The organism is Pseudarthrobacter sp. MDT1-40-2 (genome assembly GCF_059383595.1).
Map to the genome: position 1 here is coordinate 1 of NZ_JBWZCL010000006.1, position 57671 is coordinate 57671.

The following is a 57671-nucleotide window of genomic DNA, read 5'->3' on the forward strand; positions in this document are numbered from 1 at the left end:
CATATAAATAAATCGGTATCAATAAACTTGGCACACTATTGAGTTCTCAAACAACAGACACACCCGGCACCACCACAACATCTCAGCCGTGGATCGCTCCGGAGCAACTTTACTATCTTAGGCACTGCCCGCATCCCTGTCAAACCGGCGATTTCCGATCCGCCAAGCGAATCTTTCACCGGCTGACTCCGGGGAGCAGCGCGGAAATAAACTATACCACCACTCTTCCGGGAGTGCCAACCAGCTCCCGGAAGGTGGCGTCCGCCAAGCGTCGCGGGCCTCTGAAGAGAGCACCCGTTGTGGGCGACGTGAAGGGAAGGTCTGTCCTAGATCGCGGGGGGAACGGAGTCCTCCGAAGCGACCGGCTTGAAGTACGCCGCTCCAAGGGGCGGGAGGCTGACCGTCAGCAACGCGGGCTGCCCGTCCACACCAGGCGTGGAGGCAAGCTGTGGTCCGACATTCAATACGCCCGAACCACCGTAGACGGTGTTGTCGGAGTTGAGGACTTCCACCCACTCCCCGGCCGACGGAACACCCAAAGCGAAGTCGTGGTGCGGAGCTCCCGCGTAGTTCACCGCGCACACCAGAGGATTGCCTTCGCGGTCCCACCGGATAAAGGTGAAGACATTGCGGCCCGCATCGCCGCCGTTGATCCACTGGAACCCGGCCGGTTCGTTATCCAGGGCGTACAGTGCCGGCGTCGAGCTATAGAGCTCATTCAAATCCTTGGTCAGGAGCTGAATGCCACGGTGGGCTGGAATGTCGGCAAGGAACCAGTCAAGGCCATACTGCTCGGACCATTCGGCTTCCTGGCCAAACTCGGTGCCCATGAAAATGAGCTGCTTACCTGGGTGCGCCCACTGGTAGGCAAGGAACGCCCGAAGGTTGGCGAGCTGCTGCCACCGATCACCGGGCATCTTGCGCAGCATCGATCCCTTGCCGTGGACAACCTCGTCGTGGCTGATGGGCAGCAGGAAGTTTTCCGTAAACGCGTAGACGAGGGAGAACGTCATGGTCCCGTGGTGCCAGCTGCGGTTGATCGGATCCTCGGAAGCGTACTTGAGCGAATCGTGCATCCAGCCCATGTTCCACTTGATGCCGAATCCCAGACCGCCCTGGCTGGTGGGAGCGGTAACTCCGGGGAAGGCCGTGGATTCTTCTGCGATCATCACAACGCCCGGATGCGTCTTGTACACGGTGGCGTTGGTCTCCTGCAGGAAGGAGATCGCCTCGAGGTTCTCCCGGCCGCCGTACTTGTTGGGCCGCCACTGGCCGGCTTCGCGCGAGTAGTCCAGGTACAGCATGGACGCCACGGCATCCACCCGAAGGCCATCAATGTGAAACTCCTCAAGCCAGTACAGCGCATTGGCCACGAGGAAGTTCCGTACTTCGGACCGGCCGAAGTCAAAGATCAGCGTTCCCCAGTCCGGGTGTTCTCCCAGCCGCGGATCAGAGTGCTCGTACAGCGGCTGGCCGTCAAACTGTGCCAATGCCCAGGAATCCTTGGGGAAGTGTGCCGGTACCCAGTCCAGCAGGACGCCGATCCCGGCCTGGTGCAGGCAGTCCACGAGGTAGCGGAACTCGTCAGGGTGGCCGAACCGGGAAGTCGGTGCGAAGTATGAGGTGACCTGGTAGCCCCACGAGCCGCCGAACGGGTGCTCCGCAACGGGCATGAACTCCACGTGGGTAAAGCCGAGCCACTGGACGTACTCCACCAGTTCCTTGGCCAATTCGCGGTAGCCGAGCCCCAGGCGCCATGAACCGAGGTGGACCTCGTAGACGCTCATGGGTGAGTTATGCGGATCACGGGCGGCCCGGGCTTCCATCCAGTCCTGGTCCTGGAAGACGTACTGTGCTTCCACCACCTTGGAGCCAGTCAGTGGCGGCACCTCAGTGCCGAAGGCCAAGGGGTCTGCCTTTTCGATCCAGTTACCGTGCCGGGTCTTGATTTCAAACTTGTAGCACGCCCCTGCTAAAACACCGGGAATGAAGACCTCCCAGATGCCGGACGACCCCAGCGACCGCATGGAGTGTTCACGCCCGTCCCAGCCGTTGAAATCACCTTTAACGCGTACGGCCTCCGCGTTGGGTGCCCACACCGCGAAGGACACGCCGTCGACATCCCCGAGAACGGACTTGTAGTGCCGCACGTGGGAACCCAGAGCCTCCCAGAGCTTTTCGTGCCGTCCCTCACCGATCAGGTGCATGTCCAGCTCGCCGACAGTGGGCAGGTAGCGGTAGGGATCGTCAAAGGTCTGCGCCGCCATACCCTGGTATGTCACCTCGAGCCGGTAGTCCGGAACGTGTCCCGGATCGGGCGCGTCCATAACCGCCACCCAGATGCCGTGGGCCTCGTGAACCATGGGAACGACGGCGTCGGCGGTCACCACGGACACGGCTGTGGCGAGGTGCTTGACCGTGCGGATGGTGACGTAGCCATAATCATCCAGATGGGCTCCGAGGACCGAGTGCGGGGCATGGTGTTCGCCGTTGGCAACCTGTCCCAACGTGCCCGGGTCAACACTGATGGGCTTGCGCACGTTTTCCGCTGGAACTGAGTTGGTCATATATTCACCTTCCGCTGCTGCATCCGGCTGGTCGCCGGAGCCGTTACCGCCAAGGATCCGCCTGGACGCATTCACTGGAATGGCCAGCCAACCTGGCCTGTTACGTAATTCGTAGACCACCTCGTAGAGGGCCTTGTCCAGCCACAATGCCATAAAGAGGGGCGATGTCCGGTCAATGGTGCCGGGCGTGACCGAGGTATACCCGGCGATGAAGGCTTCGGCGCAGTCATCAACCCACTCCTGCCGGACCTCAACGCCTTTGCTCTCCCGCTCCGCAGCACCGGCTGCGTAGTCAAAGGATCGCAGCATGCCCACGACGTCGCGCAGGGGAACGTCCGGAGTGCTCCGTTCGGCGACCGGACGCAGGGGTTCACCCTCGAAGTCAAGAATGGCCCAGCGATCCTGATTCCCATCCGCGCCCGCCACTTTGAGAATCTGGCCCAGATGGAGGTCGCCGTGGATCCGCTGCAGCGGCCCGGCGGGACTGCCTTCGACATTTTTCAGCAGCTTTTCAAGTGCATCGTCGTATGAACCGACGGCGGTACCCGCCTCGACCCAGTACTGCCGCACCCGCTGGGCTACTGCTGCTGCAATGTCCCTGCCCGGGACAGACTCGCTCGACTGGCCTAGTGCTTCAGCCAGCCGCACGTGAACGGTAGCCGTAGCCGCCCCCAGCTCGCGTGCCTCAGCGCTGAAGTCGCGACCCTCGCGGGCTGCTTCCACCGCGAGGCGCCAGGCGTCCTGGCCGCCGGCGAGGAATTCGTGCGCCACTGCCAGCTCACCCTCGGCAACATGTGGCTGCCCCTGGCCATCCATGGCCTGCCACTGGCCGCGCACCCAGCCAAGCGTGGCCGGAACTTCGGTACATCCTGCTGCGGTAAGTGCCGCGCCGACGCCAACCTCTGGATTCTCTCCTTCGGAGAGCACCCGGAAGAACTTGATGATGGTGGCTGCAGCGCCGTCGTCGACTATGACCGAACTGTTTGATTGCTCCCCGGTCAGTACACGGCTGGTGGTAGCTGTTGCCGGGAGCGCAGGCCCGGCGGAACTACGGTGTCCTGAAACTCCCGACGGCGGGCCGCTGGCAGCAGGAGTGCCGGAGGCTGCGGGCGTGCCGGGCCGCATAAGGTCAAGCCATGCAGAAATGAAAGCCGGATCGTGGACGGCGTCGTACACCCAGAGCGGGCCGGCGTCGGGAGCCGGCATCTCGCCCACCAGGGCCTTGGACAAGGTATCCGATATGGACAGGTGCCGGCTCAGTGGCACCTGCACAATGTCCCGGCGGATTCCGGTATCGGCACCGGCTGATTCCACGGCCAGCAGCAGGACTTCCAGTTCAACACTCCCGGAACCGGGAAGGCTGAATCCCCCCACCCGCTCCAGGCCAAACTGGGGGGTCTTAACGGGGAACCAGCGTTGCCGCGGCAGCCAGGCGCGCAGGAGTGCTTCGAGAGCGGGATCCAGTTCCGGCGACATCAACATCAGCCTTCGAGGGACAGGACGGGCATGGCCTGTGTATAGGGCGATGCGGGGTTGGAGGCTGCGGAACGCACCCGCAGCCAGAAGAAGTCATGGCTGCCGAGGGTCAGCGTCAACGAACCGTCCTCCCGGATGCCGGGGAAGGGCTGGCCGCCGAACACATCCCGCAGCCCACGGCCGGCGAACTCCGGGATTTTCAGGCTGGCTGCCACGGGATGCTGGGACAGGTTGAAGACGCAGAGGATAGTCTGTGCGGGCTCACCGGCACTGTTGCCTTCGGGGAGATGGCGCAGGTACGCCAGTACGGCGTCGTGGTCTGCCTCAACGTGCCTGTACTCGCCCAGCCCGAAGGCGGGGTGGTTCTTGCGGACACTCAGGATCTGGCGGGTCCAGCGCAGGAGGGAACCTGAGTGCGCAGACTCCGCCTCGACGTTGGCCATGTTGTAGTTGTAGACCAGCGACTGGATGACCGGCAGGTACAGCTTGCCGGGATCAGCGTCTGAAAAGCCCGCGTTGCGGTCGGGATTCCACTGCATGGGCGTGCGGACGGCGTCGCGGTCCTCAAGCCAGATGTTGTCACCCATGCCGATTTCGTCGCCGTAGTACAGGAACGGGCTGCCAGGCAGGGACAGCAGCAGTGCGTTGATCAGTTCGATTTCGGCACGGGAATTATCCAGCAGCGGTGCCAGGCGGCGTCGGATCCCGATGTTGGCCCGCATGCGCGGGTCCGGTGCGTACCAGCCCAGCATTGCGGCGCGTTCGTCCGGCGTGACCATTTCAAGCGTCAGCTCGTCGTGGTTCCGCAGGAACGTGCCCCATTGGGCGCCTTCGGGAATGGCCGGCGTTTCCGCCATTGTCTCGATGATGGGAGCCGCCTTCTGGTCCCGCAACGCGTAATAGAGCCGCGGCATGATGGGGAAGTGGAATGCCATGTGGCATTCCGGTTCCTCTTCGGTGCCGAAATATTCCACTACTTCGTTGGGCGGCTGGTTGGCTTCTGCGATGATGACGCGGCCCGGGTAGTTCTCATCCACCATCTTCCGCAGGTCCTGCAGGAAGTGATGGGTTGCCGGGAGGTTCTCGCAGTTGGTGCCCTCCTCTTCGAAGAGATAGGGAATAGCGTCTGCGCGGAATCCGTCGATTCCCTGGTCCAGCCAGAACCTGACGACGTCGAACAAAGCGTCGATGACCCTGGGGTTCTCAAAGTTAAGGTCCGGTTGGTGGCTGAAGAAGCGGTGCCAGAAGAACTGCCGGCGGATGGGATCGAAGGTCCAGTTGGATTCCTCGGTGTCCACGAAAATGATGCGGGCGTCCTGGTATTTCTCGTCGGTGTCGCTCCACACATAGAAATCACCGAACGGACCATCCGGGTCCCGGCGGGATTCCTGGAACCAGGGGTGCTGGTCCGACGTGTGGTTCAGCGGAAGGTCGATGATCACGCGGACGCCGCGTGCGTGGGCTTCGGCCACGAGGCGCTTGAAGTCGCTGATGGTGCCAAACTCGTCCAGTACCGAGTTGTAGTCCGAGATGTCGTAGCCGCCGTCGCGCAGCGGTGACTGGAAGAACGGCGGCAGCCAGAGGCAGTCCACGCCCAGCCACTGCAGGTAGTCAAGCTGGTTGATCAACCCGATGAAGTCTCCCGAGCCGTCCCCGTTACCATCCGCGAAAGCCCTGACCAGCACTTCATAAAACACGGCCTTCCGGTACCACAGAGGATCATGTTGCAGGCCCGGAGCATTCAGCTCGAAGGTGTTTTTGGGAGTGTAGTGCTGGCTTGAGCCTTGCGGGTTGAAACTCACGGACGCGTTCTCCTCACGCTCAGGATGTGGGCGGGTTCGGCATGGGGGTCCAGACGGACGTAGTTGTCGCTGCCCCACTCCCAGCTTTGGCCGGAGATGAGGTCATCGACCCGGAAGCGGCCCTCAGGAGTCAGGTCTTCCCTATCCAGTTCGAGTGCGGCCAGATCCAGGGAGACGTTGCATTCCCGGGTGACGTGCGGATCGACGTTGACGACAACGATGATGGTGTCCTTGGTACCGTCAGGAAGCATCTTGTGCTTGGAGTACACCACGGTGAAGTCGTCAGTGCTGCGGTGGACTGTGAGGTTCTGCAGGTCCAGCAGCGCCGGGTGGGCCCGCCTGATCTCGTTGAGCCGGGTCAGGTACGGGGCCAAAGTGCGGCCGGACCTTGCGGCGCCTTCCCAGTCCCGCGCCTTGTACTCAAATTTCTCGTTATCGATGTACTCTTCGGCGCCGGGCCGGGCCACGTGCTCGTAGAGTTCATAACCGGCGTAGACGCCCCACAACGGACTCGCCGTAGCAGCAAGGGCGGCCCGGATCCGGAAGGCAGCCGGTCCGCCGAACTGCAGGTAGGGAGTCAGGATGTCCGGGGTGTTGACGAAGAAGTTGGGCCGGAAGTAGGCCGCACTGTCGTGGCTGACCTCGTTGAAGTAGCTTTCCAGCTCCTCCCTGGTGTTCCGCCAGGTGAAGTACGTGTAGGACTGCTGGAACCCAGCCCTGCCCAGCGCGTGCATCATGGCCGGCCTGGTAAAGGCCTCGGCCAGGAACACCACGCCGGGGGTCTTGGCGTTGACTGACTTGATCAGCCACTCCCAGAACCACACCGGTTTGGTATGTGGATTATCCACGCGGAAGATCCGCACGCCGTGACTGACCCACAGCTCCACGATCCGCAGGATTTCGCGGGACAGGCCGTCGGGATCGTTGTCGAAGTTCAGCGGGTAGATGTCCTGGTACTTTTTGGGCGGGTTCTCGGCGTAAGCGATGCTGCCATCGATCCTGGTGGTGAACCATTCAGGATGCGACTCCACCCAGGGATGGTCCGGAGCCGCCTGCAGGGCAAGGTCCAGCGCAACTTCCAGGCCCAGCTCATTGGCGCGGGCCACAAAGGCGTCGAAATCCTCGAACGTTCCCAGATCCGGGTGGATGGCGTCGTGCCCGCCCTCTTTCGCCCCGATAGCCCATGGTGAACCGGGATCTTTGGGGCCGGCGACGAGCGTGTTGTTGGGTCCCTTGCGGAACTGGACGCCAATGGGGTGGATGGGCGGCATGTACAGGACGTCAAAACCCATCTCGGCCACCGCGTCCAGCCGCTTGGCGGCGGTGCGGAAGTTTCCGGACGTCCAGGTGCCGTCCTGCGGATCAAATACGGCGCCCTCGGAGCGGGGGAAGAACTCATACCAGGCTCCGCGTCCTGCCCGGTCCCGCTCCACCAGCAACGGATAGCGCTGGGACGTGGTCACCATTTCGCGGATGGGGAGACGTTCGACGGCGGCAGTTACTTCGGGCGCGAAACCGGCGGCAAGCCGTTCCCCGATGGTGCGGCCCGCATCTGCCAGGGCTTCTGCCGCCCGGCGGAAGGTGAGCTGGTCCGCAGCGTCGCGGCCGGCGTCACCAGCGGCTTCGGACAGGAGTGCTGCGCCTTCGGCGAGCATCAGCTCTACGTCCACTCCGGCAGCGATCTTGACTTCGGCATTGTGGTGCCAGGTTCCGTAACGGTCATGCCAGGCCTCGATGGCAAAGGACCAATCCCCCGGTTCGCCGGGGACCAGCTGTCCCTCCCAGCGGTCAGTTCCCATTCCGCGCTCGCCGCGGGGCGGGCTGAGCCGGACCCACTGGCGTTCCACTCCCTGCGGATCAAAGAGGATGGCGCTGACACCGAGTTGGTCGTGGCCTTCGCGGAATGCAGTGGCGCCGACCGTGATGGCCTCACCAGGGAGGGCCTTCGCGGGGAACTTGCCATCCTCGACCACCGGCTGCACGGCGGTGATCGGAAACCGGCCAAATTGCAAACCGGACGTCACACCCCCGGCCCCGGGCTTCGCAGACTTTCGCTCCCCCGGCAGTGGATTCTCCGGGCGTAGATGTACTCCGTTAGTCGTCACACCTCGACGTTAGCGACAAAAACGGGAGATTGCTAAGTCGTCTGTCTTTTTTTCCTTTACGTCGCATGGGCATACCGCAGTGGTGTAAAAGGGGGTAAAAACGAAGAGTACCCGGCTATTACCGGATGGAAACCATTAGTTAAAAGAAACCCAATCCTGTTCCTGCCGACCACCTTGTCCGTTAGTGTGGCGCAGGTGAAGGCTATCCGCAGGTTTACCGTCCGCACCGTCCTACCCGAGTCCATCCGGCCGCTCGCCAGGTTGGCCACCAACCTGCGCTGGTCGTGGCACCGGCCCACGCGCGAACTCTTTGCAGGGCTCAACCCCAGGGTTTGGGCCGAATCGGAGCATGACCCGGTGACTTTCCTGGGCCTTGTAAGCCGCGAGGACCTCCATAGGCTGGCCGGCGATCCGGAGGTCGTGGCCAAGGTCCAGGCCGCCGCCCAGGACCTGGACCGCTACCTCGAGGAGCCACGCTGGTACCAGGGGCTGGGAGCGGACGCGCCGGCGTCGATCGCTTACTTTTCTCCGGAATTCGGCATCACCGAGGTGCTGCCGCAGTACTCTGGCGGCCTCGGGATTCTGGCCGGCGATCACCTCAAAGCGGCCTCGGACCTGGGCGTCCCGCTGATCGGCGTGGGGCTGCTGTACCAGGCCGGCTACTTCAAGCAATCGCTGTCGCGTGATGCCTGGCAGCAGGAAACCTACCCTGTCCTGGACCCGGACGGCCTGCCTCTGACCCTGCTTCGCGAACCGTCAGATGACGGCAACGGTCCTGCCATCCAGATCTCGCTGCCGCTGCCCAATGGACGCCGGCTGCTGGCACGCATCTGGTGTGCCGACGTCGGACGTGTTCCTCTGCTTTTGCTGGATTCCAACGTGCCGGGTAATGATGACGCCGCCCGTAGCGTCACCGACCGTCTGTACGGCGGCGGCGGCGACCACCGGCTGCAACAGGAGCTCCTGCTGGGAATGGGCGGAGTCAAGGCACTGCGTGTCTACCAACGCCTGACCGGTTGCCCCGCTCCGGAGGTCTTCCACACCAATGAAGGCCACGCCGGATTCCTGGGCATTGAACGCATCCAGGAATTGATGGCCGGGGACCGGGCCCTTGGCTTCGATGAAGCGTTGACAGCCGGACGTGCATCCACGGTCTTTACCACGCATACTCCCGTGCCGGCCGGGATTGACCGCTTCGAGATCGCACAGATCCAGCACTTCTTCCAGGCAGGGCTGGCTCCTGCCGTACCCGTTGACCGGATCCTGGGCCTGGGCCGCGAAAACTTCGACGGCGGCAACCCGTCAGTCTTCAACATGGCGGTGATGGGCCTGCGCCTCGCCCAGCGGGCCAACGGCGTGGCCAAGCTCCACGGCGTGGTCTCCCGTGGCATGTTCTCGGCTCTCTGGCCGGGCTTCGACCAGTCCGAGGTTCCCATCACTTCTGTAACCAACGGGGTCCATGTCCCCACCTGGGTGGATAGCCGCATCTCCGAGCTCGCACGCCAGCAGTTTGGCGGCGAGGCCGAGGCTAACGGCCGTTGGGACCTCGCCTACAACGTCAGCGACCTGGACGTTTGGCAGGTCCGGAAGGAGATGCGTTCCGTCCTGGTGGAGGACGTCCGGCGCCGGCTCCGGGCTGCCTGGAAGAAGCGCGGCGCTGCCGATGCTGAACTCGCGTGGACGGACAACGTGCTTGACCCCAACGTGCTCACTATCGGCTTTGCCCGGCGTGTTCCCACCTACAAGCGCCTCACCCTGATGCTCCGCGAGCCGGACCGGCTGCGCGCGCTGCTCCTGCACCCCACACATCCCATCCAACTGGTCATCGCCGGCAAGTCCCACCCCGCCGACGACGCCGGTAAAAAGATGATCCAGGAACTGGTCCGCTTCACGGACGATCCCGAGGTGCGCCACCGGATCGCGTTCCTGCCCAACTACGACATCGCCATGGCCAGGACCTTGTTCCCCGGGTGTGACGTCTGGCTGAACAATCCGCTGCGCCCCCTTGAGGCATGTGGTACATCGGGCATGAAGGCTGCCCTGAACGGCTCCCTTAACCTCTCGGTCCTGGATGGCTGGTGGGACGAAATGTACGACGGCGAGAACGGGTGGGCGATTCCTACGGCCAACAATGACGCATCCCCGGAGGAACGGGACGACATCGAGGCGGCAGCGCTGTATGAACTCCTGGAGACCCAGGTGGCTCCGCGTTTCTACGGCACCACTGTCTCCGGAGCCGCCGGCGCAGCAGGTCCGTCAGAAGCTGGAACCGAGAAGGTGCCCACGCACTGGGTCTCGATGATCAAGCACACGTTGGCCCACCTCGGCCCCGCCGTGTCCGCGGACCGCATGCTCCAGGACTACGTGAACACCCTGTACCGCCCCGCCGCCACTGCCGGCAGACAAGCCGTCGCCAACGACTTCGAACAGGCACGCCATCTCGCCTCCTGGACCACCACGGTCCGTGAAGCCTGGCCGCACGTCCACGTGGAGCACGTGGATTCCCTGGGCGTTTCCGAAGATCCGCAGATCGGCGACACCCTGCACGTCAATGCCTACGTTGCGCTGCACTCGCTTTCCACCGAGGACGTCTCGGTGGAGGTGGCATTCGGCCGCGCCGGGGACGGCGATGAATTGAGCGACATCACGCTCCTGGAGTTGAAGCCGCTTGAGGACCTGGGCAATGGCCGGCACCTGTTCACCGGCTCGGTGCTGATCGACCGCTCTGGTTCGTTCGGCTACACGGTGCGGGTCTTACCCCGTCATTCGGCACTGGCTTCGAAGGCGGAACTGGGGCTGATCGTTAACGCCTGACGTGATCCCGAATTTTTCACCTCGGTGCGTAGTGCTCTACAAGTTCGGACCCAAGGCGGGCGAGGTGGACCTTGACAGAGTCGGGTTCCAGCACCTCGACGGTTGAACCCCAGCCCGCTATTAGCTCAGCGATGGACAGGGCCATCGGTGCGGCGATGCGAACGCGGACGCGCCCGTCGTCGCCGGTTTCCAAAGTCTCGCAGTGACGGCCGAACTGGGATCGTAGGACTGTCAGCCGGTCTGCGGGAATGAGCACGGTCGCCCAGAGGAGCGCGCGACGCTGCTCCACTTCGTCAACGATCCGACTCCATTCCGGTGATAACTCGAAGTCTGCGGGCCGTTCAGCGGGAGTCTCGGTAATGGCAGCCCCGGTTATCCGATTGATGCGGAAGGTGCGCTGTCCTTTTTCGGTGCCAGCGACGAGATACCAAACGTCATCTTTGTCAACCAGCCCCAACGGGTCAACAAGGCGTCGACTCAGTTGACGTCCGCGGTCTTCGTACTCCAGCGAGACCTTTCGCCGGCGAATAACTGCGTCCTGAAGAATGTCGACCAGATCGGGGCGTTCACGCTCACGTTCTCCCCAGGGTGTGGGGTCCACCACGACGGCATCGGCGGCCGCCCGGGCATCTTCCCGGAAGGTGTTCGGCAGAGCTTGCACGAGCTTGCGCAGCGCTGAGCGGACCGAAGGCGCCAGGGACGCGGCTGGACCAGCGAGCAGGAACAGAGCCTTCACCTCGGTTGCAGTGAGACCGGAGAGGTCCGTACGGGCACCTCCTACGAGCGACCATCCGCCGCCCCGTCCGGGCTGAGGGTAAACCGGGACCCCAGCCGTAGAAAGCGCATCGAGGTCGCGACGGGCGGTAGCTACCGACACCTCGAGCTCCACTGCCAACTCAGCAGCGGTCACACGACCGCGGGCCTGCATGAGTAAGAGGGTAGCCACCAGTCGATCCGCTCGCATACTTGCCACATCCCCCGGGAAAAGTGCTCACTTGTTGAACACTTTAGGTAGGCATGATGGGAATCACAAGCATAGGAACACCGCCGCAGACAGGAGCACAGCAATGTTTCGAGGATTTGCCACCGTCAGCTTTTACGCCGACGACCTGGTCGCCGCCAGAGACTGGTACACCGAACTGCTAGGCATAGAGCCGTACTATGCCTTCCCGCCACCGCCAGCGATACCGGCCTACCTTGAGTTCAGAGTTGGGGACGACGAGGATGAATTGGGCCTCATAGACCGCCGCTATGCCCCTGAAGGAGCGGCCAACACTCCCGGCGGTGCAGTGATGTTCTGGCACGTCGATGATCTCGACGCCACCATCAGCAAATTGCGCGCGATGGGCGCCTCCGAGTACGAACCGGTAACCGCTCGTGAGGCTGGTTTCACGACCGCGTCGGTGGTCGACCCCTTCGGCAACATCCTGGGCATCATGCACAATCCGCACTACCTGCAGATGCTCACCGCCCGGGCGCAACCAACGTCCTGACCGGCACGTCCTAGGTGCGGTAGATGTTGATGGAGTAGGCCTCCACCAGATCTGTGCTCCCTGCCTGGACTGTGGCGCCCTGGCGCCGCTCGTGGCTGTCCGCCGTGGTGAGCCGCAGCTCAAAGGTACGTTCGGCGTCGCCGGCGTCATTCAATACCTCAGGCAAGGTGATCTTGGCGTCCTCAGGCCCGCCGTTGATCACCACCAAGCCCGCTACCATGCCGTTTTCCGCGCCCAGCAGCAACTGGACCAGGCGATGGTGCGAATCGTTCCACTGCTCGGATGACATCGGCTTGCCGTCGGGGCCATACCAGTACATGTAGGACTGTTCGTCGCGCAGGGGGTAGTCATACGGCTGGCCGGCCAGGAATTCCTTGCGGAGCCGGATAAAGCGTTTGGTGTTGCGGAGCATCGCCTGGGACTCGCTGGTCGGAGTCCAGTCCAGCCAGGTGATGGCGTTGTCCTGGCAGTAGGCGTTGTTGTTGCCCTGCTGGGTGCGGGCCAGTTCATCGCCAGCTGTGATCATAGGCACGCCCAGCGAGATCATCAGCGACGCCATCAGGTTGCGCCGGGTTCTGGCGCGCTTGGCAAGGACGAGCTCGTCCTCGCTGCGGCCTTCAATACCGTGGTTATAGCTTTTGTTGTCCCCGTGGCCGTCCCGGTTCTGCTCGCCGTTGGCCTCATTGTGCTTGCGGTCATAGGCAGTGAGGTCCGCGAGGGTGAAACCGTCGTGGGCGGTGATCAGGTTGACAGAGGCCAGCCTGGAACGCCCCGATGCTTCGAACAAGCCGGCCGAGCCGGACAGCGCGTCCGCCAGCCGGGCCACAGAGGTGCCGCGGCCGCCGGCATCAATGGCGCCGCGGTCCGCGACCCAGAAAGTCCGCAGGGCGTCGCGGAAGTGGTCGTTCCAGTCCACCCAGCCTGGCGGGAACTGGCCGGTCTGCCAGCCGCCATAGCCCACGTCCCAGGGCTCTGCGATGAGCTTGACATCCGAAAGCACGGGGTCCGCCGCGATGGCCACCAGGAACGGATGCCTGGGATCGAACTCATTGGCCCCATTCCGGCACAGCGTGACGGCAAGATCGAACCGGAAACCATCGATGTGGAATTCATCCACCCAGTAGCGCAGCGAGTCCAGGACCAACTGCACCACGCGCGGTTCGCCAAAGTTCATGCTATTGCCGCAACCAGTGGTGTCCAGGTACTTACCCTTGCCGTCGGTGCGGTAATACTTGTCCTCGCCGAGCCCCCGGAAACTCAACGCGCCGCCGTCGGGTCCGCCTTCTGCCGTGTGGTTGTAGACCACGTCCAGGATGACTTCGAGGCCGGCGGAATGGAGCAGCTTGACCATGCCCTTGAACTCGTCCTGAACCGCCTGCGGACCTGCATCGCGGGCAGCCTTGGTGGCGTAAGCACCGTGCGGGGCGAAGAAAGCTGCTGTGTTGTAGCCCCAGTAGTTGGTGAGCCCCAGATTCTGCAGGTGCGGCTCGTCCAGATGAAAGTGGACCGGCAGCAGCTGCACGGAGGTAATGCCCAGAGACTTGAGATGTTCAATAATGGCCGGGTGCGCCATTCCCGCATACGTGCCGCGGAGTTCCTCGGGCACATCCGGGTGCAGCATGCTCTGGCCACGGACGTGGGCCTCATAGATGATGGTGTTCCGCCAGTGCAGCCGTGGCCGTTCATCGCCGCCCCAGTAAAAGTCGCTGGCCATTCTGACGCTGGTCAGGAAGCCTTCCTGCTCATCCACCGCCCGGCCATATGGATCCAGCAGCAATGGCTGCCCGCCGCCGTCGTCAAGATTCGCGGTAGGGAAGGACAGCGGCAGCGTCGCTTCCCGGGAAGTGGAGCGGAAGCCGTAACGGGTGCCTACCGGGAAACCCTCAACGACGCCGTGGTGCACGCCGTTGGTGACGTTCGGGAGCTTCTTGGTCTGCCATTCCCCGCCGGGCGCCTTGTACAAAACCTCCAGCCGGTCCACCCCTGGAGCGTACACAGCCACGTTGACGCAGGCATGCCGGGGATCGTCCAACGCGGGGATCCCCGAGCGCGGGACGCTGAGACCCAGCGGCAGGGCTTTGGAGGCGTCCATGGTGGAAGCTGTCTCTAAGAGGGGCATGACCATTAGTCAAATATTAGCCGCCCCGCCTGAATCTCCGGTTTCTCCGTGAATTCCTTGGATATGTGACGTCCGGCCCCCGACTGCGGGGTCCCATGCATACTTGAGGAAATCACACGACGTGGAGGTACAAAATGCGGGTCGCCCTTGCCCAGATCATTTCCGGCCGGGATACCTCGGAGAATCTAGCCCTGCTGCGCGACTTTGCGGGCCGCGCAAAAGCGGGGGGCGCCGAACTGGTGGTGTTTCCTGAGGCCAGCATGCGGGCTTTCGGCAATTCGCTGACGGACATCGCCGAGCCGCTGACCGGACCCTGGGCTTCCAATGTCCGGGAGATTGCCACTTCGCTGGACGTGGTGATCGTGGCGGGCATGTTCACACCGGGCGGTGCTGCCGATTCCGCGGGGCCCGCCGGCGGTTCTCCCGCCAAGGTCCGGAACACGCTCCTCGCCACCGGCCCCGGCGTCGAGGCGCACTACGACAAAATCCACCTTTTTGACGCGTTCGGATTCCTCGAATCGGACACAGTGGTTGCGGGAACGGAACCGGTGACTTTCGACGTCGGCGGCCTCACCTTCGGACTGGCTACCTGCTACGACATCCGCTTCCCGGACCTGTTCACCACTAACGCGCTACGCGGCGCCGAGGTCAGCATCGTATGTGCCTCCTGGGGTGCCGGCCCCGGCAAGGTGGATCAGTGGCGACTGCTGTCCCGCGCCCGGGCACTGGATTCCACCACCTACGTCCTTGCCTGCGGGCAGGGCGACCCGGCAAGCCAGGGCATCACAACCAAAAACGGGGCCCCCACCGGGGTGGGCCATTCCGCCGTCGTCTCCCCGCTTGGGGAGGTTCTTGAAGAGCTCGACGGCGCCCCGGGCCTGGTGTTGGCGGACCTGGACCCCGGAGTCGTGAAGTCAGCCCGCCAAACCCTCCCGGTCCTGGCCAACCGTCATGAGTTCTGAAAACAGCGTCGGAGGTCCGGCTTTTGCGTAGGCTGCGTTGTTGCGTGAGGAACGAGCGCAGCAGCCGGCAAAAGCCGACCCGCCGGAACTATTTAGCGGCGCGCTGCCGTGAAACTTCGTAGAGGGAGATGCCCACGGCCATGGAGGCGTTGAGCGATTCCATGGCGGAGTCGATCGGGATGGAGACGATCTGGTCGCAGTTTTCGCGGACCAGGCGGCTGAGGCCTTTGCCCTCGGAGCCAACCACGATGCAGACGGGTTCGCTTGCCAGCGCAAGGTCGGGCAGCGAAACATCGCCGTCGCCGTCCAGGCCCAGGACGTAGATGCCCATGTGCTTGAACTGCTTGAGGGCGTTGTTCAAGTTGGAGGCCCGGGCCACGGGGACGCGGACTGCTGCACCGGCGCTGGTCTTCCAGGCTGAGGCCGTGACGCCGACGGAGCGGCGTTCGGGGACGATCACGCCGTGCCCGCTGAATGCGGAGACGGAACGGATGATTGCACCGAGGTTCCGCGGATCCGTGATGCCGTCAAGTGCCACGAAGATCGGAGCGTTGGCGATGTAGCCCTTTTTCCACTTCTCCACGGTCTGTTCGGCGAGGTCGTACGCGTCCTGGTACTCATACGGCGGGATCTGCAGGACCAGGCCCTGGTGGATGGCGTCGTCGGTCATTCGGTCGAGCTCAGGCTTGCCCGTCTCCATCAGGGGAATGCCACGCTCGGCGGCAATCTTGAGGGATTCCTTGACGCGGTCGTCCATCTCGATGCGGATGGCAATGTGCAGGGCCTTGGCCGGGATACCGGCCCGCAGGGCTTCCACCACGGAGTTGCGCCCGGTAACGACTTCCTCGGTGGCACGGCCCTTGGGACCTGTCCGTGCGGCGCCGGCGCTGCGTGCACCCGGGGAACGCTTGGCAGCGGAACGTTCGGCCAGCTGCTTGTTCTTGTGGGCCTTGTGGTACGGCCGGTCCTCGGCCTTGGGCGTGGGGCCCTTGCCTTCAAGTGCCTTGCGGCCGTGGCCACCGGTTCCGACCGTGGGGCCCTTCTTTGCTTTAATCGATCGGCGACCATTGTTGGCCATGAGAATTCCACCCTTGATTGTTTGACTGAGTCTGCATACCAGTCTACTGACTCAAGTTAAATCGAGGATCCGGCCTTTCCCGGCAGCTCGACCGCCGGGCCGGTCAATCCCGCTGCAGGCTCCACGTGGCGCCGTCCGGGCCGTCCTCGACGACGACTCCCGCAGCCTTCAAGGTGTCCCTGATGGCGTCCGAAGCAGCCCAGTCTTTGGCGGCGCGCGCCGTGGCGCGGGCCTCGAGCTGTGCTTCCACCAGGACGTCGAGTGCCGACATCGCCTGGCTGGTCCCCGCAGCTGCCGTCGCAACGGCGTTCAGACCCAGGATGTCAGTCATGATGGCAACTGCGGCCCTCGCGCTGCCTGCCGCCTTGTCATCCCCGGAGGCCAAAGCGCTGTTTCCGGTCCGAACCGTCTCGTGAAGGGCGGCCAGTGCGCGCGGGACGTTCAGATCATCGTCCATGGCGTCCCCGAAAGCCTGCAGGGCTTCCGTCATCACGCTGTCCTGCCCTGCAACAAATCCGAAGTCCGTGCCCAATCGCGCCGACGCTTTCGCCAGGAATCCGTCAATGCGTTCGACGGCGGCAGCTGCCTCCTGCAACGACGTCGGCTGGTAGTCCAGCACAGAGCGGTAGTGCGCCTGGCCCAGGTAGTAGCGGACCACCCGGGGCGAGGCCAGTTTGAGCATCTCGGCAGGGCTGATGGTGTTGCCAATCGACTTGGACATTTTTTCACCCTGGTAGGTGACCATGCCGTTGTGCATCCAGAAGTTGGCAAAGCCGTGGCCGGCCGCCTGTGACTGGGCCATCTCGTTCTCGTGGTGCGGGAAGCGCAGGTCCAGGCCGCCGCCGTGGATATCGAATTCGGTGCCCAGGTACTTGGTGACCATGGCGGAGCATTCAAGGTGCCAGCCCGGACGGCCCGCACCCCACGGCGATTCCCAGCGCGCCGTCGTCGGCTCTCCCTCTTTGTAGCCCTTCCAGAGCGCAAAGTCGCGCGGATCCTTTTTCCTGTTGCTGAACTGGGGTTCGACGTCCGGTGCGGCCTGCATGTCATCGATGTTCTGGCGTGTCAGGGAACCGTACTTGTGCCAGGACTGTACGTCGAAGTAGACATCGCCGGAGTCGTCCAGTGCCGGGTAGGCATGGCCACGGTCGATCAGCAGCTGGATCAGGGCGTGCATTTCCGGGATGTGGCCGGTGGCACGGGGCTCGTAGGTGGGCCGGGAAACACCCAGGGTGTCGTAGGCGTTCAGGAATTCCTGCTCATAGCGGTAGGCCAGTGCCCACCATTCTTCCGCCGGGACTTCGCCCGGAACGTTGAAGTCCGGCTCAAAGGACTGGGCCGATTTTGCCAGGATCTTGTCATCAATATCCGTGACATTGCGGACCACTGTGACCCGGTGGCCCCGGTAGGTCAGCCAGCGGGTCAGTTGGTCGAAGGCGACCGCCGAGCGGATGTGGCCCACATGCGGCATGCCCTGCACCGTGGCGCCGCAGTAATACAGGCTCGCTTTACCCGGGATGAGGGGAACGAAGTCGCGGACTTCGGCGGATGCTGTGTCATAGAAGCGCAGGGTCACCGCTCCAGATTAGCCGATGCGGCGCGGACGGACAGCCAGGGCTGGTGTGGCCGTCAGGAGGCTCCCGCGGGATAAACCAGCGCTGTGGCGATGGCCCCAATTCCTTCTCCGCGGCCGGCAAAGCCCAGCCCGTCGCTGGTGGTGGCGGTGACGCTGACCGGCGCTCCCGCCGCTTCACTGAGCACCCTTTGAGATTCTTCGCGGCGCGGCCCGAACTTGGGCCGGTTGCCCACGAACTGCACGGCGATATTGCCGATCTCGAACCCGGCGGCGCGGACGATACGGGCGGCCTCGGCCAGGAGGGTAACTCCCGATGCTCCGGCGAACTCAGGCCTGTCCGTGCCGAAGTGGACGCCGAGATCGCCGATCCCGCAGGCTGAGAACAGCGCGTCGGCGGCAGCATGGGCCACGGGGTCGGCGTCGGAATGGCCGGCCAGGCCGCGTTCGCCCTCCCAGAACAGTCCGCCCAGCCACAGCGGACGCGGCTGGTCCTGGGGCCCGAAGGCGTGGACATCAACGCCGATGCCGGTTCGGGGCAGGATCAAGGGACTGGCACTCATTTCTAGCCTTCCACCCAACGCACACCCAGTGGACCCTCAAGCAGACCCTCGGCAATGATGAGGTCCAGTGGCGTGGTGATCTTCAGGGACTGGGTGGAACCGCGCACCACGTAGACCGGCTCACCAATGGATTCCACCAGCATGGCGTCGTCGGTGATGGCGGCGGCCTGGGCGTTATCGAGGAGTGCTGCGGATTCATGGGCGCGCTGGAGCGTCTTCAAGGCAAAGCCCTGCGGTGTCTGGACGGCCCGGAGCTCCTCCCGGACAGCGGTACCGGTGACAATCTCGGGTGCGACGGCGGCATCTCCGGCACCGGAGGCAGCGGTGACTGTTTTGATGGTGTCCACGACGGGTACCGCGGGAATCACTGCAGTGGCACCGGCGGCAAGGGCATCCGCAACACGCTTGAAGACGTTTTCGGGAGTCAACGCCCGGGCTGCGTCGTGGACCAGGACCGCCTCGGTGCCCTCGAGGACGGCGGCTAATGCCGAACGCACGGACTCCGGGCGGCTCGCGCCGCCGTCGACGACTGTCACCAACGGGTTGGACAGAGTTCCGTCCGGCTGGTCAGATTCGCTGCGTAGTTCATCGGCGAAATTTTCGCAGATCGTGACCAACGCCCCGTCTCCGGCAGGCACGGCCACGCAGATCTGCCGGACAATCCCGGCCGCAGCAACCCCGCGGAGGGCATGCATGAGGATGCTGGCTTCACCCAACGGCACACGTGCCTTGGGGATGCCATAGCCCAGGCGCTCACCGGATCCTGCGGCCACCACAATGGCGGCCATGACCGGGCGCGGATTCTCGGCGGTCCGCGGCGTGTCAGTGCTCCGCGGGGTGTCAATACTCATGCGCCCAAGCCTACGACGCCTGACCCCCGCTGCCGCATCCAAACTGGTGAGAAAGCACCCGGTAAAAAGAAACCCGGCTGCACTCGGTGCAGCCGGGGCTCAATTCTTAGGAGGCCAAAACCTCGTCGAGGACGTTTGCCGCCGCTTCCTCGTCAGTCTTTTCAGCCAAAGCCAGTTCTGAAATCAGAATCTGCCGGGCCTTGGCCAACATCCGCTTCTCACCTGCGGAGAGGCCACGATCGTGATCACGTCGCCACAAGTCGCGGACTACTTCCGCTACCTTGATGACATCACCGGAGGCAAGCTTTTCAAGGTTGGCCTTGTACCGGCGTGACCAGTTGGTGGGCTCTTCAGTGAACTCGGCACGGAGAACGTCAAAAACGTGCTCCAGGCCTTCCTTGCCCACTACGTCACGTACCCCAACAAGGTCAACGTTTTCTGCTGGAACTTCAATGGTCAGATCACCCTGGGCCACTTTGAGCTTGAGATACATTTTCTCTTCGCCCTTGATGGTGCGCATCTTGATTTCTTCAATTTTCGCAGCACCGTGGTGAGGGTAAACTACTGTCTCGCCGACCTCAAATACCATGTGGACATATCCCCTTTCCCGCAGACCAGTTTATCACGATTCAGGCATACGACTGGCCTGGGATAGGCCCAAGATCCGCGAAAATACGCGGAAATAGTGGAGGATCGACCCCCTCAAACCCCTTGACGAACCCGGATAATAGTGCATACCGAACTCCGTGCCAAGGGTCGTATGACCGCACCGAATCCTCGATTGTGCCCGTTTGCGGATAGGCTATGGCTGAATAATGTTCCAAGACTCTCAAGGAGTACGTGACGTGCGTTTCACTGCGATGACCCGGGCCCGGCGCAGCAAGGTTGCCATGGCGACAGCCGCTCTTGGCATCAGCCTCCTGTCCGTGACCGGCTGCGGATACACCAACCCGCAGCAGACCAATCACCAGTACTCCGCCTCGGACGGCATCGCCGCTGACCTCGGCCCGCTGCAGCTGCGCAACATCATGATTATTTCCACCGGTGAAGATAACCCCGGTCGCGTCATCGGCGCTGTTTTCAACTCGTCCTCGCAGGACGTCAACCTCACCATCCGCGGTGCTAAGGGTTCTGAAACCCAGATTCCGGTGAAGGCAAAGTCCAACACCCTCCTGAACGAATCGTCGGATGAAGCGATCCTGAGCACCACCGGCGACATCCCGGGTTCCCTGCTGGACGTCACCGTCCTGGAAAGCGCCACAAACATGGAGCAGACCGTCAGCGTTCCCGTTCTTGACGGAACACTGCCCGAGTACGCGGCGTACCTGCCGGAGGGCAGCACTCCTACCGAATCCGCATCTCCTACCGCCTCCACCACTGAATCGGCTGAACCGCACGCCACTGAAGGCGCAGCCGGCGGCCACTAGGGCGGTACCGCCCGTCCGGGACCTGTAACGGAACCTAAAAGAGGAGGAGTTCCCGCTCGGAACTCCTCCTCTTTTACGTGGACTTGGCAGCTGCCCCCGAAACGGGCAGCCCCTGGCCTAGGGCTCGAACTTGTACCCGAGGCCGCGGACGGTCACCAGATACCGCGGCAGGGACGGGTCCGGCTCGATCTTGCTGCGGAGCCGCTTCACGTGGACATCCAGGGTTTTGGTGTCGCCGACGTAGTCAGAGCCCCACACCCTGTCAATCAGCTGCCCTCGGGTCAGGACCCTGCCGGAATTGCGCAGCAGCATCTCCAGCAGCTCGAACTCCTTCAGCGGCAGGGACACATGTTCCCCGCCTACGCTGACCACATGCCGTTCAATGTCCATCCGGACGGGCCCGGCCTGCACCGTGGAGGCGACCAGCTCTTCCGGTTCACCCTGGCGGCGCAGCACGGCACGCACCCGTGCGACCAGCTCGCGGGAAGAGTATGGTTTGGTGACATAGTCGTCAGCGCCGAGTTCCAGGCCCACAACCTTGTCTATCTCAGAATCCTTGGCAGTGAGCATGATGACCGGAACCGTGGAACGCTGGCGCAACTGACGGCAAACCTCGGTGCCGGACTGGCCGGGGAGCTGGAGGTCCAGGAGCACAAGGTCGGCGCCGTTGCGATCGAACTCGGTGATGGCATCGAGGCCGTTGTCCACCACCTCAACTTCGAAACCTTCCTTGCCCAGCAGATAGGACAGTGGATCACTGAACGATTCCTCGTCCTCAACTATGAGAATCCTGCTCAAGCGCTAGCTCCTTGCTCGTGGACGCCATGGACGTCAGTTCGATGATCGGCACCGCGGTGCCCTGGCCGGGGAGCGGGCTTTTGTTGCTCCTGCCCCTCCATCTCCGGAAGCCGAAGCGTAAACGTTGAACCTTGGCCGGGCTGGGACCAGACGGTCACCTCGCCGCCGTGGTTGGAGGCGACATGCTTGACGATGCTGAGCCCGAGGCCCGTGCCACCGGTATGCCGGGACCTCGCGGTGTCCACACGGTAGAAACGCTCAAATACCCGTTCCTGGTCCTCCGGCTTGAGCCCAGCGCCCTGGTCCGTCACCGACACGGAGATCAAACCGTCCTTGGCCCGCACCCCGATTCCTACAGTGGTATTTTCCGGGGAGTATTGGATGGCGTTGTCGATCAGGTTCCGCAGCGCGGTGACCAGCAGATCGGGGTCGCCGTACACCCTGGCCTCGACTCTCCCACCGATGACGATCGCAATATTTTTGCTTTCGGCCGGCAGTTGCGAACGGTCTACGGCCTCGCTGATGATCGCATTGATGTCCACGGGTTGGCTCTGCTGCGCCAGCCCGGCGCCCTGAAGTCGGGAGAGCTCGATGATATCCTGGACCAGCGCCGCAAGGCGGGCTGACTCCTTGTGCATGCGTTTGGTGAAACGGCGCACGGCTTCTTCGTCGTCCGCTGACGATTCAAGCGCTTCGGCCAGCAGGGAAATCGCACCCACAGGCGTTTTCAGTTCATGGGAAACATTGGCCACGAAGTCGTTGCGGATCTGTTCGGTACGGGTAATCTCAGTGCGGTCATCCGCCAGCAGGACGATGTATTCCTCACCAAGCATGGCTGCGCGGATCTGGACGATGATGGTGCCCTGGCCGAGCGGACCGCGCGGGAGTTCCAGTTCCTTCTCAAGGATGACGCCATCCCGGCGCACACCCGCCGTCATGTCCAGTAGCTCGCGGTGCACCACAGTGTGTCCACGGACCAGGCCATAGGCATAGGCGGCAGGGCTGGCACGCACCACGCCGTCGATAGCATCCACTACAACAAAGGCCCGTCCTACGACGGCCAGGACTTCTGCAGAACCCGTAGGCAGGATGGGCTCTTCGAAGTCGATGTCCACCAGCTGGCGCTGGCGTTCGCTGAGTCGGAACGCAAGCACGCCGAAAATGCCCAAAGACAGGCCAATGAGGCCAGCGACGACGGCAATGAGCATGGGGTCCACGGCACCAGCTTATGCTCTCCGCATCAACCAATCTGCCGATACTTCGCCAATGTTGCCCCGGTTCAGCTAACGTTCATCTTGCAGTGCCGAACAGTTCACCCTGGACTGAGAGAGTCAGGAGTTGGACTGCCGACCGGCAAGATGAAATCCGGCGACCGCCGCGGGTTTCCAAGGAAAGGACGCCTACGTGCGTAAGGTTTTTCAGAAAGAGCTCGCCCAGGTGGGCGAGGACCTGATCGAAATTTCAAAACTCGTCAGTGCAGCGATTGACAATGCAACCACGTCCTTTGAAACAGCGGACGTCGATCTTGCCCAGGATGTCATTGCAGCTGACGCCCGCATCGACTTCCTGCAGAACAGCCTCGACGAACGCGCCATCGACATCCTTGCCCTGCAGGGTCCGGTAGCCAGCGACCTCCGTATGATCGTCGGCTCGCTCCGTATGAGCGCCTCCCTCGAGCGCATGGGCGACCTCGCCCGGCACCTTGCCCAGCTCGCGCGGTTGCGCTACCCCGCCAACGTCATTCCCGCCCCGATGACCGAAACGTTCAAGAACTTTGCCGAACAGGACAGCCTCATTGCGGCCAAGGTGACCGAACTGCTGGAAACGCGCAACCTTGACGTAGCGCGCGAGATCCTCAAGGCCAACGCCAAGGTCAACGACCTGCACGCCAGCGTGTTCCAGGCCATCGCCAGCAGCGACTGGAAGGAAACACCGGCCACCACCGTGGACGTTGCCCTGGCCAGCCGCTACTTCGAGCGTTTCGCCGATCACGGCGTTTCGGTCGCCCAGAAGGTCACCTACCTGGTTACCGGCGACTGGCACCCGAACGGCGAAGTGGTCTAGTTTCCGCCAGATAGCGTACGACGCCGGCCGGTCACCTTGTGCAAGGTGACCGGCCGGCGTCACTAAACTGCAGCGCCAGCGAAGAGTTACTTTTTACCCTGGTTGGCCACTGCCATGATCGCTGCCTCAGCGGCATCCGGATCCAGGTAGGTGCCGCCGGCCTTGATCGGCTGGAAGTTTTCATCCAGATCGTAAACCAAGGGAATGCCCGTGGGGATGTTCAGGGCGGCGATGGCGTCGTCGCTGATGCCGTCAAGGTGCTTGACCAGGGCGCGCAGTGAGTTGCCGTGCGCCGTGACCAGCACGGTCTTGCCGGCCTTGAGGTCTTCCTTGATGTCCGACTCCCAGTACGGCAGCAACCGGACCAGGACGTCTTTGAGGCATTCGGTGCGGGGAACTGCGCCGTCTCCGATGTCCTGGTAGCGGGGGTCGCCCACCTGGGAGAACTCGGAATCGTCCGCGAGCGGCGGCGGCGGGGTGTCGTAGGAGCGGCGCCATTCCATGAACTGTTCCTCGCCGTACTCAGCAAGGGTCTGGGCCTTGTCCTTGCCCTGCAGGGCACCGTAGTGGCGCTCATTGAGGCGCCAGTCGCGCTTGACGTCGATCCAGCCGCGATCGGCCCTGTCCAGTGCCAGGTTGGCAGTGTTGATGGCACGCTTCAGGCGTGATGTGTACAGGATGTCCGGGAGCACATCGTGCTCAACCAGCAGCTCGCCGCCGCGGACGGCCTCGGTGCGTCCTTGGTCGTTCAGGTCAACGTCCACCCAGCCGGTGAACAGGTTCTTGGCGTTCCATTCGCTGTGGCCGTGGCGCAGCAGAATCAGCTTGTAAGTCATGAATTTCATCCTAGCGGAGCGGAAACATCCCTTGCCGGGCGTTACAGCCGCGCGTTACATCGCAACCATTGAGCCCGCTAGTCTTGGCGGGTGGTGCAGAAAGCTGAGCGGGTGGCCTCCGCGCGAAAGCCAGGCAGGAACGGCACTGCCGGCAAGCCCATCGGCAACGTCACCCGCGGAACCACCAACCCGAACCGGATGCGCCGCGTGGACCGCTGGCTTACCGGAACCCAGGCGTGGCGCCTGCGCCGTGCAGCTGACCCTCTCGTGGTGGACTTGGGCTACGGCGCAACGCCGGCCACCGCCGTCGAACTTTTCCTGCGATTGAAGGTCATTAGACCGGACGTGCGGGTATGCGGGATCGAGATTGAGCCTGAGCGGGTGCGCGCTGCCCTGCCGCTGGAGCAACCGGGCCTCAGCTTCCATTCCGGCGGATTTGAGCTGCCGGTGGCAGGCAATCCCGTGGTGGTGCGCGCCTTTAACGTACTGCGCCAATACGAGGAGAAAGACGTCGCAGCAGTGTGGCGCATTGTCCAGGACCGGCTGTCCGGAGACGGCCTGTTCATCGACGGGACGTGCGATGAGATTGGCCGGCGGGTGAGCTGGATTGCCCTTGACCGGGAGGGACCGCTGAGCCTGAGCATGTCCATGCGGTTCGGGAGTTTTGAGCTGCCCTCCGAGGTGGCTGAACGGCTGCCCAAAGCCCTCATCCACCGCAACGTCCCGGGCGAGCCGGTTCACCGGCTGCTGCAGGCGATGGACCGCGCCTGGCTGGAAGCGGCGCCGCTGGCAGGGTTCGGCAACCGCCAGCGCTGGACGGCTATGTGCAGGGCACTGCGCGACGGCGGGTGGCCGGTACACGACGGCGTCTCCCGCTGGCGCCTGGGGGAACTGACGGTGGCGTGGGAAGCAGTAGAGCCCCTGGCGGAGGCCAGGCGTTAAGTTTCTACCAGCCGCCGTAGGGCCCCGTATTGCGGGTGCCGCCGCGTCCGGCGTCGCGGACTGCCGGGCGGACGTCAGCGAGGTAAACGGAGGCTGCCACGACAGCGGCAAGGCCGAAGAGCCCCAGGGTTCCGAAGAGACCGCCGCCGCTGCCGAAGAAGGAGATCAGGCCGATGAGGGTGGCGCCGCCGGTCAGAGCCAGCCAGAAACCCTTGGTCCTCTTGCCCATTGCTTCAAAGGAAGCCGCCTTGTGCCGGAGACAGTCGACGAAGGCCCAGATCTCAAGGCCCAGCGCGACGAGCGCAAGCACAAAAAAGATGGCTTGCTCCACATAAGAAATCATCACAGTTCCGTCCACCCGTCCAGCCTAGCCGTCCAGGGCGGCAAACGCCTGTTCCAAATCGGCCCAGAGGTCTTCGACATTTTCAATTCCCACGCTGAGCCGGACCAGGTTCTCCGGCACGCTGAGGGGTTCAGCCGCGTGCCGGCGCCGCCGTTCGATCAGCGACTCAACTCCGCCCAGGGACGTAGCGGGCAACCACAGCTTTAGGCCCGCGACCAGCCGGTCAGCGGCTGCAGCGCCACCCAGGCCTGCGGTGGGTGCCACCTGGATGCACACAATGGAACCGAAACCCTTCATCTGCTTGGTAGCACGCCCATGCCCCGGATCCGTCGCCAAGCCCGGGAACCGGATCGCTTCCACTAGCGGATGCCTGCTGAGCCGCTCTGCCAGGACCGCGGCCGACGCTTGTGACCGCTCCACCCGCAACGCCAAGGTGCGGAGCCCCCGCAGCGCGAGCCAGGCCTCGAAGGGTCCGGCGATGGCGCCATGGATGATCCGGTGGTGCAGCAGCGCCGCGCGGATGTCCGGATTCGATGTCACCAGTGCGCCCAGGACGACGTCGGAATGTCCGGCCAGGTATTTGGTCACCGAATGGAGTACGACGTCGGAACCCAGTTTCAGCGGCTGCTGCACCAACGGCGTGGAGAAGGTGTTATCCGTGACCACTATGGCGCCGACGTCGTGTGCTGCTTTAGTAAGTGCCTGGATGTCCGCGATGCCAAGCATCGGGTTGGTGGGGCTTTCCAGCCACAGCATGCTGGCGGGCCGTCCACCGGCGGGCGCAAGTTGACCGCGCACGGCGTCGGTGTCCGCAATGTCAACGGTGCGCAGCTCCAGGAATCCCTTTTCAGCCATTTCTGAAGCCATCACCAGCGAGCCGGCATAGCTGTGCGACGGCATCACCAGGACTCCGCCCGCCGGGATCAGCGTCAGCGCGGAGCTGACGGCCGCAAGCCCGGAGGCATAGAGCAGGCCGGGCAGCGCGGCACCTTCCAGCTGGCCCAGGGCTTCCTCGAACGGCTCCCAGCTGGGGTTGGCGTAACGGCCGTAGCCACGTTCGCCGTCGGCCAGCGGCCCGGTGCCGAAGTAGGTGGAGGACAGCACGATAGGCGGATTAACCGGCTGGTCCCGTTCCCGGGGTGGCCGGCCGGCAGCGACTACCAGGGTTTCCGCCGACAGGGACTGCGCGTGCTGCTCCGAAAGACTCATGGGCATAGGGTATGCCCCGCCGTTGTCCACAGGAAAAAGCGGTTACGCCTGCGCAGGGAAAAGCTGACAGCGATTGTCGGTAGGCTTGATAAGTGACTACGCAGAAGCCCGGACTTTTCATCGCATTTGAAGGCGGTGATGGCGCCGGGAAATCGACGCAGGCTGCCCGGCTGGCCGAAGCCCTGGCAAACCGTGGCCTGACGATACTTCGCACCCGCGAGCCGGGCGGCACCCCTATTGGCGAGAAACTCCGGTCGCTGGTCCTTGATCACGGGCACGGCCACATTGACGCCCGCACTGAGGCGCTCATTTTCGCGGCATCCCGTGCCGCCCATGCCGAGCAGGTCATCCGTCCGGCGCTGGTGCGCGGCGAAACAGTCCTGACGGACCGCTACATTGATTCTTCAGTCGCTTACCAGGGCGCCGGCCGCGCCCTGGGCACCGGGGCGGTCCGTTCGTTGAACGAGTGGGCCACCGGCATGCTGTCGCCGGACCTCACAGTCCTCCTCGACGTCGAGCCCGCCGACGGGCGCCGGCGCCGCACCGCCAACGATGCTCGGGAAGACCGCCTGGAATCCGAAGCGGACGAGTTCCATGCACGGATCCGGGACGCCTTCCTGCAGCTGGCGGCCGCCCGGCCGGACCAGTACCTGGTGCTGCCGGCCAAGCTCCCTATAGACGATCTTGCCGCGCAGATCCTGGACAGGGTGCTGGCCCTGATGGCCGCGCGGAACACCCTCGTGCCATGACCGTCTGGGACGATCTCCAGGGCCAGGACGCCGTAGTCACGCAACTCCGCACGGCATCGCAGGCAGAGGCCCTGACCCACGCCTGGCTGTTCACAGGCCCGCCCGGTTCAGGGCGCTCAAACGCGGCAAAAGCCTTTGCAGCAGCGCTCAACTGCGACCAGGACCAGCTGACGGACCGCGGCTGCGGATCCTGCGCTTCCTGCCACACGATCCTGGCTGAGACGCATCCGGACGTTACGTTCGTGCGGACTGAAAAAGTCACTATCACCATCGACGAAGCCCGGGATCTGGTGTCGTCGGCCGGCAACCGGCCCTCCACCGGCCGGTGGCGGATCATCGTCGTCGAGGATGCGGACCGCATGGCCGAGCGCACCACCAACGTCCTGCTCAAGGCGATCGAGGAGCCCACCCCACGCACCATCTGGATGCTGTGCGCGCCGTCGCCCGCTGACGTCCTGGTCACCATCCGGTCGCGCTGCCGTCCGGTGGCCCTGCGCATCCCCCCGGCAGCGGACGTCGCCCGTCTCCTGGTGAGGCGCGACGGCGTCGATCCCGTTCTGGCCGAACGCGCGGCACGGGCAGCCCAAAGCCATGTGGGGATTGCCCGGCGGCTGGCGAGGGACGCGGACGCGCGTGAACGCCGGCTGGAGACCGTACGCTTTCCGTTGGGACTACGCGGAGTCACCGCTGCCGTGATGATGGCGGACAAACTGGTCAAAATCGCTACCGCGGAAGCCGGCAGTTCCAATGAAGAACGCGACGCAGCGGAGAAGGCTGCGCTCCTGGCCACGCTCGGCGCCCCGGAGGGCGGCAACCTGCCACCGGCGCTGCGCGGCCAGCTCAAGCAGCTTGAGGACGACCAAAAGCGCCGGGCCAAGAGATCCATTACCGATTCGCTGGACCGTACACTGACGGACCTGCTCTCCTTCTACCGCGATGTGCTGATCGTTCAGATGGGGAACGCCGTGGAGCTGGTGAACGTTGAGCTTCGCAGTGAGATCGAGGACTTCGCGGACCAGTCCACCGCTGAGGTCACGCTGTCCAGGATGGACGCCATCAACAAGGCGCGGCAGCGGATTACCACCACCAATGTTGCCCCGCTGCTTGCCATCGAATCCATGGCCTCCAGCCTGATCTAGACCCACCCAGGAGAATGCATGACCTTCCTACCCGCACGTCCCGCCCGCCAGCGATCCGACAGGTCACGGCGGCTCCAGGGATCGCTTGCCGGGACGGCGGGGGCTGTCGCCGCGGCGATGCTCCTGACCTCATGCACGCTTCTGCCCGGCCAGGAGCAGGAGCCGCCGGGCCCAACGCTGGCAACGGCGGACCCTTCCATTGTGGCGTCAGCCCCGGAAGGCCTGTCTGAGTACTATGCACAGCAGGTCTCCTGGGAGCCGTGCGAAACCGACTACCTGTGTGCGGACGTCAAGGTGCCCGTGGACTATGCCAACCCCGGCGCCGAGAGCATCACGATCTCCGCGCTGCGGATGCCCGCCACAGGTGAGAAGCAGGGCACGCTGCTGGTCAACCCCGGCGGACCCGGCGGCTCCGGCTACGACTTTGTCCTGGATGCCGGAACAATGTATTTCTCCGACGAAATGCGCTCCAACTACGACCTCCTGGGCTTCGATCCGCGCGGGGTGAAGCGCTCGGCGCCGGTAACCTGCATGACGGACAAAGAACGTGACGAGGCCAGGGCCAAGGTCTACGAGCTGGGCACGGACGCCGGGCTGGCCTCCGCGAGGGCGGACAACCAGGCCACCGCCGCGAAATGCGCCGAGCAGACAGGTCCCGTGCTCGGGTTCATCGACACGAACTCGGCAGCCAAGGACATGGACATCCTCCGGGCAGTGTCCAATGACACCAAACTGAACTACCTGGGGTACTCCTATGGAACGTTCCTCGGTTCCGTGTACGCCTCCCTGTTCCCGGACAACGTTGGCCGGATGGTCCTGGACGGCGCCATTGATCCCGCGCTCAGCAATGAAGAAGTGACCTACGGGCAGGCCGTGGCTTTCGAGAAAACCCTGCGAACATATATTGCATCCTGCAAGACCGGTACCGACTGTCCCTTCAAAGGCAGCGTGGACGAGGCAGTAGGGCAGATCCAGGCCCTCATCAACGACATCAACCAGCACCCTCGGGCCGCGGCTGACGGGCGGCAGGTCAACGCCACCATGTTCGTCAACGGCATCATCACTCCGCTGTACAGCAATGCGAACTGGCCCATGCTGACAGCAGCCTTTGCTGAGGCCATCAAGGGCAACGTAACGCCCATGCTGAACCTCTCCGATTTCGGTGCGGACCGCGAAAGCAACGGAACCTACGGGTCCAACGCGACGTTCGCTTTCACTGCCGTCAACTGCCTGGACTACCCAATGGTCACGGACACCGCGGCAATGCGCGCCGAGGAACAGCGGCTCCGCGAGGCCTCCCCCACGTTCGGCAGCTTCCTCGCCTATGGCGGGACCACCTGCATGGACTGGCCCCACAAGAACGTCCGGACCCCCGCGCCGGTTGAGTACTCCGGCGAAGCGCCCATTGTGGTGATCGGTACCACGGGTGATCCGGCCACGCCGGTGGAATGGGCCGCCTCGCTGCGCAAGCAGCTGGAAAACGCCGCCCTGGTCACCTGGCAGGGCGAAGGCCACACGGCTTACGGCCGATCCAACAACTGCGTCACGAACATTGTTGACCAGTACTTCCTGCAGGGCACCATGCCTGCGGACAACACCATCTGCTGACCGGCGTTCTGATCCCTTCGGAGATCAGACTGCCGTCAGCAGTCGCGGAACCTCCGCAATGGAAGGAACGACGGCGGTAGCGCCCGCCGCCCGGAGGGCCGCCTCATCGTGGGCTCCGGTCAGCACGCCGGCTACGATACCGGCTCCGGCGCACAGGCCTGACTGGATGTCCGCCGTCGAATCCCCCACCACGGCAACCGAACGCACGTCGTCGAGATCAAGAGCCAGGACGGCTGTCAGGATGATGTCCGGGTACGGCCTTCCGCGGCCGGCGTCGGCGGGGCAGAGACTAAGGTCCGCCAGCCCCATCCAGCCGAGTTTTTCCAGCAGCGTGTTCTGGGTGTGCCGGCCGAATCCGGTGGCCAGGCAGACCTGGATCCCGCCCGTCTGCAGCTTCGCTATTGCCTCCTCGGCACCGGGAATTGGAGTGATTGCCCCGGAGCCGATGAGTTCGTCGCAATGCCATTCAAAGCTGCGGTTCGCTTCGTCTGCCCTGCCTGGTCCAGTGAAGAACCGGCTGAACACTTCCAGCTTGGACGTCCCCGAAACCTGCCGGGCATACTGCATCATTGCGGCATACTCCGGCGAGCCCTCCTGGATTCCCTGCTCGGCCAAAACCCGTGTCAGCGCGCTGTCCAGAAGTCCGCCGTCGGACACCGTTGTCCCTACCATTGCCAGGACGGCCAGCTTGATGCCCGGCCTTCCCGCTGCATCATCAACCAGTGAAATCTTCACCCTTCATCCCCCATTCGGCTGTGTATCTCCCCAGCTTCCGCGGCGGCCCGGATCAGCGGCTGAATCCGCCGCGACCGCAAGGTGAACTTCAGGACAACGTCAAAAGGGACACCCGCCCAGCGCCTGCTGAGCCCATTTTGACCCGGACGCGCAGACTCCATTACAGTTGACTCTTGCATGATCCGATCGGCACGCCCGGTATGAGCATGCGGTGCTTCCTTAGCTCAGTCGGTAGAGCGTTTCACTCGTAATGAAAAGGTCATCAGTTCGATTCTGATAGGAAGCTCGGTAAGAACCCCGTTTTGTCGTTGACTCTAACGATGATGCGGGGTTTTTTGTTGGTTGGGCTGAACCCTTAGGGGCAAGTACGTCTGCGGGTTCTGCGGCGGGGCATCAGCACCTCCCTCACCGCTGGCTGCCCCACCATGACGCCTGCCACGTGAGATCAGCCAGATGCGCCTGGCCCTCCAGGCTCGGATGGAAGTAATCGAGGACGCTCACGTCGCCTGCCGAGAACTTGAAGCCGTGCACAGCGTTGTTGTCCCAACGGCAGTTCTTGTACTGGGAGCACTCGTCGGCAAGGATCTGGTCGAACGCGAGTTTCCGCTTGTCCACCAACTGCCGCTGCTCTTCGGTGTTGCCGGCAGCAAGCATCGATGGACAGGTGCCGCGGGACCATGCCTCACGTGCATCGGCGTTGCTTTCCAAAGCCTCCCACAGTTGGTAGAGGTCCGGGATGCTGCTGACGAAGATGCGGGCCTTCGGTATTCCGCGGTCGAGCGTCGCCAAAGCGGTTTCGATGTGCGCAGCAAATTCCGTCTCGGACGTCATCGTGGCTGCAGACGAGGCGCAAAGGTCGTTTGCTCCGATCAGGATGGTCACGTATTCCACGTTCTGCTCCACTGCCACCGTGGCCTGGCTAGGAAGATGCCTGGCTCTGGACCCGCTGACGGCGTTGTTGTGGTTGCGCCCGGCGATGGCGGGTTCCAGCCTCATCAGCCGCTCATAGTGGCTGATGACGCCGTCGCCGGGACCCTGTCCGGTGGTCCATGAGTGGACGGAGTTGTCGCTGTTCGAACAACACACTGCCAGGGCACGGGTAATGGAGTCGCCCAGGGCGGCCATGGAGGTCGGCGGCGGTGGCGACGAGACTGGCGGCGGCGCGGTCGGGATTGGCTGCGCAGCCGTGATCGCCGCGAGCATGACAAACGGCAGGAGCAGGAAGCGCGCAACTTTCGGCACAGCCATCTCCTCGGTAGGCCGGAGGTGTTGCCGGCCGGCAACACGCACTGCCAGAGTTGCCGACGCGTACTAGCCGACGGTACGTCCCCGTTCTGGCCCGTGTCCAGCGCCGCGGCTCCATAAATTCAAACCATAAAGATTGGTTGGGGGGCCTTGGAATGCCGCCGGTCCGTCACGCCGTCGACACGTACGGTTCGTTTCGATACGCGGTCAATACTGCGGGCATTGCCGGCAGGCAGGCACCTGGAGGTGAAACCGATCTGGAGGACTGGGACAAGGTCCATGCTTCTGTGGCCACCCCTGCCGCCAAGCACGGGGTGGGGGTAACCAAAAAATCCCTCCCGCCGGCTGATGGTGCAGCCGGCGGGAGGGATCATAGGGTGGATCAGGTTTTAGCCTTCACATTCCACGCAGTACGCATGGCCATTCTTTTCCCGGGCCAGCTGAGAGCGGTGGCGGACCAGGAAGCAGGACCAGCAGGTGAACTCGTCGCTGGCTTGCGGGATGACCTGGACAACCAGTTCCTCGGCGATGAAGTCGCCAGGAAGGTTGACCCCGTCAACATTGTCCGCTTCATCCAGCTCCAGTACCACGCTGCGGGCATCTGGCGTGTTCGCGGAACGCAGGGCCTCCAGGGACTTGTCCTGGGACTCCTTAACGTCTGACCGGAGTTCGTCGTAATCGGCTGCCAATTCGGTGCAACTCTTTTCTCTAGTTCTTGCCTTGTCGCGTCTGCAACGTACAGCATCTTGCGGATATTCCCAACCCGGGGACAATTAGCGAACTATACACGGCCAAGCTGGCGGGTGAAGGATGAGGAAGCGGACGACGGCGGAAACCTCCCGCCGTCGTCCGTTTTCCTTTGGCTGTCATAGGCTCGAAAGTACCGACGTTTTGTACCCGCGATGAAGGGACCTGCCGTGAAATCGGACCTCCGTCTGCAGCATCCGGACTACTACAACCCTCCGAACAGGCCGGTCCTGGCCGCCTTCGGGACGATCCCCTACGTGGCCATCAGTGGACGCGGCGCTCCGGGCGGTCCTGAGCACACCGCGGCCATGGAGGCTTTGTACCCGGTGGCCTACGCCGCGAAGTTTGCCGCGAAGGCCCAGGGGCAGGATTTCACTGTGGCCAAACAGGAGGGCCTGTGGTGGTTCGACGTCCATTTGCCGGCTGCCGAGGTGCCGCGCGAGGAATGGAGCTGGACGCTGCTGATCCGGCTCCCGGAGTTCGTCAGTGAGGAGGCTCTGAACGCGGCGAAAACCACGGCAGCCGCCAAAAAGCCGGAGAACGAGGCCATCGGGAAGGTCCATTACAAGGAACTGAACGAAGGCCAATGCGTGCAGATGATGCACCATGGGCCTTTCGACACCGAGCCGGAATCCGTGCGCATCATGGAACAGTTCATGGACGAGCGCGGGCTCGAATATAACGGCCTGCATCACGAAATCTACGTGACCGATTTCCGGCGCGTACCTCCGGAAAAATTGCGGACGGTGCTGCGGTACCCGGTGAAGCCCCGGCGCCAGTAGCCCAAGGGCGAGAAGAGCGGACGACGGCGGCAGGTGCCGCCGTCGTCCGCTTTCCTCCTGCCCGCCTCCCCTCCCACCCGGCCCGCCGTTTCGATGGTTCCGTGCCCTCTCGATGTCCCCTAACGTCGCGTGGGCAGGGAACCATCGAAACGGGCCAACGCGGAGCAGGCTGGAAATCTCCCCGCGTCTGCGGAATAATCGTTAGCAACGCTAATTAACGATGCTAACGAAAACGGGAGACCTTCCATGACGCATGGCAGCCAGGCCAAGGAAACGTGGAACCCTAAGGAGCACACCCGTCCAGACATGCTGGCGATCGACCTGCGGATCGCCATCATGCGGACCTCCCGCAGGTTGCGCACTGAAGCGAGCGGCGACTTCGTCTCACCCGGGCAGTACGCGGCACTGACCCACCTTCAAAAGGGTTCCCGCACCCTGCGCGAACTTGCGCAACTCGAAAACGTCCAGGCACCCTCGATGACCCGGATCACCAACGCCCTCGCCGAACAGGGCCTGGTCACGCGTACCGGCCACCCGGATGATGGCCGTCAGGTCCTGCTGTCCATCACCCCCGCCGGCGAAACGGTAATTGACGAGGCCCGCAGCCACCGCACCGCCTGGCTCGCCCAGCGGGTGGCCGTGCTAAGCGACGAGGATCGCCTGATACTGAGCCGGGCTGCGCAGCTGATGCTGGAAATGAGTGCCAAGTGATCACCACGTTCCGCGCCCTGGAAAACCGCAATTACCGGATGTGGGCTGGCGGCGCCCTGGTCTCCAACATCGGCACCTGGATGCAGCGGGTTGCCCAGGACTGGCTGGTGCTCACCGTCCTGACCGACCATTCCGGCACAGCCGTCGGCATCACCACCGGATTACAGTTCCTGCCCATGCTGATCCTGGGCCCCTATGCGGGCCTGCTGGCGGACCGGCACAGCAAACGGCGCATCCTGGTATGGACCCAGAGCGCCATGGGCATCTGCGCCCTGGTAGTGGGCCTCCTGGTAGTGCTGGGATCGGCCCAGTTGTGGCAAATCTATGTGGCTGCCCTGTGCCTGGGCGTAGCCAGTGCGTTTGACGGCCCCGCCCGGCAGGCGTTCGTCTCCGAAGTGGTGAGCCATAAAGACCTGCCCAACGCCGTGGCGCTCAACTCGGCCTCATTCAACGCAGGCAGGCTGGCCGGCCCTGCCATCGCCGGCCTGCTCATTGCCTGGATCGGCACCGGACCGGTTTTCCTGCTCAACGCAGCCAGCTTCCTGGCCGTCATCGTCTCGCTGGCCCGGATCCGCGGGGCGCAGCTGTTTCCGTCCACACCCGCCGCCCGCGGAAAGCACCAGGTGTCTGAGGGGCTGCGGTACGTGCGCGCCAACCCCGAGCTGGTCATGATTCTGGTCCTGGTTGCCCTGGTGGCCTCGTTCGGCATGAACTTCCAGGTGACCAACGCATTGATGGCAACGGCGGAGTTCGGCGTGGGCCCGGGCGAGTTCGGGCTCCTCGGCACCATCATGGCAGTCGGGACGCTGGCGGCCGCCTTGCTCGCCGCCAGCAGGCCATTCCCCCGGCTTCGGGTCCTGCTGGGTGGGGCACTGGGACTGGGGTTCTTCTCGCTGGTCGCCAGCGTCGCGCCGTCGTATTGGACGTATGCCGCTGTTCTGGCGTTGGTGGGCCTTGCCTTGATGACATTCCTCAACAGCTGTAACACACGTATTCAGCTCTCCGTGGACCCGCAGTTCCGCGGCCGGGTGATGGCGTTCTACCTCTCGGTGCTGCACGGCGGCACCGCCCTGGGCGCGCCACTAATTGGATGGGTAGCCACCGAACTCGGAGCGCGGTGGTCCGTTGCCGGCGGGGGCTTGATCGTGCTGCTGGGTGCAGGAACAGCACTCATCGTTGTCCGGCGCCGCAATCGCGCAGCGGTTCTCCCGGTACCGCTACCGCCGGACAGCGATGGCGAACAGAACGCACACGGGTCAGTGCCGGGAGTCAATCGTCCTGGAGGGCAGTAGCCGCAGCAGTCCGGCAAAGTCGAAGGCGTGTACGACGGCGGCACCTCCCGCCGCTGTATGTTTTGGCGAGTTCGCGCTCAAGTTTGCGGGACTTACGCAACACCTCCTTGAGTAGGTAGAATGGGCTACCTACTCAAGCAAGCGACTACGGAGAATTGATGCCTGAAACGCTTCCGCTGCCCGCCACCCGGCGACGGCCTGCCCGGGAGGCCCTCCTTGAGGCAGCGGCGCGGCGGTTTTATGCAGACGGCCTCGCCGGAACCGGAATCGACGCCATCACGGCGGAGGCAGGGGTGGCCAAGAAGAGCCTGTACAACAACTTCGCGTCGAAGTCCGAGCTGGTTGCTGCATACCTGACGGCCCGCCACGAGGAATGGCTGGGCCTGTACCGGGCCAGGCTGGCCGGGGCCGGCAGCCCCCGCGATCGGGTCCTCGCAGTTTTCGATGCCTACGCGGATCACGCGAACATGGCCTATGAGCATGGCTTCCGGGGATGTGGTTTGCTGAACGCCGCGGCAGAACTTCCCGCTGGGGAGCCGGGCCGGGACGCGGTGCGTCGCCACAAGGAAGAAGTTGAAACACTGCTGCTGGACCCCCTGGCAGAACTTTTCCCCAGGGACCGCGCCGTTCCTATGGCCCGGCATCTGGCATTTCTGCTGGAGGGGTCCATGGCCCGCGCCGGACTGGAAGGCACGGATCGCTGTCTGCTCGAGGCGCGGGGCCTCGCGGCAACCATGCTGGACGCAGCGTGAGATCCCAGGCGGAAAACAGGGTCACCATAAGCCGGAGCGCGTGGGGAGCATTCTTCGTCCTGGCCGCTTCCATCCTGTGGGGAACCACAGGCACCGCTGCCACGTTCGCCCCCGGGGTCAGCCCGCTGGCAATCGGCGCGGTGGCCATGGGGTTCGGCGGGCTGCTGCAGGCGTCCATAGCGGCCCGGCCCATCGTGGCACATTCAGCGCTCCTGCAAAGCCAGCGGCGAACCCTCGCCCTGGGTGCCGTCGCAGTTGCAAGCTATCCGCTGGCTTTCTACTCATCGATGCATCTGGCTGGCGTTGCGGTGGGCACGGTAGTTTCCATCGGCTCCGCTCCCCTGGCTTCCGCGGTGGTGGAACGGATGGTGGACAAGCGGCCCTTCACGCGCAGGTGGGCTGCAGGTGCTGCCCTGGGAGTGTCCGGGGCGCTCCTGCTGTGCTTCGCGGACGCCGGGCACGGCAATGGCGCATCCACGTCCGCCTGGTCCACGGTTGCCGGAATCGGGCTGGGGCTCTTCGCGGGACTGACGTATGCCCTCTACTCCTGGGCCGCTCACAGGCTCATGACCACCGGGGTACCGTCGGCGGCTGCCATGGGGTCCATCTTCGGGATCGGCGGCCTGCTGCTGATGCCCGTGCTGGCGGTCACCGGGGCGCCATTGACAGCATCCTGGCAAAACCTGGCCGCCGGCATCTACATGGCAGTTGTTCCGATGTTTGCCGGCTACGTCCTGTTCGGCTGGGGCCTGGCGCGCGTCCGGGCCAGCACGGCCACCACCATCTCGCTGACGGAGACGGTGGTGGCCGCCATTCTGGCCGTGGTGATCGTGGGCGAACGGCTTCCGGTGCCCGCATGGATCGGCGCGGGCATGATCATTGGCAGCCTGTTCGTCCTGACATTGCCCGGTAAGAGGGTCTCGAAGAGCAAACCGTCGCTCGAGGCTGAGGTTGCTGGCAAACTTAGCCCATGAACGAGGCACTGATTCCCTCCCGGCGGCCTGGCATCCGCGCCGCCATGTTTGTGGATTTCGACAACGTTTACACGGGCCTGCAGGCTCTTGACCCCATGGCGGCAAAACGGTTTGCCGAGGACCCCAAACATTGGGCGGACGCCTTGTCCGCGGGAGGCTCCGGTGAAGGTTCCCGCCGCTTCCTGATTCGCAACTGCTACCTGAACCCGGTGGTGTACTCCAAGTACCGGACCTACTGGACCCGTGCGGGCTTCAGGGTAATCGACTGCCCCTCGCTGACGCAGCGCGGCAAGAGCAGCACGGATATCAACCTGGTGCTGGACGCCATGGATGCCCTGTCCGGCGGTGGCGGCATAGAAGAATTCTTCATCGCCTCGGCCGACGCCGACTTCACGTCGCTGGTCCAACGGTTCCGGGCGGCCGACCGGATGACCACCGTCATCGCCGCCGGCGCCGTGGCCTTTGCGTACCGGGAGATGGCGGACCATGTGGTGGAGGCGCACGACTTCGTGGCGATCATCAACGGCACCACGGTGGAGTCCATCCATCCCGTGGCGTCCGGGGATCAGACTCCTGCCGCCGCGGCCAAGGCCAAGGTCAAAGCCGTTTCCCCGGCCGTCCACGAGGTCATCGAGTTCGTGCATTCCGCGCCCGGGCCGGTCGTTGGCGCGATGGTGGCGCACCGCGCCCTGGTGGCCGACCCCTCCCTGAAGAATGACTGGGGCGGCTACGGTAAGTTCGGCTCGTGGGTGGCCCAGATCGGCCAGTGGGTGGAGTACTCCCCGGTCCAGGGCGGTTGGGTCTGGGACGGCCGGAGGTTCTCCGGCGAGGACCTGCCCTCACCTGCGGATCTCCAGCCCGGCGTCGAGGAGCAGGTCACCAGAGTCACGGACGTGCCCGCACTTTCCGAATTTCAGTTCCGGCAGATGTTCCGCTCCCTGGAAGCCAGGCTCCGCGAGAACCTGTCCAACCGCACTGAACTCTCCCGTGCGGTGCGGGACGACTGTGTGAACGCCGGCCAGCCGGTCTCGCGCAACGCCGTGAACTTCGTCCTTCAGGGCCTGGCTTACGTCAATTTCCAGCTCACCGACACGGTGACTGCCGAAGAATTGGCTGCCGCCTGGACCGCGAACGTAGAGGAACTCTGCCGGGTGGCGCTCCTGGAGTTCGACGCTGCCGAGGCCCAGGCCGTGCGGCGGTGGGCCAGCGGAGGCTTACTCGAGGGCTGACAAAGCAAAGCGGACGACGGCGGAACCTCCCGCCGTCGTCCGCTGCCGCTGTGCCTTACTGGCTGAAGGGGACCTTCTCCCAGGTCAGGATGTCCGTGCCATTGGCATTGTTTTCGGCCACCGAGAACCGGACATAGTTGGTGGCGTTGGCGGAGCCGTCCACCGTGATGCGCTGCAGGTCATCTGCGGCGGACTGCTTGTAGACGTCCAGCCACGGTGAGCCCTCAGACAGCGGCCGGTTCTCGGCGAAGACGTGGCTGTCGCCGTTGATGAGGTAGACCGGGCGGTCGAAGCGGTTGGTTTCGTCAATGATTGCAGCCACAATCTCCCGGAATCCGGAGACCATTTCGGGGTCGGCAGTGGCAGCGGCGAGCAACGACGGGTCGAACATGTCCGCCTGGGTCATCAGCACCACGGCGCGGTCGTTGCGGCGTTCGGCGTCGGCAAACGTGCTGCGGATCTGTTCCAGGACGGCACCCGTGCGGTGCTGGACTTCGGCGAGCTGCTCCGGCGTGGGAGCTGCTTCTCCCAGGCCGCTCCACGGCTGCAGTGAATTGTTGCTGCCCTGGATGTTGACCACAGAGAAGGCGACGCGGTTCTGGGTGAAGCGGACGTTTTCCGGAAGCCCAAGGCTCTCCTGGGTCTTGACCGGCATCATGTCGCCCAAGGTCTTCCCGGGCTCGTCGAAGAAAAGCTCCCGGATCTTGTCCAGCCGCTCGAGGGGGTTGTAGGCGCCGTTGTTGGGGCGGTGGCAGTCCACCCACTCGTTATCGCCCGGGGTGAAGACCAGCGGGTGCTCGAAGGTGTCGAACTGTGCCCGGATGTAGGCGAAGTACTCATCCGAACAGACCGTCGAACCGTTTTTGATGTCGCCCACGTGGGCAACGAACTTCAGGGCGGTATCTGCATTGATGTCCTGGATGCGGGACGGGAACTTGGCGATTTCAGCCGCGCCGTAGGGAATGTCGCCAATGACGCCGAAGGTGAAAGCCTGGCCGGTGGAGCTGGTGGACACACCGGATGCTTTGGCTTCCGCGGCTGCGTTGGCGGGCTGCGACGCCAGGAGGCCGAGCGCAAGGGCGAGCGCCGCCGTCGTGATTTTCAATGTCTTAGAACGCATGGACGTGCTCCTGTTTCTGGTGGGGTCTCTTACAGCGTGCGGGCGGCGAGGAACTGTTCCAGCGCCGGGAGATCGTCGGTGTTGATGTGGTTTACTCCTGCCTTGTGCAGCTCCGTCCACACAGCCTCCCTGGCCGCGCCAGCCTGGTCCGGGGTGGCCCAGAAGCGGACCCGGTAGCCGGCGGCGTGGGCGGTTTCCACGTATGCCTGGAGTTTGGCACGCTCGGACTCAGGCATTGGTCCGACGCCCTGCCAGCTGAAGAGCCTGGTCCAGTTGTCACTGACCAGGGGCATCAGGTGCGCGGACATGCCGGTGTTGAGGTCACCGGAGCGGCCGTCATAGAACGTGAACCTCTTGTCCGCCGCCTCCATGGTGGCCAGGGGCCGGTTTCCGCTCACCACCGCCGTGACCGGTCCGGTTTTGGTCTTGCCATTGCTGTAGCGGCTCATGATGGCCGGGTGTTCGCTGAGTTCCTGCTCGATGGCGGCATAGGTGGTTTCGGCCTCGCTCTTGATGTCGATCAGCAGCTGGAGGCTGCCGTCCCACTGCGGATAGACACTGTGGCCCCGCTGGCGCACCAGGTCTTCGAGGGGATCCAGGTAGAGGCTTTCCAGCGTCACGCCCGGCTGGACGTCTTCAAGGTCGTGCGCCACCAGCAGTTCGCCGTCCACCAGCCAGACATCGGCTTCAACACTGGTAAAACCGTGTTCGAGGGCGTCGAAGAGCGGACGGTCGTGCTCATAGTCGTTGTGGGCGTGGGCGGCTGCAAGCGGCTGACCCAGGACCACGGGCTTTGGTGCGGTGGCGGCGGTTGCCGGGGCGGCGATTCCCGTCACCGACGTGACGGCTACAAGGACGGTAATGGCGCTTTTCAGGAACACAGAGTTCTCCTCGGATGCAGCTCAGGGGTCACCACCCGGATTTGCGGCGCCGGGCGGGAGGGTGCCTGAAGAGCCTTCCAGCCATGGACCAACAAGCGGGGACGCTGCGGTTTCATCGCCGTGAACGGCAGGTGTCCCTTGGCTGCGGGCCCGGCCGAGAAAAAGCGGACGACGGCGGAACCTCCCGCCGTCGTCCGCTTCGCTTTCGCTGCCGCTCGTGCTGCACAGGCCTGACGTACTACACTCTGAAAGCAGTTTGCAGATTGCCGCGTTTTCAGCAGGGCAACGTGCATTCTGCGGCAGAACTACCAATGGAGGTAAGGCCTGTGGTGTCAGTCGACGGTGTGGATGCCAGAATTGTAAGGTTCTTTACCGACTCACCGAGGTCATCGGTGCTGGAGGCTTCGCGGATTCTCAAGATCTCCCGCGCCACGGTCCAGTCGCGGCTGGACAAGATGGTGGAGAACGGCGTCATCGAATCGTGGGTGCCGCAACCGGACCCGGCCCGCTTCGGCTTCCCGGTAGTCTCCTTTTGCTCGCTGACGATCAATCAGGACATGGGCCACGACGCAGTGGTCGCAGTCCTCGCAAGAATTCCTGAACTGATGGAGATACACACTGTTTCCGGGAGTTTTGACCTGATGGTGCGCATCGTTGCCCGGTCCAATTCGGATCTGCAGCGTGTTCTTGATGCCATGATCGCGACGAAAACGATTCTTCGCTCATCCTCGGTAATCGTCCTGAACACCCATTTCCAGGGCAGGACGCTGCCGCTCCTGGAGGCTGCGGCTACCTGATCTCAACATCCCGTTCTGACTTGCCGCGGGAACCTGCCGCTACCTTGCAGGCGACGGCGATACCCGCGGTGAGTGCAATGGTGGACAGGAGCTGCGTCCTGGCAACGGGATCGAAACAGGTCAGGATGAGGATGGCCCCGAGGATCACCATGCCAGCGGTGGTCAGGTAGGGAAAGGCCCGCATCCGCAAGGTGAGGGCCTGGCCGGCCTGGTCCGCGCGCCGTCGAAGGACGAACTGGGACAAAAGCACCGATGCCCACACCAGAAGGACGGTTGACCCCACGAGGTTCAGCAGTGCCGGCAGTATCCGTTCCGGAAAGAAGAGTTCCAGCACGGTGGAGACAATCCCCACCGCCACCGACACCAGCACAGCAACGACGGGCGCCTTCGCTTTGTTGAGGTGCAGCAGCAGCCTGGGCGCGTCCCCGCGCTCAGCCAGCGAGTAGATCATTCTCGAGGCACCGTAGAGGTTGGCGTTCAGCGCCGAAAGCAGGGCCACGACTGCCACCAGAATGATTGCCGTCTCCGCCCCCGGAATCCGGGCAACAGCCAGGACGGCGGCGAACGGAGAATTGAGCTCTTCAGAATCCCAGGGCACGACGGTCACGATGATGGCAAGTGAACCGATGTAGAAGACCATGATCCGCCAGACAACCGTGCGGATTGCCTTGCCTACGCTGCGGACGGGATCAGCTGTTTCCGCTGCGGCGACGCTGACTATTTCCGTTCCACCGAACGCAAAGACCACCACGAGAAGCGCGGAAGCGATTCCGGGCCAGCCCGCCGGCGCGAACCCGCCGTTATCAAAGATGTTGGTCAGCCCGGGGGAATTTGTATTGGGCAGCCAGCCGAAAATCAGGGCAGCGCCGATAAGGAGGAACAAGATGATGGCGGCCACCTTGAGGATGGCGAACCAGAACTCGAACTCTCCGTAGTTCTTCACGCCCGCGACGTTGATGACGGAGAAGACGCCGATAAACAGCAGGGACAGGAGCCATACTGACAGGCCCGGGAATACGGATCCCAGGAGGGATGCGGCGCCTATGGCTTCGGCTGCAATCACCACAACCAGCTGGAACCACCAAAGCCATCCGACGGTTGATCCGGCGGTCTTTCCAAAGGCCTTCTGTGTGTAGACGGAGAATGCTCCCGAACTGGGGTTCGCTGCGGCCAGCTCGCCAAGGGCCTGCATCACGATGATGACGAGCGTGCCCGCGACCAGGTAGGAGAGGAGCACGGCCGGCCCTGCCGCCTGGACGCCGACGCCGGACCCCAGGAACAGCCCGGCACCGATGGCGCTCCCCAACCCCATCATGGTCAGCTGGCGTGAATTCATGGACCGGCCCAGCCCGGGCCGTCCATCAGGGGGTGCAGCAGTGGTTGCAGTAACAGCAGTGTCCATGCAAATGCCTCATCAGAGTCGGGAGGCGGACGTGTGATCCGCCTCGAAGGAAGGTGGGGTGCCGGCCGGTTATTCACCCGGCGGGCGCCCGGGAGTGACGCTAGTCACTCAAAGGGGCGCAGGCAACACACCGGATGGAACGTGAGCAGCTTGCGCACCAGAAACGGCGTGAGGCAGGTCACTCCTAGCAGTTTGTCCGGCGCTGACCATGCAGCTTGTGCATGTGATGAGCGCTACTTACTGTCGGGAAAACAAGCGCTCCTGCGCTCCATTCTCCCATCTACTCCGCACACCAGGAGAACCATGAACATTCCGCAGCGCGCCGGACTAGAGAATTTTCCTCCCTATCGCCAAGGAAAAACTCCCCGGGACATCGATGGTCTTCAGGCCTTCAAACTCTCCGCCAATGAGAACCCCTATCCGCCCTTGCCCTCGGTGCTCGCGGCCGTCGCCGGTGCCGTAACCAGCATCAATCTCTACCCGGAGATGGCTGCCGAGGACCTCACCAGTGCCATCGCGGGGCGCTGGGGAGTTTCACCGGACAACGTGGCGCTCGGCGCCGGGTCCGTTGAGGTTGCCAGCCAGATCATCCACGCGGCCACCAACCCGGGCGACTACGTGATGTTCCCCTGGCGGTCCTTCGAGGCGTACCCGCTTCTAACCACAGCAGCAGGCGCCACACCCCAGCCGATTCCGCTGGGAGCCGACGGCGGCCACGACCTACCTGCGATGGCCGCGGCAGTGACGCCGCGGACGAAGGTCATTTTCATCTGCAACCCGAACAATCCCACAGGCACTGTTGTTGGGGCGCAGGCAGTGGACACCTTCATCCAGTCGGTTCCTTCGGACGTGCTGGTGGTGCTGGATGAGGCCTACGTTCACTTCAATTGCAGCCCTGACACCGCCGTCGGGATTGACATGTTCCGCAAATATCCCAACGTGGCAGTCCTGCACACTTTTTCCAAGGCCTACGGGCTCGCCGGATTGCGCCTTGGCTATGCCATCGGCGCGCCGGAGCTGGTCACCACCCTCCGCAAGGTTGCTGTCCCGTTCGGTGTCACGGCACTGGCCCAGCAGGCCGGACTGGCTTCCCTGGAAGCGGAGGGCGAACTCCAGGATCGGATCGATGTTCTCGTTGCCGAACGCCGCCGCATGTATTCCGCATTGCGTGACGCCGGTCTTCCCGTAATGCCGTCCGAAGCCAATTTCCTTTGGCTTGACAGCGGCGGGAGAACGTCCGCCCTGGCAGCCATGTTCGAGGAGAACGCCCTGTCCATCCGGGCTTTTCCCGATGAAGGAATCCGCATAACCATCGGAACCCCGGAAGCTAACGACAGGGTTCTGGACGTAGCCCGCCAGGCGGCCGGCTTGATAGTTGTGCTGCCTTGACTACAGAGGAATTGACATTGACTGAGCACCTTAACGTATCCGACGTCGTCGCGGAGGTCTGCGCACAGCACACTGAGGCCGTATTTGGCCTGATGGGCAACGGCAATGCCTTCTTCACCAGCAACCTCACCAGCCGCGGCCTCCAGTACATCAGTGCCCGGCATGAAGCCGGAACTGTGGCCATGGCAGATGCCTACTACCGGGCATCTGGCAAGATCGCTGTGGCAACAGTGACCTACGGGGCAGGCTTCACGAATGCTTTGACCGCCCTGACAGAAGCTGCGAAGGCACGGACACCGATGATCGTAGTGGTGGGCGAGGCCCCCAGCACGGGGCCGCGGCCCTGGGACATCGACCAGCTGATGGTCGCCCGGGGCCTGGGGGTTCTCACGCTTACGGTCGCTGCAGGAAACGCCGCCCGCCTCGCCGAGGAAGCCTGGGCGACGGCCCGCCGCGACCGGTGCCCCGTAGTTCTATCCATCCCCTATGACCTCTCGAGCGAACCCGCCGGACCCCAGGAACCAGTAACAGAGCAGGAGCCTGTTCCCCGGACAGCACCGGATCCCGTCATGGTTAGCCGTGTTGCGGCGCTGCTGAACCGGGCAACGCGGCCGCTTATCCTGGCCGGCAACGGCGCCGTCCTCTCCGGCGCGGGCGCGCACCTCGTGGAATTGGGTGACAAGATTGGTGCCCTCTTTGCCACCTCGGTGATGGCACGCAACTACCTCGAAACCCCCTGGGACCTTGGCATCGCAGGAGGCTTTGCCCGGAGTGTGCCGCTGCAGCTCATGCGCACAGCCGACGTCGTCCTGGTTGTTGGCGCCAGCCTCAACGCCTTCCAGACCCGTTATGGTTCCCTCTTCTCAGACAAAGCCGAGGTTGTGCAGATCGATGAACTGCACGCTCCTACCAACCCCAGGGTCACCTGCTTTGTTCAGTCTGATGCCGCATCAATGGCACAGTCGCTGACGGCAGCAGTCTCCCCCGTGATTGATGGCTGGCGGAGCAGGCATCCGGAAGTGGCCCTGGCTTCCTTCCCGGACGAACAACCCGCAGAAGAATTTGCGGCCGACGGCCGACTGAATCCCCGCGTTGTCGCCCAACAGCTCGATTCGCTCCTGCCTGCCGAACGGACCATCGTTCAGGACGGCGGCCACTTCTGTGGCTGGATCCCCATGTACTGCCAGGCACCTGACCCGCAAGGCCTCATGATGGTGGGCACAGCTTTCCAGTCAATCGGCCTGGGCATTCCGGCGGCGGCGGGGGCGGCGGTGGTGCGGCCGGACCGGATCACGGTTTTGGTTGCCGGGGACGGCGGCGCCCTGATGGCACTGGCTGACCTTGATACCGCGGTCCGCACCATCTCCAGTGGAGTCATGGTCGTCTTCAATGATGCGGCCTATGGTGCCGAAATCCACCAGTATGCGGCCCGGGGCCTCGACGACACGGCCATGCAGATACCGGAAGTCGACTTCAGCGCCATAGGACGGGCGATGGGCGCGCACGGAGTCAAGATGAGATCGCTGACTGACCTTCAGGTCCTGAAGGAATGGCTCGCCGCAGGCGCCGAGGGATTGTTCGTGCTCGACGTCGCCATCACCCAAAGCGAAGTGGCCGAATACATGCAGGAAAGCATGGCGCCCATCCTGGCTGCCATGGCACCCGCATAACACTCGCCCGCGCCCATTTCGATGGTTCCGTGCGCATTCGATGTTTACGAGCATCGTGCGCGCACGGAACCATCGAAACGGCGAAGGGCACGACGGCGGGAGCCTCCCGCCGTCGTGCCCTTCCTTGTTGCGCCGGCGGCTACACGAACTGGTACAGCAGCGCAGCCATGCCGAAGCCGACCATCGACAGCACCGTTTCCAGGACGGTCCAGGTCTTCAGGGTGTCCTTGACCGACATGTTGAAGTACTTGGCGATAATCCAGAAGCCGCCGTCATTGACGTGGCTGGCGATGATCGAGCCGGAGGAGATGGCGATAGCGATCAGGGCCAGCTGTGGCTGGGAAAAGTCGCCGGTGGTGAGTACGGGTGCCAGGATTCCGCCGGTGGTCACGATGGCCACCGTGGCGGAGCCCTGGGCAATGCGCATGCCGCAGGCAATCACGTAGGCGGAGAGGATCAGCGGGAGTCCGGCGGTTGCCAGGGAGTCAGCTACGGCCTTGCCCACACCGGTCGCTGAGAGCACGGCGCCAAAGAACGCGCCCGCACCAACCACCAGCAGGATCATGCCCACCGGCTTCAGCGAGGCGGAGCTGAGATCGGACAGATCCTTCGCCGTCATGCCCCGCCGGGTTCCGAGCAGGTACATGGACAGGCCCACTGCAACGGTCAACGCGATGGCAGGGTTACCGAAGAACACCAGGACGTCACGAAGGGTGCCCGCGGGCAGGAACACGTTGCCGAAAGTCGCGCCCAGGATCAGGACCATGGGCAGCCCAATCGCCAGCGAGACCACACCAATGGACGGCTCCTGGCCCTTGGCTTCTTCAGCTTCGGGGATGACCCGGTCCTCAGGCACTTCCACCATCACGCGCTTGCCGATCCACGTGCCCCAGAGAATGCCGGAGGCGAACCAGGCAGGGATGCCGCAGGCCAGGCCCATCAGGATGATCCAGCCAAGTTCCACACCGAACAGGCCGGCGGCGGCCACCGGGCCGGGGTGCGGCGGCAGGAAGGCGTGTGTCACGGAGAGGCCGGCCAGGAGCGGCAGTGCATAGAGCGCCAGGGACTTCCCGCCACGGATGGCGGCCACGTAGACCAGCGGCGCCAGCACAAAGATGCCGATGTCGAAGAACACCGGGATACCCAGCACAAAGCCAGTGATGCCCATGGCCAGTGGGGTGCCCTTTTCGCCGAACACCTTCACGAGCTTGCCCAACAGTACTTCCGCACCGCCGGAGCGTTCGAGGATCGCGCCGAGCACGGTACCGAGGCCGATGATCAAGGTGATGTGCCCAAGGATTCCGGCGAAGCCCTTCTCAATCAGGGCGTCACCGCTCTTGGTGGGCGATCCCACCAGTTCTTCGATGGTGATGCCGCCGAGCAGCGCCACCACCACACTGGTTCCCACCAGGGCGATAAACGGCTCGATCTTGACCTTGATGATCAGGTACAGCAGCAGGGCAATGCCCGTGCCTGCAAGGACAAGCAGGCCAACGGTGTCGTTCCGCAGCCAGTCCAGGAATTCATTCATGAGGTTGCTTTTCTACTTGAGGGCGCCGGTGAAGGCGGCGGCCCTGGCCGAAATGTCCGTCCAGTCGCCGGCGGCGACTGCGGCTGGTGGGACAACACTGGTTCCGCAGCACACAGCTGTGGCACCGGCGTCGAGGTAGCTCCTGGCGTTGGAGGCGTCAATGCCGCCGGACGGCAGGAGCCGGATGCCCGGGTACGGGCCTTGGAGGTCTTTCAGGTACACCGGACCGAGCTGCCGGGCCGGGAAGATTTTGACGACGTCGGAACCCAGGTCCAGCGCCTGCGCCACCTCAGTGGGCGTCATGGCGCCGAGGCTGAAGGGAATACCGGCGGCCGCGGCCACGGCGGCGACATCCGGCCGCAGGCCCGGGGTCACCAGGAACTGCGCGCCGGCATCGATCGCCGCCCGCGCCTGGTCGGCGGTAAGCACCGTTCCGACTCCGACGGCGGCACCGTGCTGCGCTGCCGTCTCGGCCGCACGCTTCACGTGGGTGAGCACGTCCGGGGTGGTGAACGTCAACTCCACACTGCGGATGCCGCCGTCGGCCAGCGCCTGGCAGAGCTCTGCCGCGTCCGGAATGGAGGGAGCTCGGACGACTGCGAGGGTGCGGTCTGTCTCGAGCTGGCGGATGAATTCTTCGGGAGTCATGCGCTGGTTCCTGTTCTGGTGAGTCCGTCGCTGTGGCGGCGGAGCGCCCGGCCGGCTCGGGCGCCGGTGGGTTGGCCGCCGTCGATGGCCGGAGTGCCGTTGACGAAGACGTAGTGGATGCCGGCAGCTGCCTGGCGGGGGTTTTCGAAGGTAGCTGTATCGCTGACGGTCTCCGGGTCGAAGAGCACAAGGTCCGCTGCGAAGCCTTCACGGACCAGGCCGCGGCCGTCCAGCTTGAGCCGCGCGGCAGGCCGGCCGGTCAGGTGGTGGACCGTTTCTTCCAGGCTCAGCAGCCCCAGCTCGCGGCTGTAGTGGCCCAGGTAGCGCGGGAAGGTTCCCCAGGCGCGGGGGTGCGGTTTGCCGCCCACCAGGAGTCCGTCGCTGCCGCCGGTATGCGTGCGGTGCACCATGATGGCCTGGACGTTTTCCTCATGGCCAACGTGCTGGAGGATGCCGGTCCCGCAACGGTCTTCGAGAAGGATCCCGGTGAAGACATCAAACGGTTCGCGGCCTTCCGCGGCGGCAATGGCTGCGATGGTTTTTCCCACGTAGCCGGCGAGCGCGGGGTTTTGCACGCCGCTGATTTCCAGCGTGTCCCATTCGGCCACCACGCCATGGCAGCCGTCGGAGCCGTAGATTTCCACGTTTTCGCGGATCCTGGCCTTCGCCTCCGGATCGCGCAGCCGCTGCAGGGTGGCGTCGGTGCCGCCGGCGGAGGCCCAGCTGGGCAGGATCGCGGAGAGCGTGGTGGCGCCGGGCAGGTAGGGGTAGGTGTCCAGCGTGATGTCCACGCCCTCATCCAGTGCCTCGTCGATGAGGTCCAAAAGGTCACCGGCGCGGCCCTTGTTTTCGGCGAAGTTCATGGTGGCGTGGGACAGGTGCAGCGCGCAGCCGGTGTCCCGGCTCAGGCCGATCATCTCGGCATACGCGCCCAGTGCGCCTTTGCCGTAGGAACGGTGGTGAGGGGCGTAGAAACCACCCAGCTCTCCCACCGTGGTGCACAGCGCACCCAGTTCCTCGGTGGTGGCGTACATCCCGGGGGTGTAGGTCAATCCGGAGGACATCCCGACGGCGCCCTCTGCCATCCCGGCCCGGACCACCTCCTGCATCTGCTCCAGTTGTGTGGCCGTGGGCTCACCTTCGTTGAAGCCCATCACCAGCGCCCGCACTGTGCCCTGCGGCACCAGGTAGGCGGCGTTGGTTGCAATCCTGGCGCCGTCCTTGTCCTCCGAGTCGAGGCGGTCAAGGTACTCCCCCACCGTGCGCCAGTTCCAGTCGAAATCATCGGGGTTGTCATTCCAGCCGGCGATCTTCTGCCGGACCCCGGCCAGGGTGGCATCATCTACGGGGGCGTAGGACAGGCCGTCCTGGCCCAGCAGTTCGGTGGTGACGCCCTGGCTGAGCTTGGCGTAATGGTCCGGGTTCACCAGTAACTGCAGGTCGGAGTGGGCATGCATGTCGATAAAACCGGGGCTCAGGACCAGGCCCGTGGCGTCAATGGTGCGGTCCGCTTCCGGCGAAGCGTCATCCAAAGCCAGGGTTCCGGCGTCGGCGATCTTCACGATCCGGGTCCCGTCCAGCAGGACGTCGGCGTTCCGCCGCGGCCCGCCTGTGCCGTCAATGAGGATGGCGTTGCTGATGAGTGTTTTCATCCGGTGCTCCTAGAAAAAGGTGTGGATGAGGTCGACGACGGTCTGGCCCTTTTCTGCGTCGGCCAGTACCGGGATCAGTGTCCACTTGTCGAAGGCCGTGCAGGGGTGTGAAAGGCCAAGGCGCACTACGTCACCGGGGCGCACCGTGGTGGTACCGGCGTCGAACGCCATGAAGCAGTGCTGGTCATTGACGGCGGTGACGGTGGCGCCTTCGAGGGCAGTCATGAGCCCGCCCAGGGCGGGGCCGATCAGCTGCGGGCGGGGCAGGCCCTCGTCCACGGGGAGGTCCCGCTTGCCGGCATCGAGAATGGCGAGGCCGGGTTCCGGCTGGGATACCACGCGAGCCCAACCATGCATCCCGGCCCGGAACGGCTGGCCGCCGTGGCGGGAGAACGGTGAGATGCCGCGGTAGAAACCGTCGTCGTGGATGATGTAGGCGCCGCTGCGGATCATCAGCTGCACGTTGGCGCTGATGCAGGGCGAAAGCACGTCAACCACATCGTCGAAGTAGGCGCTGCCGCCGGCAGTCAGGATGATCTGGTCCGTGCCGTAGAGGCCGTCGGCCAGGAGCTGTTCGTGGAGCTGGCGCATCTGGTTCAGGTAACCGCGGACGGCGGCGAGCGCCCCGGCCTCGGCTGTGTGGGCAAGCGACCCTTCGTAGCCGCTCACGCCCACGAGCCGCAGATGCGGGGAGACAGCGACGGCGCGGGCTACTTCGAGTGCGGCGTCAACACCTCGGGCTCCGGTGCGGCCACCCATGCCGCCCAGCTCCACCAGGACGTCCAGGACGGCGCCGCTGGCGGCGGCTTCGAGGGTGCGGTTGATGACGTCCACCGTGCCGGTGGAATCCACCCAGGACAGGACGGTCTGATCCGGCCCGATGACCGAGGCGACCCACTCGATTGCATGAGGGTCGGTGAGGCTGTTGGCCAGCTGGAGCCGGCGGACGCCGAACTCGCGGCCCACCCGGAGTTGGGCGAAGTTGGCCACGGTGATGCCCCAGGCGCCGCGGTCCAGCTGTTCGGCCCAGAGCTGCGGGGCCATGGTGGTTTTGCCGTGCGGTGCCAGCAGGACGTTGTGTTCTGCACACCAACCGGCCAGGCGGTCCGCGTTGGATCGGAGCGCCGTGGCATCGAGGGTAAGGAGCGGCGTCTGCAGGTCCGCGAGGGAGGGCTTGCCGGCGAGGAAGTCCCGGTGGCTGGTGCCGTGGGCGGCGGCGGGCACGGCCTTGTGCCGCCAGTCGAGCCGCACGTCTGCAAGACGGGCCACAGCGTCTGCCGCAATGGCAGGGACTGTTGCTCCGGCGTCGGGCATGGAGGTATTCACCAGTTCGTTCCCTTCATGGTGGGCAATTCGCTGCATTGCGTATTTTGCAACGCGGGTTGCAAACCTGTTGGTGATATGTCTAACATGGTGCAGGATTGGGAGTCAAGGCCGGGATATGTCCGGCCGGCCATTTCCCGGCCGAGGAAATCTCCTTCCCCGGCCTGCAGAAACTGCCGCTGAAAAGCGCAAGAGTGAGTGCGGGAGACACATGCTTTCAGCTGTATGCATGGGCGAAACGATGGCCATGCTCACCCCGGTGGAAACAGTTCCACTGCACCTGGCCACGGAGCTGCATTGTGGTGTGGGTGGTGCGGAGTCGAACGTCGCCATGGGGTTGGCCGCCATGGGCCTGGACTCACACTGGGTAGGCCGGGTTGGCAAGGACGGCTTCGGTATCCGGATCCTTGACGAACTCGGCGGCCACGGTGTTGGCATCACCGGAGTCGAGGTCGACCCGGATCTGCCCACCGGCCTGTATGTGAAGGTCCCGGCCCAGGAATCTGATCCCGACGGCGGCAGCTCGGTCCTGTACTACCGTCAGGGCTCCGCCGCCTCCGCCATGGGTCCGGACACCCTGGCAAATCCCGCCGTCGCCGGATTGCTCGAGCGCGCCGCCCTCATCCATCTGAGCGGCATCACCGCCGCGCTCTCGGCCGGCTGCCTCGAGCTGACCGAAACCATCCTGGCAGCTCCCCGGGAGGACCGGCTGATCAGTTTCGACGTCAATTGGCGCCCGGCTCTGTGGGAGGGCCGGGACCGCTCCGTCCTGCAGCGCCTGGCCAACCTGGCGGACGTCGTCCTGGTGGGCAAGGACGAGGCTGAACATGCCTTCGGTACCACCGATGAGGCCGAACTCCGCCGCCTGATGCCCGATCCGGCAGTTCTGGTGATCAAGAACGAGGCCATCAGTGCCATCGCACTGCAACGGGACGGAAGCCGGGCAGAGGTTCCGGCCCTGTCGGTTGACGTGCTGGAACCAGTGGGGGCAGGCGATTCGTTTGCCGCCGGCTACCTCAGCGGCATGCTCTATGGGCTCGACCAGAAAGCGAGCCTGCGCCGCGGCCATGTGGCTGCCGCCTGCACACTCACGGTGCACGGTGACCGCGGTCCGTTGCCCGGGGCCGCCCAACTTTCTGCCATCCTTGAATCCACGGATGTCCAGTGGGCCGGCATCCATGTGTCCGCCGGGCACTTCGACACCAAAGACCGGAGCGTGGCGCCGTGAGCCAAAGCCTGATGCGGGCCATGGACCTGCTTGCCGAACTGGCGGCCAAGCCGGCCAGCCTGGACGAACTTGCCTCCAACGCGTCCGTGCACAAGACCACCGTGATGCGGTTGCTGCATGCCCTGGAGGAGAAGCGATTTGTGGTCCGGGATGAGGACCAGCGCTTCCGCCTCGGCCCCAAGCTGTTCGAACTCTCTTCCCTGGCCCTGGAACAGCGGGATATCCGCGCGGTGGCCCGCCCGCACCTGGCCGAGCTGAACGGCCGTACCGGACACACCGTGCACCTTGCCGAGTTCGAGGGCAAAGAGGTGGTGTACATCGACAAATTCGAATCCCACCATCCTGTCCGGATGTACTCGCGGATCGGCCTCACGGCGTCCCTGCACTCCGCGGCTGTCTCTAAAGTACTGCTGGCAGATATGCCCCGCAGCCGCCAGGAACGCATTGCCGCGGACCTGGACTACGTCAAAGTTACCGAAAACACCCTGACCTCGCCGGAGGCCCTGCTGGCCGAACTGGAGCAGGTCAGGATGCAGGGCTGGGCCCACGACAACGCCGAGCACGAGGCTTTTGTGCACTGCATCGCCGCGCCCATCCGCGATGCCAGCGGCGCCGTTGTGGCCGCAGCTTCCTGTTCGGTACCGGTGGTGATGCTCAGCTACGAAGGACTGCTGGAGCTGCTGCCGGACCTCAAAGCCAGCACCGAGGCCATCTCGCGTGACCTCGGCTGGATCAGCCACGAAAGGACCTCATCATGAGTGAAAAAGAAATTGTACTGACTGACAACGCCCCCGCCCCCGCACACGTCTTCTCCCAGGGCATCAAAAAGGGCGGCATGTTCCAGGTCTCCGGGCAGGGCCCCATGGATCCGGCCACCAACCAGTACATCGGCGACGGCGACGTCCGCGTCCAGACCCGCCGCACCCTGCAAAACGTCAAGGCCATCCTGGAGGCCGGCGGTTCTTCAGTTGAAGACGTGCTGATGTTCCGCGTCTACCTGACCACCCGCGATGACTTCCCGGCCATGAACGAGGTCTACGGCGAATTCATCCGTGAAAACGTCCCCAGCGGCCAGCTCCCCAGCCGCACCACGGTCTTCGTAGACCTCCCGCACGAGGTAATGCTGGTGGAGATCGACGCCCTGGCCGTGACGGGCTAGTTTCCCCCAGCGCCCGTGCCCGGTTCGATGGTTCCCTGCGCACACGACGTCCCCGGACATCGAGTGGGCAGGGAACCATCGAAACGGCGGCAACGCCCGACGGCGGCACTCAGCGCAGTGCCGCCGTCGGGCGTTAAGGGGTTCTGGGTGCTTGTGGCAGGTGTTATGCCTTATGGGCCGTCACCAGTGGGTCCGATCGCCCGGGACTGACGCCTGAAACGGTCTCCAGCGGCAGACCGTTGCGCGCCCAGTATTCGACGCCGCCGATCATTTCCCGTACCGGGTAGCCAAGAGCAGCGAAAGCCAGAGCAGCGAACGTGCTGCCATTGCAGCCCGGACCCCAGGAGTAAACCACCACCGGAGTTCCTGCGGGAACCAGCTCCGGCGCGCGGGATTCGATCTCCGCGGTGGGCAGGTGGACTGCCCCGGGAATGTGGCCGTGATCCCACGAAGCCCGCCTTCGGGTGTCAACCAGCACAAACCCGCCTGAGGGCAGCTTTTCCGCAACGTCCATCACGTCGATTTCGAACTGCAGTTTGGCACGGAAGTAGGCGGTTGGGTCAGTAGTCACGAGTATCCTGTCCTGCGGCGATTCCGATGGGGCACCGGCCACGTTCCGGCCGAAGGGGGTTTGGGGAGACCATCATAAGGCCGGATCCTGACGAGGACTTCATCAACTCAGTCCGGTACCTTAAGTCTGTCCCCTGGACGGTACCTTGAGTCTGTCCCCTGGTCGGCCCCGGGCCGCCTATCACATGGCAAGAGCAGGCAAGAGCAAAGGAGCAACACCAATGAGTGGAGTAGTCGTTGTAGGGGTCGATGGCAGCGAATCGGCCATGAAGGCCGCGGAGACTGCAGGTGGTTTGGCCGCGTCGTTGGGGGCCTCCCTCCACGTGGTGACTGCCTTCGACATCGAGCGCGCCGAGACCTTCGGCAGCGGATCGGACCAAGTCAAGATTTCCAATGCTGACAGCGCGGAAATGGTAGCCAAGAGGCTGGCCAAGGCCGTCGGCGAAGGGCTGGAAATCACCCACTCCGCCACGCGAGGCAAACCGGCTGAAGCGCTCATCAAGGAAGCCATGCGCCTGGATGCCCGGTTGATCGTGGTGGGCAACCGCAGGATGCGCGGCATTGGCCGGCTCCTGGGAAGCGTCGCCAACAGTGTGGCCCACAACGCCCCTTGCGATGTTTATATCGCCAACACCTACGACACCGAATAGCGGTTGAGCCCGCTGACCGGATAGGGCCGACGCTTCAGAGCCACCTTTCGACGGCGGCACTTCGCCAAGTGCCGCCGTCGCCCCCATAGGAACTACGTCGACGCGTCCCGCTCGATTTCCTCTGCCAGATCGTCGACTTCTTCGGGCCGCAGCTCAATGCCTGCCTTCTCGAAGCGTTCCTCGAGGACATGGCTTACGTCGTCCTCGATGTGGCCGAGTTTGATGTCTTCGCGGACGTCTTCTGCAATGCTTTCAACCGTCTCAGCGATGTCAACCTCCTCCACGGCGTCGTCGTCCTCATTGCCCAAGGGGTTACTTGCGGTGCCGGCTCCAGAGTCGCTCATAGTCTCATGGTGACCGTTGGACTGGAGCCGGTCAATGGCCTCGGGCGCGCCGGTCCTGTCCCGTTCACTGCCGGGCAAAAGCGTGGGCCACCTGAATCACCGGTATGACTCCCATGAGCCATGCGCCCAACACGGCCTGCGCACTAATCCAGGTTAATCCCTGCCGATTCAGGCCCACACATTTTGCACTCTGAACTTTACGCGAGTGGCCCGCCACCCTTGCCGGCGAACACCCCTTGCCCAGAAACCGTTTTCTGGATAGTCTCCTTCAGAACGCTTCCGTAGTGACCGGCGTCATAGTCGCCGCCGGACCGGAGCGTGGTTGATTCCAAAGACGGAAGAGAGAACATGCGAAAACGCGGTACCTCCTTGTCCATGTCCGCCGCCATTGCCGTGGCCGGATCGCTGCTCATGACAGTTCCCGCGGGTGCTGCCCCCAACCCAGGTTCAGGCCCCGCGGCGCAGACGGCGCAGACTGCCCTGGAACGCCAGGTCCTGGCACCTGGCAACGGCTGGGCCTCCGCAGGAGCAGGCACCACCGGCGGTTCGGCAGCAGCAGATGCTCATATCTATGACGTCTCTACCAAGGCCGAGTTGAAGGCAGCTTTCGCAGCCGCGGGTACCCAGCCCAAGATTGTCCGCGTCCACGGGACCATCGACGCCAACACCACGGCGGACGGTGCACAGATGAGCTGCGAAAACTACGTGGAGGGCACCGGCTACAGCCTTCAGCAGTACCTCACGGCATTTGATCCGGCAACGTATGGCCGAAAGGCGCCCGCCGGCCCGCAGGAAACCGCCCGGCGCGCTGCCGCCGGCAAGCAGGCCGCAAACATCCGGCTGGACATTCCCAGCAACACCACCCTTGTGGGCGCGACCCCGGACAGCACCATCACCGGTGCGGCGATGCGCGTCTCTGCCGCCAACAACGTGATCTTCCGCAACCTCACTGTCCGGGACGCCCACGACTGCTTCCCGTCCTGGGATCCCACCGACGGGTCCGAGGGCAACTGGAACAGCGAATACGACATGCTCCAGATCATCAATGGAGCCACCAACGTCTGGGTGGACCACTCAGAGTTCACCGACGCCCCCAATTTGGACAGCAACCAGCCGCTCTACTTCGGCCGCCCGTTCCAGGTGCACGACGGCGCCGTGGACGTCACCAACGGCTCGGACCTGGTGACCATGTCCTATAACCGCTTCGCGGACCACGACAAGCTGCTCCTGATCGGGTCCACAGACAACATCAACCGTGGCGACCCCGGCAAGCTGCGCGTCACCATCCACCACAACGTGTTCGAGAACGTGGGCCAGCGAGCCCCGCGCGTCCGCTTCGGCCAGGTGGACGTGTACAACAACCACTTTAAGGTGACCGGGGACAGCACCATTCCCTACGGCTACACCCTGGGCGCCGGCTCTGATTCCCACATCTACGCCGAGGCAAACGCCTTTACGCTCCCCGCGACCATTGATCCCGCCACCATCATCGGCCGCTACAAGGGCACCGCGATCACTACCATTGCCAACACCGTGAACGGCAAGATCAATGACCTTCGCGCCGTGTACAACGCAGCCGCCTCGCCGGAGAACCAGCTGGCCGAGGATACCTCCTGGACGCCGACGCTGCGCAGCACCAAGGTGGCCCCGGCGCAGGCTGTGCCCGGGCTGCTGAACAACTCCACCGGCCCCATCTTCACTGCAGGGGGGCAGAACTGATGGCAGCGTTCCTACCCAGCCGCCGCAGCATCCTGACCTCCCTGGCAATTACCGCGGGAACCGTAACCTTCTCGGGGACGGGCATGGCGAATGCCTTTACCCAGGCCGCAAACGACCCCACGAAACCACGCACCAAACCGGTGGTGTTCGTGGTGGGTGATTCGACGTCGTCGGCCTACCAGCAGTCCGAGCGCCCGCGTGCCGGGTGGGGACAGGCATTGCCGCTTTTGCTCGGGCCACAGGCATCCGTCTACGACTACGCGTGGTCCGGTGCCTCCTCCAAAAGCTTTGCCGACGCCGGCCTGCTGGACCGGGTCCTGACTTTGATGCAGCGGGGCGATTACCTGCTGATCTCGTTCGGGCACAACGACGAGAAAGTGGAAGACCCCGCCCGCGGCACCCTCCCGGACACCACGTTCAAGGAGTACCTGAGCCGGTACGTGGACGGCGCCAAGGCCCGCGGCGGCAAGCCCGTGCTGGTGACACCGGTGGAACGCCGCCGTTTTGACGCCTTCGGAAACGCCCGTGATTCGCATGGTGCGTACCCGCAGGCGGTGCGGGAACTGGCGGAGTCCTCCCGAACTCCGCTGGTGGACCTGACCG

At 64.0% G+C, this 57671-nt stretch carries 51 protein-coding genes and 1 tRNA gene (1 of these 52 running past the window's edge); 25 read left to right on the forward strand and 27 right to left on the reverse strand.

Annotated features, from left to right (window positions below; translation table 11 throughout):
- Window positions 1-326: 326 nt before the first annotated feature.
- From glgB to AC50X5_RS15025, 3 genes are read right to left on the reverse strand one after another with little or no spacing between them, the layout of a single operon-like run.
- On the reverse strand, window positions 327-4046 hold the full coding sequence (glgB, locus tag AC50X5_RS15015; protein WP_494976963.1) for a 1,4-alpha-glucan branching protein GlgB: 3720 nt from the start codon (window positions 4044-4046) through the stop codon (window positions 327-329).
- Window positions 4047-4048: 2 nt separating this feature from the next.
- A complete protein-coding gene (gene treS / locus AC50X5_RS15020) occupies window positions 4049-5845 on the reverse strand; it encodes a maltose alpha-D-glucosyltransferase (protein WP_494976884.1) in 1797 nt (598 codons plus the stop codon).
- Window positions 5842-7911 carry an alpha-1,4-glucan--maltose-1-phosphate maltosyltransferase gene (locus AC50X5_RS15025; protein WP_494976964.1) on the reverse strand — a complete coding sequence of 690 codons (2070 nt, stop codon included), beginning with the start codon at window positions 7909-7911 and terminating at the stop codon, window positions 5842-5844. The genes treS and AC50X5_RS15025 overlap by 4 nt, the downstream gene beginning before the upstream one ends.
- A 234-nt stretch (window positions 7912-8145) precedes the next feature.
- Here AC50X5_RS15025 and glgP point away from each other — a divergent pair, with 234 nt between their 5' ends.
- Window positions 8146-10764, forward strand: coding sequence for an alpha-glucan family phosphorylase (glgP, locus tag AC50X5_RS15030; protein ID WP_494976885.1), 2619 nt, complete (start codon window positions 8146-8148; stop codon window positions 10762-10764).
- 16 nt (window positions 10765-10780) lie between these two features.
- Here the strand turns inward: glgP and AC50X5_RS15035 are convergent, their stop codons facing one another.
- Window positions 10781-11710: a helix-turn-helix transcriptional regulator gene (locus tag AC50X5_RS15035; protein ID WP_494976886.1), complete on the reverse strand. Its 930-nt coding sequence runs from the start codon at window positions 11708-11710 to the stop codon at window positions 10781-10783.
- A gap of 121 nt (window positions 11711-11831) precedes the next feature.
- Between AC50X5_RS15035 and AC50X5_RS15040 the strand changes: the two genes are divergently transcribed.
- Complete coding sequence (locus AC50X5_RS15040; protein ID WP_494976887.1) at window positions 11832-12257, forward strand: VOC family protein; 426 nt, start codon at window positions 11832-11834, stop codon at window positions 12255-12257.
- Window positions 12258-12267: 10 nt separating this feature from the next.
- Here the strand turns inward: AC50X5_RS15040 and glgX are convergent, their stop codons facing one another.
- Window positions 12268-14382: a glycogen debranching protein GlgX gene (gene glgX / locus AC50X5_RS15045; protein WP_494976888.1), complete on the reverse strand. Its 2115-nt coding sequence runs from the start codon at window positions 14380-14382 to the stop codon at window positions 12268-12270.
- 128 nt (window positions 14383-14510) lie between these two features.
- On the opposite strand from glgX, the gene AC50X5_RS15050 reads away from it, so the two are divergent.
- On the forward strand, window positions 14511-15338 hold the full coding sequence (locus AC50X5_RS15050) for a carbon-nitrogen hydrolase family protein (protein WP_494976889.1): 828 nt from the start codon (window positions 14511-14513) through the stop codon (window positions 15336-15338).
- An 88-nt stretch (window positions 15339-15426) separates the two neighbouring features.
- On the opposite strand, the gene rlmB is transcribed toward AC50X5_RS15050, so the two are convergent.
- From rlmB to AC50X5_RS15075, 5 genes are all read right to left on the reverse strand, one after another.
- The gene (gene rlmB, locus AC50X5_RS15055; RefSeq protein ID WP_463936974.1) at window positions 15427-16416 is read right to left on the reverse strand and encodes a 23S rRNA (guanosine(2251)-2'-O)-methyltransferase RlmB; all 990 of its coding nucleotides are present in this window, start codon (window positions 16414-16416) and stop codon (window positions 15427-15429) included.
- A gap of 103 nt (window positions 16417-16519) precedes the next feature.
- Window positions 16520-17992, reverse strand: coding sequence for a cysteine--tRNA ligase (gene cysS, locus AC50X5_RS15060; protein WP_494976890.1), 1473 nt, complete (start codon window positions 17990-17992; stop codon window positions 16520-16522).
- 53 nt (window positions 17993-18045) lie between these two features.
- On the reverse strand, window positions 18046-18552 hold the full coding sequence (gene ispF / locus AC50X5_RS15065) for a 2-C-methyl-D-erythritol 2,4-cyclodiphosphate synthase (protein WP_494976891.1): 507 nt from the start codon (window positions 18550-18552) through the stop codon (window positions 18046-18048).
- Window positions 18553-18554: 2 nt separating this feature from the next.
- Window positions 18555-19403 carry a 2-C-methyl-D-erythritol 4-phosphate cytidylyltransferase gene (gene ispD, locus AC50X5_RS15070; protein WP_494976892.1) on the reverse strand — a complete coding sequence of 283 codons (849 nt, stop codon included), beginning with the start codon at window positions 19401-19403 and terminating at the stop codon, window positions 18555-18557.
- Between the two features lie 106 nt (window positions 19404-19509).
- Window positions 19510-19992, reverse strand: coding sequence for a CarD family transcriptional regulator (locus tag AC50X5_RS15075; protein ID WP_330188312.1), 483 nt, complete (start codon window positions 19990-19992; stop codon window positions 19510-19512).
- A 271-nt stretch (window positions 19993-20263) separates the two neighbouring features.
- Between AC50X5_RS15075 and AC50X5_RS15080 the strand changes: the two genes are divergently transcribed.
- A complete protein-coding gene (locus AC50X5_RS15080) occupies window positions 20264-20830 on the forward strand; it encodes a hypothetical protein (RefSeq protein WP_494976965.1) in 567 nt (188 codons plus the stop codon).
- A 117-nt stretch (window positions 20831-20947) separates the two neighbouring features.
- Here the strand turns inward: AC50X5_RS15080 and AC50X5_RS15085 are convergent, their stop codons facing one another.
- Window positions 20948-21628 (reverse strand): response regulator, encoded by a 681-nt coding sequence (locus AC50X5_RS15085; RefSeq protein WP_463936970.1) that lies wholly within the window; start codon window positions 21626-21628, stop codon window positions 20948-20950.
- Window positions 21625-22836, reverse strand: a complete 1212-nt coding sequence (locus tag AC50X5_RS15090) for a sensor histidine kinase (protein ID WP_494976966.1) — start codon at window positions 22834-22836, stop codon at window positions 21625-21627. The genes AC50X5_RS15085 and AC50X5_RS15090 overlap by 4 nt, the downstream gene beginning before the upstream one ends.
- Before the next feature lie 196 nt (window positions 22837-23032).
- On the opposite strand from AC50X5_RS15090, the gene phoU reads away from it, so the two are divergent.
- Window positions 23033-23692, forward strand: coding sequence for a phosphate signaling complex protein PhoU (phoU, locus tag AC50X5_RS15095; RefSeq protein WP_463936969.1), 660 nt, complete (start codon window positions 23033-23035; stop codon window positions 23690-23692).
- Between the two features lie 86 nt (window positions 23693-23778).
- On the opposite strand, the gene AC50X5_RS15100 is transcribed toward phoU, so the two are convergent.
- Window positions 23779-24528, reverse strand: a complete 750-nt coding sequence (locus AC50X5_RS15100) for a phosphoglyceromutase (protein WP_493984070.1) — start codon at window positions 24526-24528, stop codon at window positions 23779-23781.
- Window positions 24529-24618: 90 nt separating this feature from the next.
- Here AC50X5_RS15100 and AC50X5_RS15105 point away from each other — a divergent pair, with 90 nt between their 5' ends.
- The gene (locus AC50X5_RS15105; protein WP_494976893.1) at window positions 24619-25470 is read left to right on the forward strand and encodes a class I SAM-dependent methyltransferase; all 852 of its coding nucleotides are present in this window, start codon (window positions 24619-24621) and stop codon (window positions 25468-25470) included.
- 4 nt (window positions 25471-25474) lie between these two features.
- Here AC50X5_RS15105 and AC50X5_RS15110 read toward each other — a convergent pair whose 3' ends face one another.
- Both AC50X5_RS15110 and AC50X5_RS15115 read right to left on the reverse strand, forming a co-directional pair.
- On the reverse strand, window positions 25475-25813 hold the full coding sequence (locus tag AC50X5_RS15110) for a DUF2516 family protein (RefSeq protein ID WP_494976967.1): 339 nt from the start codon (window positions 25811-25813) through the stop codon (window positions 25475-25477).
- Between the two features lie 24 nt (window positions 25814-25837).
- A complete protein-coding gene (locus AC50X5_RS15115; protein ID WP_494976894.1) occupies window positions 25838-27022 on the reverse strand; it encodes a trans-sulfuration enzyme family protein in 1185 nt (394 codons plus the stop codon).
- A 92-nt stretch (window positions 27023-27114) separates the two neighbouring features.
- Here AC50X5_RS15115 and tmk point away from each other — a divergent pair, with 92 nt between their 5' ends.
- The 3 genes from tmk to AC50X5_RS15130 are packed head-to-tail and all read left to right on the forward strand — an operon-like array spanning window position 27115 to window position 30518.
- Window positions 27115-27771, forward strand: a complete 657-nt coding sequence (gene tmk / locus AC50X5_RS15120) for a dTMP kinase (protein ID WP_494976895.1) — start codon at window positions 27115-27117, stop codon at window positions 27769-27771.
- Window positions 27768-28910, forward strand: a complete 1143-nt coding sequence (locus AC50X5_RS15125; RefSeq protein ID WP_494976896.1) for a DNA polymerase III subunit delta' — start codon at window positions 27768-27770, stop codon at window positions 28908-28910. The genes tmk and AC50X5_RS15125 overlap by 4 nt, the downstream gene beginning before the upstream one ends.
- A gap of 18 nt (window positions 28911-28928) precedes the next feature.
- Window positions 28929-30518: an alpha/beta hydrolase gene (locus AC50X5_RS15130; protein WP_494976897.1), complete on the forward strand. Its 1590-nt coding sequence runs from the start codon at window positions 28929-28931 to the stop codon at window positions 30516-30518.
- A gap of 24 nt (window positions 30519-30542) precedes the next feature.
- On the opposite strand, the gene AC50X5_RS15135 is transcribed toward AC50X5_RS15130, so the two are convergent.
- Window positions 30543-31190: an HAD family hydrolase gene (locus tag AC50X5_RS15135; protein WP_494976968.1), complete on the reverse strand. Its 648-nt coding sequence runs from the start codon at window positions 31188-31190 to the stop codon at window positions 30543-30545.
- Window positions 31191-31466: 276 nt separating this feature from the next.
- On the opposite strand from AC50X5_RS15135, the gene AC50X5_RS15140 reads away from it, so the two are divergent.
- Window positions 31467-31539: transfer RNA gene (locus AC50X5_RS15140), tRNA-Thr, on the forward strand.
- Between the two features lie 119 nt (window positions 31540-31658).
- Here the strand turns inward: AC50X5_RS15140 and AC50X5_RS15145 are convergent.
- Window positions 31659-32495, reverse strand: coding sequence for an SGNH/GDSL hydrolase family protein (locus AC50X5_RS15145; RefSeq protein WP_494976898.1), 837 nt, complete (start codon window positions 32493-32495; stop codon window positions 31659-31661).
- A 392-nt stretch (window positions 32496-32887) separates the two neighbouring features.
- Complete coding sequence (locus tag AC50X5_RS15150) at window positions 32888-33187, reverse strand: DUF4193 domain-containing protein (RefSeq protein WP_330188298.1); 300 nt, start codon at window positions 33185-33187, stop codon at window positions 32888-32890.
- Window positions 33188-33415: 228 nt separating this feature from the next.
- Between AC50X5_RS15150 and AC50X5_RS15155 the strand changes: the two genes are divergently transcribed.
- The 6 genes from AC50X5_RS15155 (at window position 33416) to AC50X5_RS15180 (ending at window position 38985) form a co-directional block, all read left to right on the forward strand.
- Window positions 33416-34027, forward strand: a complete 612-nt coding sequence (locus tag AC50X5_RS15155; protein WP_494976899.1) for a GyrI-like domain-containing protein — start codon at window positions 33416-33418, stop codon at window positions 34025-34027.
- 246 nt (window positions 34028-34273) lie between these two features.
- Window positions 34274-34738, forward strand: a complete 465-nt coding sequence (locus AC50X5_RS15160; protein WP_494976900.1) for a MarR family winged helix-turn-helix transcriptional regulator — start codon at window positions 34274-34276, stop codon at window positions 34736-34738.
- The gene (locus AC50X5_RS15165; protein WP_494976901.1) at window positions 34735-36030 is read left to right on the forward strand and encodes an MFS transporter; all 1296 of its coding nucleotides are present in this window, start codon (window positions 34735-34737) and stop codon (window positions 36028-36030) included. Before AC50X5_RS15160 ends, AC50X5_RS15165 begins: the two co-directional genes overlap by 4 nt.
- A 158-nt stretch (window positions 36031-36188) precedes the next feature.
- Window positions 36189-36782 (forward strand): TetR/AcrR family transcriptional regulator, encoded by a 594-nt coding sequence (locus AC50X5_RS15170; RefSeq protein WP_494976902.1) that lies wholly within the window; start codon window positions 36189-36191, stop codon window positions 36780-36782.
- Entirely contained in the window at window positions 36779-37756 is a 978-nt protein-coding gene (locus AC50X5_RS15175) for a DMT family transporter (protein WP_494976903.1), read from the forward strand. Before AC50X5_RS15170 ends, AC50X5_RS15175 begins: the two co-directional genes overlap by 4 nt.
- Window positions 37753-38985, forward strand: a complete 1233-nt coding sequence (locus AC50X5_RS15180; protein WP_494976904.1) for an NYN domain-containing protein — start codon at window positions 37753-37755, stop codon at window positions 38983-38985. Before AC50X5_RS15175 ends, AC50X5_RS15180 begins: the two co-directional genes overlap by 4 nt.
- 55 nt (window positions 38986-39040) lie before the next feature.
- Here AC50X5_RS15180 and AC50X5_RS15185 read toward each other — a convergent pair whose 3' ends face one another.
- Both AC50X5_RS15185 and AC50X5_RS15190 read right to left on the reverse strand, forming a co-directional pair.
- On the reverse strand, window positions 39041-40105 hold the full coding sequence (locus AC50X5_RS15185) for a metallophosphoesterase family protein (protein ID WP_494976905.1): 1065 nt from the start codon (window positions 40103-40105) through the stop codon (window positions 39041-39043).
- A gap of 29 nt (window positions 40106-40134) precedes the next feature.
- Complete coding sequence (locus AC50X5_RS15190; protein WP_494976906.1) at window positions 40135-40986, reverse strand: phosphatidylinositol-specific phospholipase C/glycerophosphodiester phosphodiesterase family protein; 852 nt, start codon at window positions 40984-40986, stop codon at window positions 40135-40137.
- Window positions 40987-41315: 329 nt separating this feature from the next.
- On the opposite strand from AC50X5_RS15190, the gene AC50X5_RS15195 reads away from it, so the two are divergent.
- Entirely contained in the window at window positions 41316-41783 is a 468-nt protein-coding gene (locus AC50X5_RS15195; protein WP_494976969.1) for an Lrp/AsnC family transcriptional regulator, read from the forward strand.
- Here the strand turns inward: AC50X5_RS15195 and AC50X5_RS15200 are convergent.
- The gene (locus AC50X5_RS15200; protein ID WP_494976907.1) at window positions 41776-43185 is read right to left on the reverse strand and encodes an amino acid permease; all 1410 of its coding nucleotides are present in this window, start codon (window positions 43183-43185) and stop codon (window positions 41776-41778) included. The genes AC50X5_RS15195 and AC50X5_RS15200 overlap by 8 nt on opposite strands.
- Window positions 43186-43488: 303 nt before the next feature.
- Here AC50X5_RS15200 and hisC point away from each other — a divergent pair, with 303 nt between their 5' ends.
- A complete protein-coding gene (gene hisC, locus AC50X5_RS15205; protein WP_494976908.1) occupies window positions 43489-44574 on the forward strand; it encodes a histidinol-phosphate transaminase in 1086 nt (361 codons plus the stop codon).
- Window positions 44575-44591: 17 nt separating this feature from the next.
- Window positions 44592-46244 carry a thiamine pyrophosphate-binding protein gene (locus AC50X5_RS15210; RefSeq protein WP_494976909.1) on the forward strand — a complete coding sequence of 551 codons (1653 nt, stop codon included), beginning with the start codon at window positions 44592-44594 and terminating at the stop codon, window positions 46242-46244.
- Window positions 46245-46383: 139 nt separating this feature from the next.
- Here the strand turns inward: AC50X5_RS15210 and AC50X5_RS15215 are convergent, their stop codons facing one another.
- The 4 genes from AC50X5_RS15215 to AC50X5_RS15230 are packed head-to-tail and all read right to left on the reverse strand — an operon-like array spanning window position 46384 to window position 51437.
- A complete protein-coding gene (locus tag AC50X5_RS15215; RefSeq protein WP_494976910.1) occupies window positions 46384-47775 on the reverse strand; it encodes a GntP family permease in 1392 nt (463 codons plus the stop codon).
- Between the two features lie 12 nt (window positions 47776-47787).
- Complete coding sequence (locus AC50X5_RS15220; protein WP_494976911.1) at window positions 47788-48423, reverse strand: bifunctional 4-hydroxy-2-oxoglutarate aldolase/2-dehydro-3-deoxy-phosphogluconate aldolase; 636 nt, start codon at window positions 48421-48423, stop codon at window positions 47788-47790.
- Window positions 48420-50075, reverse strand: a complete 1656-nt coding sequence (locus tag AC50X5_RS15225) for an N-acyl-D-amino-acid deacylase family protein (protein WP_494976912.1) — start codon at window positions 50073-50075, stop codon at window positions 48420-48422. Before AC50X5_RS15225 ends, AC50X5_RS15220 begins: the two co-directional genes overlap by 4 nt.
- Window positions 50076-50084: 9 nt before the next feature.
- Window positions 50085-51437, reverse strand: coding sequence for a type III PLP-dependent enzyme domain-containing protein (locus AC50X5_RS15230; RefSeq protein WP_494976913.1), 1353 nt, complete (start codon window positions 51435-51437; stop codon window positions 50085-50087).
- Between the two features lie 172 nt (window positions 51438-51609).
- Between AC50X5_RS15230 and AC50X5_RS15235 the strand changes: the two genes are divergently transcribed.
- From AC50X5_RS15235 to AC50X5_RS15245, 3 genes are read left to right on the forward strand one after another with little or no spacing between them, the layout of a single operon-like run.
- On the forward strand, window positions 51610-52626 hold the full coding sequence (locus AC50X5_RS15235) for a sugar kinase (RefSeq protein ID WP_494976914.1): 1017 nt from the start codon (window positions 51610-51612) through the stop codon (window positions 52624-52626).
- The gene (locus AC50X5_RS15240; RefSeq protein ID WP_494976915.1) at window positions 52623-53384 is read left to right on the forward strand and encodes an IclR family transcriptional regulator; all 762 of its coding nucleotides are present in this window, start codon (window positions 52623-52625) and stop codon (window positions 53382-53384) included. The genes AC50X5_RS15235 and AC50X5_RS15240 overlap by 4 nt, the downstream gene beginning before the upstream one ends.
- Complete coding sequence (locus tag AC50X5_RS15245) at window positions 53381-53785, forward strand: RidA family protein (protein ID WP_494976916.1); 405 nt, start codon at window positions 53381-53383, stop codon at window positions 53783-53785. The genes AC50X5_RS15240 and AC50X5_RS15245 overlap by 4 nt, the downstream gene beginning before the upstream one ends.
- A 163-nt stretch (window positions 53786-53948) precedes the next feature.
- Here the strand turns inward: AC50X5_RS15245 and AC50X5_RS15250 are convergent, their stop codons facing one another.
- Window positions 53949-54356: a rhodanese-like domain-containing protein gene (locus tag AC50X5_RS15250; RefSeq protein ID WP_494976917.1), complete on the reverse strand. Its 408-nt coding sequence runs from the start codon at window positions 54354-54356 to the stop codon at window positions 53949-53951.
- 220 nt (window positions 54357-54576) lie between these two features.
- On the opposite strand from AC50X5_RS15250, the gene AC50X5_RS15255 reads away from it, so the two are divergent.
- Window positions 54577-55005 (forward strand): universal stress protein, encoded by a 429-nt coding sequence (locus tag AC50X5_RS15255; protein ID WP_463936922.1) that lies wholly within the window; start codon window positions 54577-54579, stop codon window positions 55003-55005.
- Between the two features lie 92 nt (window positions 55006-55097).
- Here the strand turns inward: AC50X5_RS15255 and AC50X5_RS15260 are convergent, their stop codons facing one another.
- The gene (locus AC50X5_RS15260) at window positions 55098-55349 is read right to left on the reverse strand and encodes a hypothetical protein (RefSeq protein WP_494976918.1); all 252 of its coding nucleotides are present in this window, start codon (window positions 55347-55349) and stop codon (window positions 55098-55100) included.
- 348 nt (window positions 55350-55697) lie between these two features.
- Here AC50X5_RS15260 and AC50X5_RS15265 point away from each other — a divergent pair, with 348 nt between their 5' ends.
- Both AC50X5_RS15265 and AC50X5_RS15270 read left to right on the forward strand, forming a co-directional pair.
- Window positions 55698-57068, forward strand: a complete 1371-nt coding sequence (locus AC50X5_RS15265; protein ID WP_494976919.1) for a pectate lyase family protein — start codon at window positions 55698-55700, stop codon at window positions 57066-57068.
- A protein-coding gene (locus AC50X5_RS15270; RefSeq protein WP_494976920.1) for a pectinesterase family protein crosses the window boundary here: on the forward strand, window positions 57068-57671 show its start. The gene runs 1274 nt beyond the window's last position; the window shows 604 of its 1878 coding nt (coding positions 1-604); it begins with the start codon at window positions 57068-57070; its stop codon lies off the right edge, out of view. Before AC50X5_RS15265 ends, AC50X5_RS15270 begins: the two co-directional genes overlap by 1 nt.

What these genes read in the sequence shown, in the direction of transcription:
- AC50X5_RS15040 (WP_494976887.1), top strand. Translation starts at nt 11,832, where the DNA reads ATGTTTCGAGGATTTGCCACCGTCAGCTTTTACGCCGACGACCTGGTC.
- glgX (WP_494976888.1), bottom strand. Translation starts at nt 14,382, where the DNA reads ATGGTCATGCCCCTCTTAGAGACAGCTTCCACCATGGACGCCTCCAAA.
- AC50X5_RS15050 (WP_494976889.1), top strand. Translation starts at nt 14,511, where the DNA reads ATGCGGGTCGCCCTTGCCCAGATCATTTCCGGCCGGGATACCTCGGAG.
- rlmB (WP_463936974.1), bottom strand. Translation starts at nt 16,416, where the DNA reads ATGGCCAACAATGGTCGCCGATCGATTAAAGCAAAGAAGGGCCCCACG.
- ispF (WP_494976891.1), bottom strand. Translation starts at nt 18,552, where the DNA reads ATGAGTGCCAGTCCCTTGATCCTGCCCCGAACCGGCATCGGCGTTGAT.
- ispD (WP_494976892.1), bottom strand. Translation starts at nt 19,403, where the DNA reads ATGAGTATTGACACCCCGCGGAGCACTGACACGCCGCGGACCGCCGAG.
- AC50X5_RS15075 (WP_330188312.1), bottom strand. Translation starts at nt 19,992, where the DNA reads ATGGTATTTGAGGTCGGCGAGACAGTAGTTTACCCTCACCACGGTGCT.
- AC50X5_RS15080 (WP_494976965.1), top strand. Translation starts at nt 20,264, where the DNA reads ATGACCCGGGCCCGGCGCAGCAAGGTTGCCATGGCGACAGCCGCTCTT.
- AC50X5_RS15090 (WP_494976966.1), bottom strand. Translation starts at nt 22,836, where the DNA reads ATGCTCATTGCCGTCGTCGCTGGCCTCATTGGCCTGTCTTTGGGCATT.
- AC50X5_RS15100 (WP_493984070.1), bottom strand. Translation starts at nt 24,528, where the DNA reads ATGACTTACAAGCTGATTCTGCTGCGCCACGGCCACAGCGAATGGAAC.
- AC50X5_RS15110 (WP_494976967.1), bottom strand. Translation starts at nt 25,813, where the DNA reads ATGATTTCTTATGTGGAGCAAGCCATCTTTTTTGTGCTTGCGCTCGTC.
- AC50X5_RS15115 (WP_494976894.1), bottom strand. Translation starts at nt 27,022, where the DNA reads ATGAGTCTTTCGGAGCAGCACGCGCAGTCCCTGTCGGCGGAAACCCTG.
- AC50X5_RS15125 (WP_494976896.1), top strand. Translation starts at nt 27,768, where the DNA reads ATGACCGTCTGGGACGATCTCCAGGGCCAGGACGCCGTAGTCACGCAA.
- AC50X5_RS15130 (WP_494976897.1), top strand. Translation starts at nt 28,929, where the DNA reads ATGACCTTCCTACCCGCACGTCCCGCCCGCCAGCGATCCGACAGGTCA.
- AC50X5_RS15135 (WP_494976968.1), bottom strand. Translation starts at nt 31,190, where the DNA reads ATGGTAGGGACAACGGTGTCCGACGGCGGACTTCTGGACAGCGCGCTG.
- AC50X5_RS15160 (WP_494976900.1), top strand. Translation starts at nt 34,274, where the DNA reads ATGACGCATGGCAGCCAGGCCAAGGAAACGTGGAACCCTAAGGAGCAC.
- AC50X5_RS15170 (WP_494976902.1), top strand. Translation starts at nt 36,189, where the DNA reads ATGCCTGAAACGCTTCCGCTGCCCGCCACCCGGCGACGGCCTGCCCGG.
- AC50X5_RS15180 (WP_494976904.1), top strand. Translation starts at nt 37,753, where the DNA reads ATGAACGAGGCACTGATTCCCTCCCGGCGGCCTGGCATCCGCGCCGCC.
- AC50X5_RS15185 (WP_494976905.1), bottom strand. Translation starts at nt 40,105, where the DNA reads ATGCGTTCTAAGACATTGAAAATCACGACGGCGGCGCTCGCCCTTGCG.
- AC50X5_RS15200 (WP_494976907.1), bottom strand. Translation starts at nt 43,185, where the DNA reads ATGGACACTGCTGTTACTGCAACCACTGCTGCACCCCCTGATGGACGG.
- hisC (WP_494976908.1), top strand. Translation starts at nt 43,489, where the DNA reads ATGAACATTCCGCAGCGCGCCGGACTAGAGAATTTTCCTCCCTATCGC.
- AC50X5_RS15215 (WP_494976910.1), bottom strand. Translation starts at nt 47,775, where the DNA reads ATGAATGAATTCCTGGACTGGCTGCGGAACGACACCGTTGGCCTGCTT.
- AC50X5_RS15220 (WP_494976911.1), bottom strand. Translation starts at nt 48,423, where the DNA reads ATGACTCCCGAAGAATTCATCCGCCAGCTCGAGACAGACCGCACCCTC.
- AC50X5_RS15225 (WP_494976912.1), bottom strand. Translation starts at nt 50,075, where the DNA reads ATGAAAACACTCATCAGCAACGCCATCCTCATTGACGGCACAGGCGGG.
- AC50X5_RS15230 (WP_494976913.1), bottom strand. Translation starts at nt 51,437, where the DNA reads ATGCAGCGAATTGCCCACCATGAAGGGAACGAACTGGTGAATACCTCC.
- AC50X5_RS15235 (WP_494976914.1), top strand. Translation starts at nt 51,610, where the DNA reads ATGCTTTCAGCTGTATGCATGGGCGAAACGATGGCCATGCTCACCCCG.
- AC50X5_RS15245 (WP_494976916.1), top strand. Translation starts at nt 53,381, where the DNA reads ATGAGTGAAAAAGAAATTGTACTGACTGACAACGCCCCCGCCCCCGCA.
- AC50X5_RS15255 (WP_463936922.1), top strand. Translation starts at nt 54,577, where the DNA reads ATGAGTGGAGTAGTCGTTGTAGGGGTCGATGGCAGCGAATCGGCCATG.
- AC50X5_RS15260 (WP_494976918.1), bottom strand. Translation starts at nt 55,349, where the DNA reads ATGAGCGACTCTGGAGCCGGCACCGCAAGTAACCCCTTGGGCAATGAG.
- AC50X5_RS15265 (WP_494976919.1), top strand. Translation starts at nt 55,698, where the DNA reads ATGCGAAAACGCGGTACCTCCTTGTCCATGTCCGCCGCCATTGCCGTG.